Origin of the sequence: Fluviibacterium sp. S390 (genome assembly GCF_049800695.1) — a bacterium.
In the GTDB taxonomy this organism is placed as follows: domain Bacteria; phylum Pseudomonadota; class Alphaproteobacteria; order Rhodobacterales; family Rhodobacteraceae; genus Meridianimarinicoccus.
In genome coordinates, this window is sequence record NZ_JBNAFN010000004.1 from 1 (window position 1) to 57671 (window position 57671).

Here is a 57671-nt window from a genome sequence, read left to right on the forward strand (position 1 = left end):
CTGGGCTGGCCGCCGAACACAGTGAAGAAAAGACCGTGATGATCGACGCGACGTATCTGAAGGCACACCGCACCGCGTCCAGCCTGGGCGTTAAAAAGGGGGGCGTGGCCGCCTGATCGGCCGAACCAAGGGCGGTATGAATACAAAGCTGCACGCCGTCTGCGACAGCCTGGGGCGACCAATCAATCTCTTCGTCACCGCCGGGCAGGTGAGCGATTACATCGGCGCACGGGCATTGGTGAGCAGCCTGCCGAATGCCGAGTGGCTGCTCGGGGACCGGGGCTATGACGCAGACTGGTTCAGAGAAGCATTGAAAGACAAGGGGATACGAGCCTGTATCCCCGGCCGAAAGCAGCGCAAGACAGCCATCAAGTATGACAAGCGTCGATACAAGCGCCGCAACCGCATCGAGATCATGTTCGGAAGACTGAAAGACTGGCGGCGTGTGGCCACTCGCTACGACCGATGCCCAAAAGTCTTCCTCTCAGCCATCGCATTGGCCGCAACCGTCATGTTCTGGCTTTGAGACAAGAACGAGTCCTGACCCTACGAAAGGGCTTATTCGGCGTCGCTTATTCTGAAGGCACCCTCCAACGTGAGATACGCATTCTCACGATTGCCACCACCCACCACCGTGAGCAGATCACCGATGCTCGACGATACATTTGTCTTCAAGTCATCGTCCGTCAGGTTGTTGACAGCCCACTTGGCCGCTGACTTTACAGATGCCTTGATTTCAAGAATGCCGTAGATTTCTTCCAATGCACGGCAGTACTCTGTGGACGGATGCCCGCCATCTCTGGACGTACCGTATGAAGGTCGCTCTCCCTCTTCAGCGGCATAGAGACGGGCAAGCCTCAACGCCACGGCCCGCGCAAAGTAGTTCGCAGGACGATGCTTCACTGCCCAGAATTGCCGTTCCTGAACCTTTAGTTCCGCCAGTCTTTGGGTCAACTCCTGTCGGTAGTCCAACAATACTTGCAGTGCATTGATTGTAAGGCCATCTTGGATTGCGTTCATCCTGATCAATTCTGAAGTGCTATCTGGCCGGCGAACCGCAAGTCGACGACGTGCACCATGATCAACTACGGTTCTCAGCCTGCTGAACATTGCTTCATGTTCGGGAGTTTTCTTTGAACGGTCGCCCAAAACAGCTTCCAACAAGCCACTTATGCCTTCCAACGCTCTGTCGACCGCACCCTTTTCGCGAAGATACTCGGACTTGTGGTCGTGAATGTTAGGGCGTGAAACATCAAGCGTCGCACCGGCCGGCGCTAGAGCGTTCTGGACGGGCCTACCCAAAAGGCGATCCACCACAGACGCAACCTGCTCTTCTATGCTTGGGTCCTTCATTAAGTCCCCCTTCTGAGTACCCTTTTCAGACTAGCGCAATACCTGTGGAGCCAATGAGATGCTACCCGGCAGATCAAAAGGGGACACAATGACGACCCTTTTGAGATTTACTTTCCCGGTAAGCCAGAGTTGGTCGGTAGGTGTACTACCGTTGCATCAGCCCGGGTTACGAAGCACGACCACTTCTCCATGAGCAAACGACGCTTTTCCAGGAGATCTGATCTGGCATAGGCACGCTCCACGTTGGAACCTATCGTATGCGCCAAGGACACTTCAGCGACTTCGCGTGGGGTGTTAGTGGCCTCGGTTGCCCAGTCGCGAAAGCTGGACCTGAACCCGTGCACGGTGACACCCTCTACCTTCATGCGGCGCAACAGCATCAACATGGACATGTTTGACAATGGCTTGTGCCGTTTCTGCCCCTCGAATACATAGTCTGACTGCATAGCCTTCAGTGGTTCAATGATTGCCAGCATCTCATCGGTCAGGGGAACCCTGTGCACGTCACCGGCTTTCATGCGTTCCGCAGGACAACTCCAAAGCCGTGCTTCAAGGTCGATTTCCTCCCATCGCATGCCAAGGACCTCGCCTGTACGTGACCCCGTCAAACAAGTGAACATCAGTGCCTTAGCTGCCATGGCATTGCGGTCATTCAGATCCGCATAGAACGCGGGCACGTCTTGCCAGCGCATTGAGTTGTGATGTTTGGGCTTGACCTTTACTTTTGGCAAGACACCTGCGTCCTTGATCCCCGTCACGGGGTTCTCGCCAGACCTGAACCCCTTGGACTTTGCCACATCCAGGACGGTCTTCATTCGTTGCATCAAGCGCCGCGCGGTTTCGTGCTTCTCCGTCCATATTGGGGACAAGCACATCATCACTTCGGGCTGGCCGATACTGTCCACCGGCATCCGTCCAATTTTGGGAAAGGCGTAGTCACGGAGCGTGTTGATCCACTGCTGGCCGTGTTTCGCGTTCTTCCACGTGGGCAAACGGTCGATGTGAACTTGCTGGGCAATTTCTTCGAAGGTTGGAATTTCCGACTTCACATTGAAACGCGGGTTCAGCCCCTGCTTGGCCATCCGACGGTATTCCAATGCTCGATCACGAGCCTGATGCAACGTGACGATATCGGCACCGCCCAAGCCGAAGTCTGTGCGTAGTGGTCCACCTTTCCGGTTTCTCTGTCCTTTAACGACAACGCGCACGATCCAGCGGCGTGCGCCCGAGGGGTCTACAACCAAGTAGAGCCCATTGCCGTCCCCATGACGACCCGGCCCAAGGTTCTCAACCAGCTTCCGTGTCAACTTCCCACTCAGCACCGCCAACGATAATACCACCTTTCGTACCACTCAGTGAGACAATACAAGCACAAGCGAACGAAAGCCAGAGAAACCGCCAAGGTGATTTCGTCACCTTTTAACAGATATTTACTAAGGTAATGGTACGTCAGAAGGAATGGGGAAAAGGATGGTCTGGCGGAGCGGGTGGGATTCGAACCCACGGTACGCTTCCGCGCACGGTAGTTTTCAAGACTACTGCCTTCGACCACTCGGCCACCGCTCCACTAGTGCGGTGCTAAAAGGCCAAACCTGATTTGACAAGGGTCGATACGCCAGACCGACCGATCCTGGCGCCCGATAGAGAAGGTCTTCGCGAACCGGGCCGCGATAAGACCGTGTTGCGGGCGGGTTTTCGATGTGGCCAACCCCACAGGAGTGCGCCATCCTTGTGGTCAGGAGACTGCGGATCGACCTCTCGCAATTGCCTTGTCCCCGGCCGCTTTTCAGATGGCGTCGGCGTTCTTGCACAAATCGCATTGAGGGAGTCACTGCGGGCATCCAGCATGCCTGACCAGTTGGCCCCCGAGGAAGTCCAGGACCACGAACGGGTCATCCTGGAGTGGCAGCTTGAGCCAGCGTGGATCGGTTTGTATCTGGTTCGACCCCGGGATGATCAGGGCTCCGCTACCGACCGGCAGGCGGGGTCGTCTAGCGAGCTTCAGTGACGCGAGGCCAGACCTGCCTGACGCTGAAGGTGCTGTTCGGATCGCCGCCGAGGCAGACAACCGGGTTGGCGCAAGGCCTCTTGCGGCTGGTCTGTCTGGGCTGGACCGCGTCCGTTTTCAGTACCCTTTGCCGCTGGCAAGGAAAGCTGGCGTGAGAGTGCCCCGGGCTGCTGCACCTTCTGATCCACATCACCGACATCAAGGCCGAGGGTGAATGCGAATGGAACGCCACAAACGCCGGAGAGACGCGCGACAAAGGCCGCGCGCGTCGCGATACCCGGACAGCGCCTTGTGGCGAAGATGGAGCGACCATCACCGCCGAAGCCGCGTCGAACCGAAGATGCACCGTATGAAGCTGTTGGGGCACAGCCTCGTGGCGCGGGGCTTCGACCGACAGGGCGCGGAAATCCAGATCCGCATCGCCGTCCCCAGACGCTATACCACCGTTGGCACACATGTCACCCAGGTCTTGGGGCAAGTCCTACCAGAGAGGGGGAGTACGGCTTGCAATCGAAGTGTTCAACAAAGCCCCGCAGTGTGTGCGTTCATGATTCTTCAAATTTTGCAGACGCGGCGAATGTCGGTTGGTGGTCGGACGGTGGCTCGGGGCCGATACCGGCAACCACGGCACCGTGAGCCGATCCCAGATTGCAAGAATGCCGGCCCTTTCGGACCGGCATTCCGATATCGAACACTTGCTAGGACTTTACGTCCAGTGGGCATTCAATCCCCAACGAGAGTCTGTATTTTTGTGGCCCGAATGCCCCTCAATTGCCCGTCGAAAAAACACGGGGTCCGCTAGGTCTCCGCGCCTAGCCGCATTTCGAAAAGCCGCAGTTTGCGCAGGTCATGCAGCCCTCGATCATCCGCATCTCGTAGCTGCCACAACTGGAGCAGGCCTTGCCCTTCGGGGCCGCCAGTCCCGTGACGGGATCTGCATGGGGGTCGGTCTTCAGGCCAAGCCCCTCTCCGTCGATGAAGCCGATGGCGATCATGTGCTTTTCGATGGTGCCACCGATGGCCGCCAGGATCGAGGGGATGTATTTGCCCTCCATCCACGCCCCGCCGCGCGGGTCGAACACCGCCTTCAATTCCTCGACGACGAAGGAGACATCGCCGCCGCGCCGGAACACCGCCGAGATCATCCGGGTCAGGGCAACGGTCCAGCTGAAATGCTCCATGTTCTTGGAATTGATGAAGATTTCGAACGGGCGGCGATGGCCGTTCACTTCAACATCGTTGATGGTGATATAGATGGCATGCTCGCTGTCGGGCCATTTCAGCTTGTAGGTGTTGCCTTCCAGGGCCACGGGACGGTCAAGCGGCTCGGTCAGGTGGACGACGCCACCAACCTCGACCGGTTGCACCACAGGGGCCGCTTTCGGCTTCTCCTCGGCGACGCTCAGCACGCTGCCGGTTACGTCGTTCGGGCGATAGGTGGTGCAGCCCTTGCAGCCCTGGTCCCAGGCGGCCATGTAGACGTCCTTGAACTCTTCAAAGCCGATGTCCGCCGGGCAGTTGATGGTCTTCGAGATGCTGGAATCGATCCACTTCTGAGCCGCGGCCTGCATCCGCACGTGATCGAGCGGCGCCAGCGTCTGGGCGTTGACGAAATGGTCGGGCAGGTCCACGTCGCCGAACTTCTCGCGCCACAGTTTCACGGCGTAATCGACAACCTCTTCCTCGGTGCGCGAGCCATCCTTCTGCAGCACCTTGCGGGTGTAGCTGTAGGCGAACACCGGCTCGATCCCCGACGAGACATTGCCCGCATAAAGGCTGATGGTCCCGGTCGGCGCGATGGAGGTCAGCAGCGCGTTGCGGATACCATGCTTGGCAATGGCGTCGCGCACGTCGTCGTCCATGGCCTGCATGGTGCCGCTGGCCAGGTATTTGTCGGCGTCGAACAGCGGGAAGGCGCCCTTTTCCTTCGCCAGATCGACCGAGGCCAGATAGGCGGCGCGGGCGATTGCCTGCAACCAGCACTCGGTTTGACGCGCCGCGTCCTCGGAGCCATAGCGCAGCCCGACCATCAGCAGGGCGTCGGCCAGCCCGGTGACCCCCAGCCCGATCCGGCGCTTGTTCTGCGCCTCTGTTTCTTGCGCGGGAAGCGGGAAGCGCGAAGCGTCGACCACGTTGTCCATCATCCGAACGGCGGTGCGCACCAAATCGTCCAGGGCGTCCTCGTCCAGCGCCGCATCGCCCTCGAAGGGGTTCGACACCAGCTTGGCCATATTGATCGAGCCCAGCAGGCAGGCGCCATAGGGTGGCAGCGGTTGCTCGCCACAGGGGTTGGTGGCGGCGATGGTCTCGCAGTAGTTCAGGTTGTTGGCAGCGTTGATCCGGTCGATGAAAATCACGCCCGGTTCGGCATAGTCATAGGTCGACTGCATGATCCGGTCCCACAGGTCGCGGGCGCGGACAGTGTTGTAGACCACCCCGTCGAAGACCAGATCCCAGGGCCGGTCAGCCTTGACGGCTTCCATGAATGGATCGGTCACCAGCACCGACAGGTTGAACATGCGCAGCCGTGCGGCGTCGGATTTGGCGGTGATGAACTGTTCCACATCCGGGTGGTCGCAGCGCATGGTCGCCATCATCGCCCCCCGGCGCGAGCCTGCGGACATGATCGTGCGGCACATGGCGTCCCAGACGTCCATGAAGCTCAGCGGGCCCGAGGCATCCGCCGCGACCCCCTGTACCGGCGCGCCCTTGGGCCGGATGGTCGAGAAATCATAGCCAATGCCGCCGCCCTGCTGCATGGTCAGCGCGGCTTCCTTCAGCATGTCGAAGATGCCGGCCATGCTGTCGGGCACGGTGCCCATGACGAAGCAGTTGAACAGGGTCACGCTGCGCGCGGTCCCGGCGCCGGCGATGATCCGGCCGGCGGGCAGGAACTTGAAGTCCTCCAGTGCGCCATAGAATTTCTCCTCCCAGGCGGCAGGATCCTTTTCGACCGTCGCAAGCGCCCCGGCAATGCGTCGCCAGGTATCTTCAACCCCATGATCCACGGGGGTGCCCTCTGCGTCTTTCAGGCGGTATTTCATGTCCCAGATGGATTCGGCGATGGGGGCGGAAAAGCGGCTCATGGATGGGGCTCTCTGGCAGGAGGAAACGGCCTCAAGTTCTACCTTGTCCGGCGGCCGCGATCAACTATCTTTAACGACATACAGGGGGTGACAGGTGCCAAACCACATAAATCTGGTAAAACTTTGCGTCGGCGCCGAAGCGGTTGACGACCTGGTCGCGTGGCAAAAGACCCGTGCGGCCCAGCAGCCCGACGGGTTGCCCCGCCACGTCACCCGCATGTGGCCCAAGCGCGAAGCGGAATTGCTGGCCGGCGGGTCGCTGTTCTGGGTGTTCAAGGGGGCGATCCTGGCGCGGCAGCGCATCCTGCGACTGGACGAGGTGATCGGCGAGGACGGCATCCGGCGCTGCGGGATCGTCATGGACCCGCAGATCTTCCGCACCCGCCCTGCCCCGCGCCGCCCGTTTCAGGGCTGGCGCTATCTGAAGCCCGAGGATTCACCGGCCGATCTGGATCGGGCATCGGAGACCGGCGATGATCGGCTGCCACGTGAGATGCAGGCAGCGCTGGCCGAGATCGGAGTCCTCTGATCCGGTGCGGCCTGTCTTGGCCGTCGCCGCACCTTGAGTATTTCCAACAAGAAAAAGATCAGGTGGGTGCGGCGGCGAGGCAGTCTTTCAGCACCTGCAACGCCTTGCGATCGTCGCCGGTCCATTGCGCCTTGCGGGATTTGAACAGCGTGGCCTGGCTGCGGTGAATGATCCCGTCGCCGAGGATCTTGAGATGATTGGCGCGCAGGGTTTCGCCGGTCGAGGTGATGTCGGCGATGGCCTCGGCGGTCAGGTTCTTGACCGTACCTTCGGTGGCACCCTGGCTGTCGACCAGCTGATAGTCCGCCACGCCTTCCTTCCTGAGATATTCGCGCACCAGCCGGTGGTATTTCGTGGCGATGCGCAGTCGGAAACCATGGGTGGCGCGGAAGGCGGCGGCGGCGCTGTCGAGATCGGCGATGGTGTCCACATCGACCCAGCATTTCGGCACCGCGATGATGAGATCGGCAAAGCCGAAGCCCATGGGCTCCAGTTCGATCACATGGTCGTGCCAGGCCGCAAGCTTGTCGCGCACGAGGTCAGAGCCGGTTACGCCGAGGTGGATCCGGCCACGGGCCAGTTCACGGGGTATTTCCGACGCCGAGAGCAGCACCAGTTCCATCCCGTCGATCCCGGTGACGGCACCGCTGTACTCGCGCTCGGCTCCGGTGCGGCTGAGGCCGATCCCGCGGGCGCTGAACCAGTCGAAGGTCTTTTCCATCAACCGTCCCTTGGACGGCACGCCAAGCTTCAGGGTCATGCGGGATCTCCGCTGCGCAGGTCCAGAAGAGAGGCCGGACGGATCATGCCGCCCACGGCCGGCATGGCGGTGCCTTGCCCGAGGATCCGGGTCAGTGCGTCATAGCGCCCGCCAAGGGCAACCGGCGGCAGACCCGGCTGTTCCGTGCCGGAGAAGCCGAACACGAAGCCGTCGTAGTATTCCATGGTGGTGCGCCCGAATTCCGCCTCGAAAGGCAAGTGGTCGATGTCGACGCCACGGGCCTGCAGCGCGTCGAGCCGCCGTTCGAACCGCTGCACCGCGTCGTGCATCGCGGGCATGTCCACGGCGATGTCGCTCAGTCGCTCCAGCGCGGCGGGGCTCATGTCCTTGAGCGTGATGACCTGATCCAGAGACGCCAGTTCGCCCTCGGTCAGGGGCGGTTCCGACAGGTCATCCGCCAGACGATCAAGGCGTTTGCGGATCTCGTCGGGGTCGCGCAGACCGATGAACATCCCGGCGCGCGACAGCACGTCTTCGCCCCGCGCATGTGCCTCCAGCAGCGTCACACGCTGCGGCGTGGCCGGGGTGCGGCCCGAGAAACGCTCCAGCAGGGTGCGGAAGCGGCGCGGACGCCAGAGGTGGCGCATCAGCGCGGCGCGGCGCGGCGCCGACAGTTTCAACCCGGAAATCGCCGCCCGCAGGATACCCACGTCGCCGGTCGCGGCGCGCAGCGGCAGATCCGCCAGCAGGGTCGCGAACAGCGCGTAGACCTCGGCATCGGCCTTTTCCGGGGCTTCAGCGTCGAACAACTCGAAGCCCACTTGCAGGTATTCATTGGCGCGATCGTAGTCGCCTTCCTGCTTGCGGAACACCTCGCCCAGATAGGTATAGCGCGCGGTGCCGGCCCCGTTGGACATATGCGCTTGCACCACCGGCACGGTGAAATCCGGGCGCATCATCAACTCGCCATGCAGCGGATCCATGGTGACATAGGCTCGCGCGCGGATGTCCTCGCCGTAAAGGTCCAGCAGGGTTTCGGCAGGCAGCAGGATGTCCGCATCCACCGGCGTGGCGCCAGCCGCCTCGAAACAGGCGCGCAGGCGTTGGGCCTCGGCGAGGATCTGGGACTTGCAGGGCTCGGTCATTGGCCCCGGTCCAGCATCTTGCGCACCTCGGCCACCAGATCGCTGCGGGGTACTTCGCGCTGCGCGGCGTGGGATTTCCATTCTTCCAGGCTGGCCTGTGCGGCGATCTCCGCGCCCAGTTTCAGATCCTTGATCTGCACCATGTCGCGCGCGGCCTCGTCGCCGCCCTGGATCACCGCCAGGGGCGCATCGCGGCGGTCGGCGTATTTCATCTGGTTGCCGAAGTTCTTCGGGTTGCCGAGGTAGACTTCCGCCCGGACGCCCGCCGCGCGCAGGTCGGCGACCATGGATTGATAGTCGGCCATGCGGTCGCGATCCATCACCGTCACCACCACCGGCCCATGGGCCTGCGCTGCGGTCCGGCCCTTGGCGGTCAGCGCCGCAAGCAGACGATCGACGCCGATGGACACGCCGGTGGCCGGCACGGCCTGCCCGGTGAAGCGCTTGACCAGATCGTCGTAACGACCGCCCCCGGCCACCGAGCCGAACTGACGCGGGCGGCCCTTGTCGTCGGTGATCTCGAAGGTCAGTTCGGCCTCGAAAACCGGGCCTGTATAGTAGCCCAGTCCGCGCACCACAGCAGGATCGATCTCGACCCGGTCGGCGCCATAACCGCCTGCCGCCATCAGATCAGCGATTTGCTGTAACTCGTCGACCCCCTGCGCGCCGGTTTTGGACCCGCCGATCAGGGCCTGAAGGTTGGCCACCGTGGCGGCGCCATCGGCCCCGCGCGCATCCAGAAAGCCCAGAACGATGGCTGCCTGATCGTCGCTCAGCCCGGCACCCTTGGTGAAATCGCCCGAGGCATCTTCGCGTCCCGCCCCCAGCAGCGCCCGCACGCCGTCGCGGCCCAGACGGTCCAGCTTGTCGATGGCGCGCAGCACGATGCCGCGTTCCGCGGCAAGGGCCATGGGATCGTCGGGGTTGAGCACGCCTGCGGCCTCCATCACCCCGTTCAGAACCTTGCGGTTGTTGACCTTGACGACATAGTCGCCCCGGTCGATGCCCACGGCTTCCAGCGCGTCTGACAGCATCGACAGGATCTCGGCGTCGGCGGCAACTGTCGGCGCGCCCACGGTATCGGCATCGCATTGATAGAACTGGCGGAACCGTCCCGGCCCCGGCTTTTCGTTGCGCCAGACCGGGCCCATGGCATAGCGCCGGTAGGGCGTCGGCAGATCGTTGCGGAACTGGGCATAGACGCGGGCCAGTGGCGCGGTCAGATCATAGCGCAGGGCCAGCCAGTCGCTGTCCTCCTCCTGCCAGGCGAACACACCTTCGTTGGGCCGATCCACGTCGGGCAGGAACTTGCCAAGCGCCTCGACGGTCTCGACGGCGGCACTTTCCAGCGCGTCGAACCCGTAAAGATGATACACCTCGGCGATGCGGTCCAGCATCGCCTTGCGTTCGGTCACCTCAGCGCCGAAATAGTCACGGAAGCCCTTCGGCGTTTCCGCCTTGGGGCGTGGCTGTTTCTTGTCCTTCTTGGCCATGGGGGCTCCACCTCTGACGGTCGCGGCCCCTCTACCGGATGGAGGGTGCGGGAGCAACCTATTGACCCCTCTCGTGGCGATACAAAGCCGAACAACACAAGGATTTGGCAAATGACCGAGACTGCGACACAGGCTATGCAGGAACGAATGGCCTATCTGGAGCGCACGCTGAGCGACCTGTCGGACGTGATCGCGCGGCAAGATCGCGAGATCCAGACCCTGACCCGGCGGGTCGCCATGCTGATGCAGCGCGAGGCCGAGCGGGAGTCCGACCTGGGCGGCACCGTCCCGCTGGCGGACCAGAAGCCGCCGCACTGGTAGGGCGCTGGCGGGCTGCCATGGCATCAGGCGGGTCCCGGCGCAGACGACACGATTGCATCGCAGCGCAAGGGGCGATACCTCCTGTCCCTCGACAGCAGGGAGGCACGGGCATGGCACACATCTGGGTCAGGGCAGAACAGCGCGAGATGGAACAGCGGGTAGGATTGACCCCGCAAGGCGCCAAAGCGCTTCTGGACGCAGGCCATCAGGTGACGGTCGAGGACTCTCCCGCCCGCGCCATTCCGACGGACGGCTATGCCAAAGCGGGCTGCGTGATCGCCCCGGCGCACAGTTGGCCCGACGCGCCGTCAGATGCGATCATTTTAGGCCTTAAGGAACTGGACGCGGATGGTCCCGACCTGACCCATCGCCACATCATGTTCGGCCATGCCTACAAGGGGCAGGCGGATGGCCCGGCACTGCTGCGCCGGTTCCGGCGCGGCGGTGGCACCCTGCTGGATCTGGAATACCTGCTGGACGACACCGGGCGGCGCATCGCTGCCTTCGGCTATTGGGCCGGATTTGCCGGGGCGGCCATCGGCATGAAGGCCTGGATCGCGCAGACGTCCGGAACCTCGCTTGGCGCTATCGGTGTCTATCCCGGAAAAACGGCCTTGCTGGATGAATTGCGCAAGGATCTTGCCGCCCTTCCCGATGCGCCCGCGCCTGCCGCCCTTGTCATCGGTGCCCTGGGTCGCGTGGGCAGTGGGGCCTGCGATCTTTGCACCGCCCTGGGTCTGTCCGTCACCCGCTGGGACAAGGCGGAAACCGCCAGCGGCGGCCCCTTCCCCGAAATTCTGGACCATGAGATATTCGTCAACTGCATCCTCGCCAGCCCCAGCGTGCCGGTCTTCGTCCCGGCAGAGGCCGTGGCCAAGGCACGGCGCCTGAGCGTCATTGCCGATGTCTCCTGCGACCCGAGCAGCAGCTACAACCCGATCCCGATCTACCACCGCTCGACCACCTTCGCCGACCCGCTTGTCCGGGTGACCGACAGCCCGGTGCCGCTGGATGTCATGGCCATCGACAACCTGCCGTCCATGCTGCCCGCGGAAAGCAGCGAGGACTACGCCGACCAGCTTTTGCCCTACCTCGAAGATCTCGACACTGATCGCACCGGGGTCTGGAAACGGGCCGGGGCGATCTATGAAACCCACGTCTCCAAAGTTTGAAAGCCTGTACCATGCCAAGATTGCACTGGGTCGGAACCGGCCTGTCCACACGCCCCGGCCTGCGCCGGCTGATCGAAAACGGCCACGATGTGGTGGTCTGGAACCGCACGCCCGCCAAGGCGCTTGCGGCGCTGGAAGGACTGTCTGCCGACGTGCGGGCCTTCGATCCCGACGCATTCGCCGTCGCGCTGCAGCCCGGCGATATCGCCGTCTCGATGCTGCCGGGGGACTGGCATGTGACCATCGCGCAGGCCTGCCTGGCCGCCGGGGCGCATTTCGTGTCGTCCTCCTACATCTCGCCCCAGATGCAGGCACTGGATGCGGCGTTCCGCGACCAGGGCCTGGTTTCGATCAACGAGGTCGGTCTTGATCCCGGCATCGATCACCTGATGGCCCATTGGCTGGTTTCGGACTATCGCGCATCGGGGGTGCATGACCCGGCCAACGAGATCACCTTTCGCAGCTATTGCGGCGGCTTGCCAAAAATCCCCAACCCGTTCCGCTACAAGTTCAGCTGGTCGCCCCTGGGCGTGCTGAAGGCGCTACGGTCCCCGTCCCGCTCGCTGAAGGATTTCGAGGACTTCAACGTGACGCGCCCGTGGGACAGCCTGACCCGCTATGATGCGCCCCTGCCCGCGCCGGAGAGCTTCGAGGTCTATCCCAACCGCGACAGCCTGCCATTCATCGCGGAATATGACTTTGATCCGGACTGGCGCCTTCGCACCTTCGTGCGCGGCACCCTGCGGCTGGAAGGCTGGGCGGAAGCCTGGGACGATCTTTTCCGCGAGATCGAAGGCCTGTCCGGACCGGAAGGCGAGACCCGACTGCAGGAGATGTCGGAAACCCTTTTGCAGCAGCACCAGTTCGATGACGGCGAGGCCGATCGCGTGGTGATGTGCGTGGAACTGCGCGCCGACCGTGCAGGCGTGCCGGTCTATCACAAGACCTATGTCATGGATGCCCACGGCGACGACCGCGGTTCCGCCATGGCACGGCTGGTGTCGGTTACTGTGTCGTTGGCGGTGGAGTCCGTTCTGGAAGGTGAGATCGCGCCGGGCGTATCGGCGGCACCCCCGGACCTGCGGCTGGTCGATCGCTGGCTGAGCGTGGTTGCCAAACAGGCACAGCATCTGGAAATCGTTGACAATCTGGACCAAGCGTAACGGGCGGGGCCAGCCACGGAAACCGACTGTGCAGTAATGCGAATTACAATTGCAGAGACAACGGGCTTTCGGTTCGGGCAATCTGGCGCCCCAAAACAAACCCAGTCTCAATTGCTCAATTCGTATGACGCGCAAATAAAAAAACTGAGGCCCTGGATGTATTACGTCCAGGGCTATTTCCGACCGCGGCACCCTCAAAACCGCTATCCTCAATAATGTAAAGACATCATCACGTCGCGCTCGCACCGCCACACCGGCACGGCATCGAATGAGAGGTCTGTTTCATTGCCCTCTCTTTTCCGGCATTTTTAGCCTCATTTTCATCCCCGTTCCGTGCGGGAACGTTAAATGAGTTCATTTCCATTTTTCCATTACCCCGTGCTTATTAATGACACCACACACCGTGGTTCGCAATGAAAGGAAATTGAAATGAAAACGACCCTGAAAGCTGCCCTGCTTGCCGCAACCGTCGCCCTGCCCTCTGCCTCGGCCGTCTGGGCCACCACCGACACCGACACGATGGCCATCGGCCAGTCGATGCTGGTCGGCGCCCTGGTGAATTCGCTGAGTTTGCAAAGCATCGACAGTGCCGGGATCGAGAAACTGACGCTGACCGAGATCGTGCAGCTTCGCCAGATCCTGTCGGACGATGACACCAACACGTCCACCATGCGCCAACAGGCGTCGGATATCCTGGACGCGGCCCGCGCCCGCTGAGGGATGCGCGTCATCGCATGGGCACCCCAGACGGGGCCCGTGCGATGCGTTGAACCGGCCGCGACGACACCTCGGGACCCGTCTCACTTTGACGTGCGGTCCGTGGAAAACCGTCCCGCTTCTGCCTAGGTCTGCTACAATGCACCACCCATCAACCGGGAATGAACCTATGAAAACTGCTCGGAAATCCCTTGCCCTTGCCATGACCGTCGCCCTTGTGGCGACCGGCGCCCATGCCACCGATCAATATGGTCAAGTCCTGAAGAACCGTGTCTCGGGGATGGGTCTGGATCCCAGCCCGATTGACTGCATGAGCACCGCCGATAAGGTAGAGCTGAACTCGGCATTGACGGGCGGGCGGGTCAAAAATGCGGACAAACGCAGCACCGCGAAATTCCTGCTGAGCCAGGCCGCCAAGAAGTGCTGAACCAACGCGACTGCCCGCGCAGTCGCCTTCAGCCCTTGTGAGGTTCCGCATGCAAACATTTCTTGGGGCCCTGTTTCTGGCAGGTGCCTGCGCCCTGTCAGCCTGTACCGTAACCACGGCAACCGCGCCTTCCCCAACGACGACAGAAACGACGGCAGCTTCCACGGTGCCCGCCAACAACAGCCAGTATGCGCTCATGGTCAAGAACCGGGTGTCGTGGATGGGTCTGGATCCGACGCCAGTGAACTGCATGGAAAAAGTCGACATGGTGGAATTGAACTCCATCATCTCGGATGGAGGTCTGTTCCCGCTTGAAAAACGCAACCAAGTGAAGTTCAAGCTGAGCGAAGCCGCCAAGAAGTGCTGATCCTTCCTAGAAATCCTCGACCACAACAACCCCGTCCAGCGATTTGACGGCACCCTTGATGGCGGGGTTGACATAATAGGGCTCGGGCAGCTTGATCTGCACCTCGCCCGGGAGGTCCGGTCCCAGCAAGCACAGTTCCACCGGCGACCGCGCGGGCACGCGGGTTTCCTCGCGCGCCTTTTCCAGCATCGCTGCAATGGTTTCCAGAGTTTCGCTGCGATTCAGGAAGACCCGCAGCCCCATGGGCGCGCCCGCCGTGGCCACGGAATCCACCGGCACCACGCTGCGGCACAGCAGTTTCAACTGGTCGGCCTCGCTGGTGGCTTCCACCGTCATCACCACGTTGGTGCCCGCCTCCAGCAAATCGCGACTGGCCTCAAGCGTATCCGAGAATATCGTGACTTCATAAAGTCCCGATGGGTCCGACAGTTGCGCAAAGGCAAAGCGTTTCCCGCGCGCCGACTTGCGTTCCTGCCGCCCAGCCACGGCCCCGGCCAGCTTGGCCACCAACGGCGCGGTGCGGGCGGCCTCCTCCACCTCGGCCAGCGTCTTGACCCCGGCCCGTTTCAGCGCGGGCATGTAGTCGTCCAGCGGATGCCCCGACAGGTAAAAACCGATCGCGGTATGTTCCTCGCCCAGCCGTTCGGCTGGCAACCAGTCGGTCACTTGCGACATGCGCGGTTCCGGCAGATCATCCCCGGCCTCGCCGAACAGCGACACTTGTGACGATCCGCGCTGATCGTGAATGGCGGCGGAATAGGCCACCAGTGCGTCAAGCGATTTGAACACCCGGTGGCGGTTGCTGTCGAGTTGATCGAAGGCCCCGGCACGGGCCAGCATTTCCATCGGGCGCTTGCCGATGCGCTTCAGATCCACCCGGCGGGCGAAGTCGAACAGATTGGCAAAGGGTTTGTCACCCCGCCCCGCCTCGACCAGCTTCATCGCCTCGATGCCCACGTTCTTCAGCGCGCCCAGCCCGTAGACGACCTTGCCATCGGCGACCGAAAACATCGCCTGCGAACGGTTCACGCAGGGCGGCACGATCTCCAGACCCAACCCGCGCCGAACCTCTTCGGCATAGACCGCCAGCTTGTCGGTCAGATGGATGTCGCAATTCATGACCCCGGCCATGAACTCGACCGGGTGGTTCGCCTTCAGCCAGCCGGTTTGATAGCTGACCACCGCATAGGCCGCGGCGTGTGACTTGTTGAAGCCGTAGTTGGCGAATTTCTCCAGAAGGTCGAACACCTCGCTCGCCTTCTTCTTGTCGACCCCGTTTTCCGCCGCGCCCTTTTCGAACTTGGGACGTTCGGCATCCATCGCCTCCTTGATCTTCTTGCCCATAGCGCGGCGCAGCAGATCGGCGCCGCCTAGGCTGTAGCCCGCCATCACCTGCGCAATCTGCATCACCTGTTCCTGGTAGACGATGATGCCCTGGGTTTCCTCAAGGATATGGTCGATCAGCGGATGGACCGAGGCACGCTCCTTCAGCCCGTTCTTGACCTCGCAATAGGTCGGGATATTTTCCATCGGGCCGGGGCGATACAGCGCCACCAGCGCCACGATATCCTCGATACACGTCGGTTTCATGCGCCGCAGCGCATCCATCATGCCCGAGCTTTCCACCTGGAACACCGCCACCGTCTTGGCATCGGCATACAGTCGATAGGTCTTTTCATCGTCCAGCGGGATCAGGTTGATCTGCCCCTCGGCCCCGGCCGCCGGCTCGTAAAGCTGCGTGCCATCGGCGGCAACGTGCAGCGGACGGCCCTGCGCCTCGATCAGGTCGATGGCGTTCTGGATCACGGTCAGGGTTTTCAGGCCCAGGAAGTCGAACTTCACCAGGCCGGCCTGTTCCACCCATTTCATGTTGAACTGGGTCGCAGGCATGTCCGAGCGCGGGTCGCGGTAAAGCGGCACAAGCGCGTCCAGCGGTCGATCCCCGATCACCACCCCCGCCGCGTGGGTCGAGGCATTGCGCAGCAGGCCTTCCACCTGCTGGCCATAATTCAGCAGTCGTTCCACCACCTCTTCGCGGCGGGCCTCTTCGCGCAGGCGCGGCTCGTCGATCAGCGCCTTCTCGATCGACACCGGCTTGACCCCCTCAACCGGGATCATCTTCGACAGGCGGTCCACCTGCCCGTAGGGCATCTGCAACACCCGCCCGATATCGCGCACGGCAGCCTTGGACAGCAGCGCGCCGAAGGTGATGATCTGGCCCACCTTGTCGCGGCCATATTTTTCTTGCACGTAGTGGATCACCTCTTCGCGGCGATCCATGCAGAAGTCGATGTCGAAGTCGGGCATCGACACCCGCTCGGGGTTCAGGAACCGTTCGAACAGCAGGCTGTAGCGCAGCGGATCAAGGTCGGTGATGGTCAGCGCATAGGCCACAAGGCTGCCCGCGCCCGAGCCCCGCCCCGGCCCCACCGGAATGTCGTGATCCTTGGCCCATTTGATGAAATCGGCCACGATCAGGAAATAGCCGGGAAAGCCCATGCCTTCGATGATGCCCAGCTCGAACTCCAGCCGTTTCTCATAGTCCTCGACCGAGGCCGCATGCGGGATGACTGCAAGGCGATCCTTCAGACCGGCCTGCGCCTGACGGCGCAATTCCTCGACTTCGTCGTCGGCGAAACGGGGCAGGATCGGCGGATGGGTCTCGGCCTTGAAGGCACAGCGGCGGGCGATCTCGACGGAATTTTCCAGCGCCTCGGGCAGATCGGCAAACAAGGTCGCCATTTCCTCGGGACTTTTCAGATAGTGCTGGGGCGTCAGGCGACGGCGCGGGTCCTGCTGATCCACATAAGCGCCATCGGCGATGCAGATCAGCGCGTCATGCGCCTCGTACATCTCGGCCTTGGGGAAATAGACGTCATTGGTGGCGACCAGCGGCAGATCCATCGCATAGGCGATCTCGACATGTCCGCGTTCGGTCCGGGCCTCGGCCTCGGGCAGGCCGTCCTCGCCGGGATGGCGCTGCAACTCGATATACAGCCGGTTGCCGAACCCTTCGGCCAGTTGCCGCACCAGCGCTTCGGCCGCCGGGCGATGCCCCGCCTGCAACAGCCGCCCCACCGGCCCGTCGGGACCGCCGGTCAGGCAGATGACATCCTCGGAATGCTCCAGAAGCTTGGCCAGCGGTACCTGTGGCACCTGCCCGTCGCTTTCCAGGTAGAGGACCGAGTTGAGCTTCATCAGGTGCGCGTACCCCGCCGCCGATTGCGCCAGCAGAACCACCGGCGCGGGCGGCAGCGGTTTTTCACCGGGGCGCGGGGTGTCATAGGCCAGATCCACCTGACAGCCGATGATCGGCTGCACGCCCGAGCGCGCCGAAAGCTCGGAAAACTCCAATGCGGCGAACATGTTGTTGGTGTCGGTCAACGCCACCGCCGGCATCCCCATCCCAGCCACGAGACCGGGCAGTTTCTTGACCCGAACCGCGCCTTCAAGAAGCGAGTATTCGGAATGCAGGCGCAGGTGGATGAATCGCGGAGAACTGGTCATGCGGCCAACCTAGAAGCCAGCGCAACGACGTGAAAGCCCTATCGGGGGCTCAGGGCGGCGGGCACAGGTTCTCACAGTGCCCTCGACACGCAAGGCTTGGACATTTCTGCCCGAATTCTTCGCATTTGCCCGGCTCAGGGTGTCAGGCCAACGCACAGAAGTCTTGCAAATGCCGAGTTTCCCGGCTTTCCTGCTGGACGCCAAGGCTGGTCTACGCCGCATCGATCGATCTTGGCACGGATCCATTCCGGTACAGCGGCGGTTTTTCGGATCTATGGTGGCGTTACTTCCAGGCGGCCCGGCCGTGCGCATTGATGGGAAACCCGTGACGCGCGCCCGGCTGAGCGTTCACATGTCATCCTGCAACAGCGCACTTCCGTGCGTGCCAGACCTATGCCCGGTACTTGTGGTGCAGGGCACATGAGCCTGGATCGCGACATGCTGGTACAGGCCCTTGCGCGGCATCCGCGCGTGGCGCGGGTGGTGGTGGCCGAGACCGCAGGATCCGTGCCGCGCGAAACCGGCGCCGCGATGCTGGTCTGGCCCGAGGGGCAATCGGGCACCATCGGTGGCGGCGCGCTGGAATTCGACGCGGTGGCCGAGGCCCGCAAATGCCTGTCCGCAGGTACCCACAGGGTGCAGCGGATCCCGCTGGGCCCCGCGCGCGGCCAGTGCTGCGGCGGCGCGGTCACCCTTGTGATCGAATGTTTCGACACCACGCGTCTGGCCGAGGTTGCCGAGGACACGCCTTTCCTGCGCCGTATCGATGGCGCGGATCTGGCGCCGCTTTCCCTGCGCCGTGCGTGCCGCGCGGCCCGGTCCGAAGGCCAGCCAGTGACCACCGTTCTTCAGGACGGCTGGCTGCTGGAGCCGGTAACGCGACCCACCCGCCCGGTCTGGATCTGGGGCGCGGGCCATGTGGGGCGCGCATTGGTCGATGTGCTGGCACCCCTGCCGAACCTTGCGCTGACGTGGATCGACACGGCCCCCGACCGCTTCCCGGAAACGCCGCCCGAAACGGCTACGGTGCTGCCTGCCGCACAACCACCGCTGCTGGTGCACCGCGCCCCCCGCGATGCCCGGCACCTGATCCTGACCTATTCGCACGCGCTGGATCTTGATCTTTGCCATGCGCTGCTGACCCACGGGTTTCACAGCGCCGGGCTGATCGGATCGGCCACAAAATGGGCCCGTTTCCGGCGCCGGCTTGCGGCCCTGGGCCATGCCCCCGACGACGTTTCCCGCATCACCTGTCCGATCGGCGATCCACGCCTCGGCAAGCATCCTGCAGCCATTGCCATCGGTGTCGCCGCCGCCCTTCTGGCCGACGAGCCCTGCGCCCATCAATCCCGGATTGCCCATGAGTTTTGAGCCTGCCCAAACACCCCTGCTGTTGCTGGAGGGTCTGACCAAGGCCTATCCCGGCGTTGTCGCCAACGACCAGGTCGGTTTCTCGATCGCGCCGGGGGAAATCCACGCGCTGCTGGGCGAAAACGGCGCCGGGAAATCGACCCTCGTCAAGACCATCTACGGGTTGGTCAAACCCGACGCCGGCCGGATGGAGTTGCACGGCGAAGCCTACATGCCTGCCAAACCCTCGGAAGCGCGTCGGCGCGGCGTGGCCATGGTGTTCCAGCATTTCTCGCTGTTCGAGGCGCTGGACGTGGCCGAAAACATCGCCCTGGGCATGGAAGACCCGCCGCCCCGGCGCGATCTGTCTGAACGCATCCGCTCGGTCTCGGAAGAATATGGCCTGCCGCTGGACCCGTCCCGACGCGTCGGTGACCTGTCGGTGGGCGAACGCCAGCGGGTCGAGATCATCCGCTGCCTGTTGCAGAATCCCAAGCTGCTGATCATGGACGAGCCGACCTCGGTGCTGACCCCGCAAGAGGTGGACATGCTGTTCACCACCCTGCGCACCCTGTCGGCGGAAGGCACCGCGATCCTCTATATTTCGCACAAGCTGGATGAAATCCGCAGCCTCTGCGACGCGGCCACTGTGCTGCGCCACGGCAAGGTGGTGGGCGATTGCATCCCGCGCGAAACCTCGGCCCGCGCCATGGCCGAACTGATGGTCGGTGCCACCCTGCAAACCCCGGCCCGCGCCGCAGGCACGCGCGGCGAGGTGCTGCTGGAGGCGCGTGGGCTGAGTCTGCCCTCGGAGCGCCAGTTCGGCACCGCGTTGAAGAGCATCCAGATGCAGGTTCGGTCCGGCGAAATCCTGGGCATCGGCGGGGTTGCGGGCAACGGACAGGACGAATTGCTGGACGTTCTGTCGGGCGAAAGCCGCGCCCCGGCGGGCACGTTGTTCTTTGAAGGTCAGGACATCGCCGCCCTCGGCCCACGCCAGCGCCGCGCGATGGGGCTGCTGACCGCGCCCGAAGAACGTCTGGGCCATGCCGCAGCACCCGACATGAGCCTTGTGGAAAACGCGATGCTGACCGGCGACCCGCGCATGTCTCTGGTGCGCAACGGTATGCTGGACTGGCCGAAGACCCGGGAGTTCGCGAAAAAGATCATCGCCGATTTCGACGTGCGCACGCCGGGCAGCCATGTGGCCGCCCGTGCCCTGTCTGGCGGCAACCTGCAGAAATTCGTGATCGGCCGGGAGGTGCTGCAAAATCCCCGCGCGCTGGTGGTGAACCAGCCGACCTGGGGCGTGGATGCCGCCGCCGCCGCCGCGATCCGGCAGGCCCTGCTGGATTTGGCCGAACAGGGCACCGCGCTGATCGTCATCAGCCAGGATCTTGAGGAAATACTTGAGATTGCAGACAATTTCGCGGCCCTGAACGAAGGCCGCCTGACCGAACCGCGCCCTGCCGCCGGGCTGAGCCTGGAAGAAATCGGCCTGATGATGGGCGGCGCTCATGACATGGACACCGCACATCATGCCGAAGCCTAGCGCCCCACAAGGAGCCGCCCCATGATCCGCCTTGAAAAGCGCCCCACCCCGTCCCGTCTGTGGACCGCGCTGACGCCGCTGGTCGCGGTTCTGGCCACCGTGATTGCCGGGGGGCTGATGTTTGCCGCCCTTGGCAAGGATCCGGTCGAGGCCATCCGCACGATCTTCTACGATCCGCTCTTCAACGAACAATTCGCCAGCTACTCGCGGCCGCAGCTTCTGGTAAAGGCCGGGCCGCTGATCCTGATCGCCATCGGGTTGAGCCTTGGCTTCAAGGCCGGCATCTGGAACATCGGCGCCGAAGGTCAATACATCATGGGCGCGATCTGCGGCGGCGGCGTCGGACTGGCGCTCTACCCGTCTGAATCGCCGCTGATCTTTCCGCTGATGGTGCTGGCTGGCGCCTTGGGCGGCTGGGCCTGGGCGATGATCCCGGCGATCCTGAAGACGAAATTCAACACCAACGAGATCCTCGTGTCGCTGCTGCTGGTCTACGTGGCCGAACAGCTTCTGGCCTCGGTCTCGCTGGGCCTTCTGCGCAGCCCCGACGGCGGCGGCTTTCCTGGCTCGCGCAATTTCCAGCATTGGGACGCGGCAGCCAACGTCGAGTTGTTCCCCGGCACCGGCATGCACTGGGGGGTGGTCGCGGCCTTCATCGCGGTGATCGGCGCCTATGTCCTGCTGGCCCGGCACATGTTGGGCTACCAGATCCGCCTGACCGGGGCTGCGCCGCGCGCGGCGCGGTTCAGCGGCGTGAACCCGACCCGGCTGATCGTCACATGCCTTGGCCTTTCCGGCGCGTTGGCCGGATTGGCGGGCATGTTCGAGGTGTCTGGCCCGGCGGGGCAACTGAGCATCGACTTCGGCTCGAACTACGGCTTCACCGCCATCATCGTGGCCTTCCTGGGCCGCCTGCATCCGGTGGGCATCCTGCTGGCCGGGCTGCTGATGGCGCTGACCTATATCGGCGGCGAGCTGGCGCAATTCATGCTGGGACTTCCGGCAGCAGCGATCCAGGCCTTCCAGGGCATGTTGCTGTTCTTCCTGCTGGCGGTGGACGTTCTGACCAACTTCCGCATTCGCCTGATCAAATCCGAGGTGGCGTGATGGGTGCTATATCAATCGAGCTTCTGCTGGCCTCGCTCATGGTGGCCTCGACCCCGATCCTGCTGGCCGCCATCGGTGAGCTGGTGGTCGAGAAATCCGGCGTCCTGAACCTTGGCGTCGAGGGGATGATGATCACCGGTGCCATCTGCGGCTTTGCTGTCGCCGTGGAAACCGGCAGCCCCTTCCTGGGGTTTGTCGGCGCGGCCCTTGGGGGCGCGACCCTGTCGGTGATCTTCGCCGTGCTGACGCAATACCTGCTGTCCAACCAGGTGGCGACCGGGCTGGCGCTGACGCTGTTCGGGCTGGGGTTCTCGGCCCTGATCGGACAAGGCTACGTGGGCATCAAGCCGCCCGCCATCGGTTCGGTCAACCTGGGCATCCTGTCGGACATTCCCTTCGTCGGTCCGGTGCTGTTCAGCCATGACGTCACCGTCTACGTGGCGTTGGCGCTGGTGGCCGCGGTCTGGGCCTTCCTGAAGTTCAGCCGCGCCGGTCTGATCCTGCGCGCGGTCGGCGAAAGCCACGAGGCCGCCCATGCCCTTGGCTACAAGGTGGTGCGCATCCGCTTTCTGGCAATCCTGTTCGGCGGTGCCTGCGCCGGTCTGGGCGGTGCTTACCTCAGCCTCGTGCGCGTGCCGCAATGGACCGAGGGCATGACCGCGGGCGCGGGCTGGATCGCGCTGGCACTGGTGGTGTTCGGCGCCTGGAAACCCTGGCGCGTGCTGCTGGGGGCCTATCTGTTCGGCGGCGTCACCGTGTTGCAGCTGAACCTGCAGGCGGCGGGCCTGAAGGTGCCGGTCGAGCTGTTGTCCATGTCGCCCTACCTGATTACCATCCTTGTGCTGGTCATCATGTCGGCAGACCGCCGCCGCGCCGCGCTGAACGCACCGGCCGCCCTTGGCCGCGTCTTCCACGCATCCACCTGACCCGGACGAAAAGGCCACCTGACCGCATATGCGCCGCGAAGAATACATCGAGATCCTGGACGGGGTGCACCCGGACCACTCGCGCGCGATTGCGCTGGCCCACCAGGGACTGATCGTGGCGTCGGGGCTGAGCATTTCGCTGGAAACCGTGCCCAGCCTGCCGTCCTGGGCCCATGCGCTGTTGTTCTGGTTCGAGATCTTTGTGCTCTTCGTGTTTCTGGTGGAATACATCGCCCGCGTCTACTGCGCCCCCAACCGGCTGAAATACATCTTCAGTTTCTGGGGCATCGTGGATTTTCTGGCCTGCCTGCCGGCGCTGCTGATCGTGCAGCAGCAATGGGCCGCCATCCGATCGCTTCGGTTGCTGCGGCTGGCGCGCCTGCTGAAACTGCTGCATGCCAACCGCGCCCTGCGGCGGCTGGAAGTGGCCCTGGCCCACAGCCGGGGCGAGTTGATGGTGTTTGCCTTCCTGGCGGCCATCATCCTCTATATCGCGGCGGTCGGCATCTATATCTTCGAACATGATGCCCAGCCCGAGGCGTTCTCGTCGATCCCGATCAGCCTGTGGTGGGCGGTGGTCAGCTTCACCACCGTGGGCTATGGCGACATCTACCCGATCACCACCGAAGGGCGGCTGTTCACCACCGCGATCCTGTTCGTCGGGCTGGGCGTCATCGCCGTGCCCACCGCAATCATCACCACCGCGCTGATCAACACCGAACTGGAAGGCACCATCGAGAAAAAGGTAGAAGCCGAGGTCGAGCGCGAGGTGGAGACCGAACTGCACGAGGAAATCGAACGCGAGATCCGCAAGGATCTTGCGCCGTTGAAAAGAAAACCAACAAGGAGAACTTGAACATGATGCAAACATTGAAAGCCGTGCTCGCCGCGGCGGTCGTGGCGGTCGGTGTCGCGGCACCGGCCATCGCCGAGGATCCGGTGAAGGTGGGCTTCATCTACGTCGGCCCCGCCAACGACGGCGGCTGGTCCCAGCACCACCACGAGGCGGCGATGAAGATGAAGGAACACTTCGGCGATGCCGTCGAGGTGGTCGAACAGGAATCGGTTCCCGAGGGTGCCGATGCGGAACGCGTGATGACCCAGATGGCGCTGTCCGGTGTCGACCTGATCTTCACCACCTCCTTCGGCTACATGGATCCGACCATCAACGTCGCCAAGAAGTTTCCGAACGTGAAGTTCGAACACGCCACCGGCTTCAAGACCGCGCCCAACGTCTCGGTCTATTCCGCGCGGTTCTATGAAGGCCGCGCTGTCACCGGCTATATCGCCGGGGCGATGACCAAGACCAACAAGATCGGCTATATCGCCTCGTTCCCGATCCCCGAGGTCATCCGCGGTATCAACTCGACCCATATCCACGCCAAGAAGGCCAATCCGGATGTCACACTCAACGTGATCTGGCTTTACACCTGGTTCGATCCGGGCAAGGAAGCCGACGCCACCCAGGCCATGCTGGACCAGGGTGTTGACGTGATCCTGGCCCACACCGATTCCACCGCGCCGCTGGCGACACTGGAAAAACAGGGCGGCTACGGCTTTGGCCAGGCGGCTGACATGATCGAATTCGCGCCCGAACCGCGCCTGTCCTCGATCATCGACGAATGGGCGCCCTATTACATCGAGCGTGTGCAGGCCGTCATGGATGGCACATGGGAGTCGGTGAACACCTGGTACGGCATCACCGAGGGCATGGTCGGCATCGGCGAATTCAGCGAAGTGATCCCCGAAGACGTGCGTGCCGAAGCAGCCAAGATGCGCGATGACATCGCCTCGGGTGCCTACCACCCGTTCACCGGCCCGCTGAACAAGCAAGACGGCACACCCTGGCTGGCCGAAGGCGAAGTGGCCGACGACGGCACACTGGCCGGCATGACCTTCTACGTCGAAGGCATCGAAGGCGACGTGCCCAACTGATCCCACGACCGCCCGCCCCTTCGGGTGCGGGCGGCTGTCCCTGCCGGCGGCTCAGGCTGCCGGCGCGGCGGGATCCCGCCCCCCCCTGTGCGCTCCTGTCGCGTTGCCGTACGACGAGAATGGTCGCAACCCATGCACATATTCCAGAGTGAAAGGGCGACCTCATGTCGTGGCAAGACAAGAACAAGGACATGCGCGAACAGTTGCGCGCGCTGAACACTGCCATTCCCGAAGCGGCCAAGGGCTTTGGCGCCCTCAGCAAGGCGGCCAAGACCGGCTCTGCCGTGGACACCAAGACGCTGGAGTTCGTCGCCCTCGGCATCGCCGTTGCGGATCGCTGCGAGCCGTGCATCGGTTTCCACATGGACGCGCTGGTCAAGCTTGGCGCCACCCGCGAGGAAATCGCGGACGTGCTGGCCATGGCCGTGCAGATGGGCGGCGGGCCGTCGCTGATGTATTCGGCCAAGGCCCTGCGCGCCTATGACGATTTGAGCGCCGGCTAGCCCCGACGCCCCGGCTGTCTATCCGTTCAAGCGAATGGTGGCATTGGTCGGATCATAGGGGCTGTCCTCGGTCACCTCGGCATCCCACAGTTGGTCAAACATCTTGACCTTCAGGCGGGTGCCGGGAGCCGCCAGGTCCGGCGCCACATAGCCCATGCCAATGGATTTGCCGAAGGCCACGGAATAGCCGCCCGATGTCAGGCGTCCGACACGCGTGTTGCCGTCATACAGCGCCTCGCGACCCCAGGGGTCGGCATCCTCGGGCCCGTCGATCAGCAGGGTCACGCATTTCGACCGGATGCCCAGATCCAGCATTGCCTGCTTGCCGAAGAAGTTCTTGTCCAAGTCGATGAAGCGGTCCAGACCGGCCTCGGCGGGGGTGGCGTCGCGGCCCAGTTCGGTGCCGAAGGCGCGATAGGATTTCTCCTGCCGCAGCCAGTTCTGCGCCCGTGCGCCCACCAGCTTCATGCCGTGCGCCGCACCGGCGTTTTCCAGCAGGTCGAACAGGTAATTCTGCATCTCGATCGGGTGGTGCAACTCCCATCCCAACTCGCCGGTATAGGCGACACGGATCGCCATCGTGGGGCACATGCCCAGTTCGATCTCGCGGGCCGACAGCCAGGGGAACCGCTTGTTGGACAGGGCGGTGTCCGGATCGGCATCCTTGAGCACCGCCTTCAGCACATCGCGCGACTTCGGGCCGGCGATGGCGAACACGCCCCATTGGGTGGTGACATCCTGCACCAGTACCAACTTGCCGGTGCGGTCCATGAAATCCTCGGCCGCCTTTTGCAGGTAGTCCGCGTCATAGGTCACCCAGGCCCCGGCCGAGACAAGATAGTATACGTTCTCGTGCTGGCGGACGATGGTGTATTCGGTGCGCGTCGTGCCTGCACTTGTCAGCGCGTAGGTCAGGTTGATCCGGCCGATCCTGGGCAGCTTGTTGCAGGTGAACCAATCCAGAAACTCGGTGGCGCCCGCGCCCGATACCCGGTGCTTGGCAAAGGCGGTGGCGTCGATCAGTCCGACACCCTCGCGGATCGCACGCGCCTCGGCCTCGGCATATTGCCACCAGTCGCCGCGCCGGAAACTGCGAGAGTCGTGGTCGAAATTGTCATGCGCCCCCAGCGGGCCGAAATAATTGGGCCGCTCCCAGCCGTTGACCTGCCCGAATTGCGCGCCACGCGCCGCCTGACGGTCATAGGCCGGCGCGGTGCGCAGGGGCCGACAGGCCGGGCGTTCCTCGTCGGGGTGGTGCAGGATATAGACGTGGTCGTAGCATTCCTCGTTCTTGCGCGCCGCGTATTCGGTGGTCATCCACCGCCCGTAGCGCTTGGGATCAAGCGAGGCCATGTCGATCTCGGCCTCGCCGTCCACCATCATCTGCGCCAGGTAATACCCGGTGCCGCCCGCCGCGGTGATGCCGAAGCTGAAGCCTTCGGCCAGCCACATGTTGCGCAGCCCCGGCGCCGGACCGACCAGCGGATTGCCGTCCGGCGTGTAGCAGATCGGGCCGTTGAAATCATCCTTCAGACCCACGGTTTCCGACGACGGAATCCGGTGGATCATCGACATGTATTCCTCCTCGATCCGCTCCAGATCCAGCGGGAAGAGGTCGGCGCGGAAACTGTCGGGCACGCCGTATTCGAACCGCGCAGGTGCGTTGCGCTCATAGGGGCCAAGGATCCAGCCGCCGCGTTCTTCGCGCACGTACCACTTGGCGTCGGCATCGCGCAGGACCGGGTGTTCGCCATGTGTCTTGCGATATTCCACCAAGGCCGGGTCGGGCTCGGTCACAATGAACTGGTGTTCCACCGGGATCGCCGGGATCTTCAACCCCAGAAGTCGCGCGGTGCGCTGCGCGTGGTTGCCGGTGGCGGTGACCACATGCTCGGCGGTGATGACCACCTGTTCCTCGGTCGCGATCAGATTGCCGCCCTTGTCGGCGGTGCGGGTGCAGGTGACTTCCCAGGCCTGCCCGTTCCAGCGATAGCCATCGACCTGCCACTTGCGTTCAATGACAACGCCGCGCTGACGGGCGCCCTTGGCCATGGCCATCGTCACATCCGCCGGATTGATGTAGCCATCGGTCGGGTGATAGATCGCGCCCTTCAGATCTTCGGTGCGCACCAGCGGCCACCGCTCCTTGATCTGGGCCGGGGTCAGCCATTCATAGGGCACGCCCGCGGTTTCGGCCGTCGAGGCATAGAGCATGTATTCATCCATGCGCGCCTGCGTCTGCGCCATGCGCAGGTTGCCCACCACCGAGAACCCGGCATTCAACCCGGTCTCGGCCTCCAGCATCTTGTAGAAATCGACCGAGTACTTGTGGATATGCGTCGTGGCATAGGACATGTTGAACAGCGGCAGCAGCCCCGCCGCGTGCCACGTCGATCCGCTGGTCAGCTCGTCCCGTTCCAGCAGCATCACGTCGTCCCAGCCCGCGCGGGCCAGATGATAGGCTATGGACGCGCCGACAGCCCCACCACCAACAACCAGTGCTTTGACTTCTGTTTTCATGGCCGGGCCTCCTGTTCCACGCTTGTCAGCACCATGGCGCGGCGGTGCCCTCCTGTCCAAATCGGCCCGACCCATCGACCGGAAAAAACGACATGCAACGGCCCTGCGCGCATTTCCTCCCCGCGTCGAATCATGGGTAACGGATCCTTAAGCTTGGAGGATGATCCTGAGGGCAAGAGTAAACGGTTGTGTTTGTGTCATCGTCAAAAGTTTTGTGAGGAGTCGCCGGAATGTACCGACAGACAGATGCCCTGGACCCGACCCCGCAGCCGCGCGCGGCGCGTGCCGTCAACCCCGTGTCGATCATCGCGTTCAACGCCTGTTGCTGCTGCGGCCTGGGCACCCTGGCCTGGCTGTCCGACTGGGCGCTGTTTTCCGTCTTTGCCCTGGGCTGGTTTGGCGGCGCGGCCCTGACCCTTGGCCTGCTGACGCTGCTGGCCGTGCGGCTGCCCGACGTCGGGATCGAGCCTGCGGAAACCGATCCGGCCAATTGCGACGCGCCCAGCCTGCAGGACGCCATGGCGGCCTGGGATCTGGACCGCGCCTATGAGATTGCCCAGCAGGCCAGCATGCGCGCCTGGATCAGCGATTTGACCCCGGACCCCGTGTCCGATCCTCATCGTGAGAGCGTGACCTGCGCTTGACGATGCCGCGCCAGACCGGGGCCCCTCTCTCCGGTCTGGCGTGACCTTTGGCGCCAGCCACGGCACTTGTGCCGCCCGCGCCGCCGCTTTACTCAGAAGATCAAAGCTCTTCGACCGGCGGTGCCATGGAAATCTGCCCGACCAAATCCGAAACCCGTGCGGCCGTCGCCCGGCTGAAGGCCGACGGGGCCGTGCTGGGTCTGGTGCCCACCATGGGTTACCTGCACGATGGCCACCTCAAGCTGGTGCGCGCGGCCAAGGCTTCTTGTGACCGGGTTGCGGCCTCGATCTTCGTCAATCCGACCCAGTTCGACGAGGCCAGCGATCTGGATGCCTATCCGGTGGATCTGGACCGGGATATCGCGCTGCTGGAAGCCGAGGGCGTGGACCTGCTGTTCCTGCCCGAAGCCGGCGAAATGTATCATCCCGAGGCCCAGACCGTCGTGGAAACCACCGGGCTGGCCAACGTCCTGATCGGCGCACTGCGACCTGGCCACTTTCGCGGCGTCGCCACCGTGGTGACCAAGCTGTTCAACATCGTTCAGCCCGACCGCGCCTTCTTTGGCCGCAAGGACTATCAGCAACTGCAAGTCATCCGCACCATGGTCCGCGATCTCGACATGCCCATCAAGATCATCGGCGTGCCCACCGTGCGCGAACGCGACGGTCTGGCCATGTCCTCGCGCAATGTGCGGCTGACCCCGGCGCATCGGGCCGCCGCACCGGCGCTGAACGCGGCGCTGGACTGGGCCGAACGCGCCCTGCCGCAACTGCCGCAAAGCGCCGAGGAACTGGCCGCCGCCATCACCTCCCGCGTCAGCGATGCCGCCGGCGCCGAGATCGAGTCGGTAGATATCCGCGACGCCGAAACCCTTGCCGAGCTTTCCGGCCGCATCGCCCGCCCCGCCGTCATCCTGCTGGCGGTGCGCTTCGGCGATGTTCTTCTGATCGACCAGCGCGTCGTCACCCCCTGACCCCCGCCGTTCTGCACGAGGCCCTTTCATGAGCACCCAGACCGAAACCATCCGCCGTATCACCGTGCCGCAAATTGCCCGGCGCAAAGGCGGCACCCCGATCGTGTCGCTGACCTCGTATCACGCGCATACGGCGGCGATCGTCGACAAATACGCCGACTTCATCCTTGTGGGTGACAGCCTGGGCATGGTCATGCACGGCATGGACAGCACCGTTGGCGTGCCGCTGGACCTGATGATCATGCACGGGCAGGCGGTGGTGCGCGGCACCAAGAAGGCGCTGATCGTGGTCGACATGCCCTTCGGCACCTACGAGGAAAGCCCCAACATGGCCTTCCGCAATGCCGCCAAGATCATGAAGGAAACCCATTGTGGCGCGGTCAAGCTGGAAGGCGGCGCACGCATGGCCGAAACCATCCGCTTCCTGACCGAACGTGGCATCCCGGTGATGGCCCATATCGGCCTGACCCCGCAAAGCAGCCACGTCATGGGCGGCTTCAAGACGCAAGGCCGCGATGAGGACAGCTGGCCCCTGCACGAGGCCGACGCCAAGGCCGTGGCCGAGGCCGGCGCTTTTGCCGTGGTTCTGGAAGGCATGGTCGAGCCGCTTGCGGCCAAGATCACGAAGCAGATCGACATTCCCACCATCGGCATCGGCGCAAGTGCCGAATGCGACGGCCAGATCCTGGTGCTGGAGGACATGCTGGGCATGAACCCCTGGACCCCGAAATTCGTCAAGGTCTACGGCTCTCTGGGCCCTATGATCGAGAAGGCGGTCAGCGACTATGCCACCGAGGTCAAGGACCGCAGCTTCCCCTCGGAAGACGAGATCTACCGCTAGGCGCGTCCCTCAGACGAAGTCGAAATCGCTGCTGGTCAGATCGGTGGCCAGCACATCCGCCAGCGTGATCTTGTCCGGCCCACCCGCAGCCAGACGGATCACCGTATGCGCGCCCGATTGCGTGATCGTCAGGTCGGACAGCGCCGTCACCCCGGTGTGGAAGCGGAAATCCAGCCGATCCTCGCCGTCGATGTAGTCCTTGACCACGTCGCGTCCGAAGCCCGCTTTCCAGACGAACGAGTCGAGCCCGGCGCCGCCGAGGTAGAAGTCGCCGCCGTCGCCGCCGTCGAAATAGTCGTCCCCCACCGATCCGATCAGCGCATCGGCACCATCGCCGCCGAACAGGCGGTCATCGTCGGCCCCGCCATACAGCACATCTCCGGCCGAACCACCCGCCAGAACGTCATTGCCTGCCGATCCGACCAGCGTGATCGCCGTGGCCAGCCCGTTGGCCTCGATATTGTCGTTGCCGGTCAGCCCGTTGACCCGCTCCACCCCGGTCCAGCCGCCGATGGACAGGATGATGCCATTGGTGTCGGTGACCACGGCCTTGTCAAACCCGGCGCCGCCGTCGAAGACATAATCCCCCGGCTGGCCGATATAGAGCACATCATTGCCCGCGCCGCCGTCGAACACATCATCACCGCTACCACCTAGCAAAAAGTCGTTGCCGCCGCCGCCGTTCAGCGTGTCGTTGCCATCGCCGCCGATCAACACGTCGTTGCCGCTGCCGCCGCTCAGGATGTCATCGCCGGCATCGCCGAACAGCAACAGCGCGTCGGTCTGCCCCGACCCGTTGATGCGGTCGTTCCCGGTGAACCCGTTGATCCGCTCCACGCCGCTCCACCCGGCCAGCGAGACGGTGACGCCCGCAGCATCGTTGGTCTGGGCCTTGTCGTAGCCCCGGGTGCCGCTGTCCTGAATGGTGTCGAACCCGTCGAACGCGTAGAAATCCGACTGCTCGCCGCCGTCCATCCAGTCGGCCCCGGAATCTCCGAACAGTGAGTCGGTGGAATCGCCGCCGAACAGCATGTCATCCTGGCTGCCGCCGAACAGCTGATCATTGCCGAAACCGCCGCGCAATTCGTCCTGACCGGCGCGGCCGAACAACGTCAGCCGCGAAAACGCCTTTGAGCCGTCCAGCGTGTCATCACCGCCCGCGCCTTCGACTTCTTCGATCGCTGCCCAAGTTGCCAGGTCCACGTCAAAGCCGGTGCCGGCGACGATCGCAACCCGATCATAGCCGTCGCCGCCATCGACCTTGTCGCCCGTGCTGTCCACGTACAGAAAATCGTCGCCGCCGCCGCCGCGCATGTCGTCGTCGCCAACACCGCCGTCCAGATGGTCGGTGCCCAGATCCCCGATCAGAATGTCATTGCCCGCCAGCCCGTTGAGCGTGTCGTGGTTCAGCCCGCCGCGGATGTAGTCGTCGCCGGCGGTCGAGGTCTCTTGCAGCACCTCCACGTGGCTGCTGCTTCGGATCACCTCGATGTTGGTGAAATCGCCCCGGAAGCTCTGGATCTGCTTTTCAAAGGACACCACGTACTGGGTGCCGGTGGGCACCACGCGGGTCAGGTCGTCGGCGCTGTTGGCATAGGCCGCGTCGGTTTCCAGCACCGCGCGGGGCGACAGCCCGCCGCGCGACTCGCGGGTGCCGGTATCGGACCAGACCGGCACGTCGATCTCGAAATCGGCGATGTAGAAGCCGCCCGCCATGTCATAGCGCACCAGCCCCAGTTCGACGGTCTGCTCGACCTCGCTGACCGAGCCGTCGGAGTTGGTGATATCCAGCAGCCGGGTGCCTAACTCTCCGAAGTCCAGCGTGTCGGTGCCGCTGCCGCCGTCGATGGTCAGCGCGCCCGCGCCGATGAAGAAGGTGTCGTTGCCGGCCCCGCCCCGGGCGGTGTCGTTGCCCTCCAGCCCGAAATAATCGTCGCCGCCGCGCCCGTCCAACAGGTCCGCCCCGGCGCCGCCGCGCAGGGTGTTGCTGCCGCCGTCGCCCAGGATCGTGTCAGCGCCCACGCCGCCAACGACGTTTTCGATCCCGTCCAGGGTTTCCGTGACATCCCGGTTGGCCGTGGTATCGGTGACTGTTGCAAAGGGAGAGGTCCGCATGGTGGCGACCAGATTCTGACCTGCCGCGCCGGATTCTGAGGGCACGATACGCACGGTCCGGGTTGCGACCAGCGTGCCATGCTGCAGCAGAATTTGGTCGATCTGGTTCCAGAACAAGGTGTTGGGAATATGGATGTCCACCGCAGCGACGCTGTTGTGCACAACGGCCGTGCCCGCCTGCAGATCCACGGTCACGTTGTTGAATTCCGACACCTCAAGGGCCCCGCCATCGGCACCGGGCGCCGCCGACGCATACGAGGCCGTGTCCCGCCCCGTCCCGCCGTACAGCATGTCGGCGCCGGTGCCGCCGTGCAGCAGGTCATCGCCGTCGCCGCCTGCCAGAATGTCGTTGCCAGCGCCGCCATACAGCAGATCGTCGCCCGACGATTGGTCAAGGTAGACCGGCCCGAAGGCCGCCCCTTTCGACACGGTCAACTGCGTATCCGCCGTGCCGCCCACCATGTGCAGCTTCAGGTCGGGCTCATTGGCGGCAGTGATGGCCGTGGGATCCGCCGAGATCTGGGTGGCCGCGCGGGCCACGTCCCAGACCCGGATCTCCTCGATCACGCCATCGAAGGACTGTTTGCTGGTGTCCGAGAACCGCCCGATGAAAATCTCGGCCGGATCGTCGCGCGGAGCGCCCTGAAGATTGACGAGTTTGTCGACGGACACCCCGTCCACGAACAGCTCGAAGGTTTGGGCCACCTCATCATAGACCCCCGCCATATGGTGCGTCAGGCCATCGGCGACCGCCCCGCCCGAGATGGCGTAGAAACCCCCGGTGTCACGGTCAAAGCGGGTATGACCATCGCCATTGCGCACCGCCAGCGAAAAGGTCTGCAACCCGCCGATCGGGCGCGAGATCAGGCGGTTATAGTCGGAATCCACGTCCGTGGTCTGGAACCAGGCCTCGATGGTCCAACTGCCGTTCAGCGGCAGTTTTGACGCGCTCGACGTGGTCTTGTAATAGCTTGCAATATCCGGGGCGTTGCGGGCGCCCATGATGCCTTCCAGCACATCGTTGCCGCCCGCTCCGATCAGCTTGTCGCCCAGGTGCCCGCCCGACAGCGTGTCGCCATGCAGGTCCGAACCGATCAGCACCTCGATATTGCGCAGGGTGGTGACCTTCGAGGAATCCCCGGCATAGGTGATCTGCTGTGCCAGCAGATTGACGGTCAGCCCCTCCAGCGGATTGCTGTCGAAGGCCGACACGATATCGGTGCCTTCGCCGCCGTCGATGATGCCATTCACCCGGATCACCTGGAACATGTCGGTCCCGGTTCCGCCAGAGGCATTGATGAACCGGGTGGCCCCGCCATTGCCGCGCAGCGCGAAACTGTCGTCGCCGTCGCCGCCGTCCAGTTCGGCGTTATAGGCCACCGCGAAGTGATCGTTGCCCGCCTCGCCATGGGCTTCGTAGAAATGACCGTTGTTGGGGGTTGAACCCCGCATGTGAAAGCTGAAATCGTCGTCGCCCTCGCCGCCATGCACCACCACCGCGGCCTCGTCGCGGATGCCGGACCGCGAAATGTCGAAACTGTCGTCAAAGTCGCTGCCGAAAATGGTGCCGAAGCCCTGGACCGAGCCTGCACCGGGATTCGAGGCCCCGCTGGCCGATTTGATTTCCACGGTATCGGTGGCCAGGAAGGCCTGGATCTTGCGGCTGGAGGCACCGATATCCTCGACATGCCAGCGCAGATCGTCGACGGATTCCAGGTACAGCGTGTCCTCGCTGTCGCCGATATAGCCCGCCCCGCCGGTGCCCGCATAGACGGTGTCGACGCCGTCGCCGGTCCGGATGGTCCCGCGCGCGCCTTCGGCGTAGATCACATCGTCGCCGCCCGCCCCGTCCAGCGAATGGGCCGCCGTGGCGCCGGTGCCGCCGTGGATCACGTCGTTGAAATCGGACCCGACGTAGCTTTCGATGCTCTGGGTGTATTCGGTGACCAGAACCGTGGTCAGATCGGCGGCCATCCGTTCGACCTTGCCCTGACCTGCAAAGATGCGCACCGGGCCCGAGCCTTGCTGCACCTCGGCCTTGTCGTCGGGATTGAAGCCGGTGTTGCCGGTCAGCCAGGAATGGTTCAGCGGCCCGTTCGACTGCGTGGGATTGTTGAACGAATAGTCCAGCGTGTCGGTGCCTTCGCCGCCATCATAGCGTTGCGCGGCCGAGGTGTCGGCATCGCCCACCACCAGGTAATCGTTGCCGTCACCACCGAACAGCTGGTCGATCCCCAGCCCGCCGATCAGGATATCACGGCCGTCGCCGCCGCTGATGGCATCGTTGCCGCCACGCCCGTCGATCAGGTCGTCCGAGAAGCCGCCGGTCAGACCGTTGCCATTGGCATCGCCGAACAGCAACGAATTGGTGGCATCTTCGGCCACCACGTTCTCGATGCTGGTCAGGGTGGCGATCTGCCGTCCTGTCAGGCGGAAGCTGCCCGCGGCCAGATCGACCTCGATGTCATGGCCGCCGCCGACGCCATCGTCGTAATAGCTGAAAGTGTCGATGCCCGCGCCGCCATCAATGGCGTCATCGCCGCCCCCGCCGGTGAAACTGTCATTGCCCGCGCCGCCCGACAGGGTGTCGTCGCCCGCGCCCCCCGCGATCACATCGTCGCCCAGACTGCCGGTCATGGTGACCCCTGTGGTCGATCCCGGCGTGTCGGCAAACAGGAAGGACGGATCATAGCTGCCGTCAGGGTTCTGCACCGGCGCCGGCGCGGTGAAACTGGTCCCCGGCGCCACCCGCTGCTGGTTCTTCAGCAGCAAATCCACATCGACGACGCGATTGCGGAATTCCAGGCTTTCGATGTCGTAAAGCGTGTCGCGCCCGTCCAGCGACACCCCGGCAATGGGCGAGATATGTTCCACCACCACCGGCGCGTTCTCGCTTTCGCGCGACACCACGTACTGGGTGATGTTCCCGAAATAGAAAGCCGTGTCCATGGCCCCGGCACCACCGCGCAGGGTGTCATCCCCCTGCCCGCCGGCGAAGTAATCGTTCTCGCCATCGACGCCGATCAACTCGTCCTCACCGGCCCCGCCGATCAGCATGTTTTCACCGCCAAGCGCGGTGATGACGTTGTCATGCTGGTCGCCGATCATCACGATGTCATGGATCAGCGCGGTCAGATCGTTGTCATTGTCCGACCCGGTCAGCGGCGGCTGCGAGGTATCGGCCCCCGGCAGATGCGGCGGGATTTCCAGTGCCACGCCATAGCCGCCGGCACTCAGCCCGGCATCGGCGATCAGGGTCTTGGCGCCGTTCAGCAGAAACTCCTGCAGCTTGTCCTTCAGCTCGCCCTCGACCCAGGCGACGATGCCCAGCGGATCGGGCACATCCAGCGTGCCGCCGCCCGATTGCTCTACCGGGTAGGTCTTGGCGTTCAGGTCAAAGTCGGTCAGGGTCGTCACCGCCAGATCGAAGGCCCCGTCCAGATGGTCAAGGATCGACAGTGACGGCAGCAGGCGTTCCACCTGGGCCTTGGCCTTGTCGATGATGTCGTCGATGCCGATGGCTTCCTGGATCTTGTTGATCACCGGATCGATGGTCAGCGACGCCAGAAAGTCCACCGCTGCCAGCAGCGGCTCGATCGGCTCCAGCAGTTTGTAGACCTCGTTCAGCGGCTTGCTGAAATTGTCCAGCAGGCTGGTCACCTTGCGCACCGCCGCATCCAGGTCGATGATCGGCTGGAAGTCGCCCTCGGGCACATCGGTCGAAAAACTGTCCAGCAGCGCCTTGGCGTTGTCATATTGCTGGTTGATCTCGCCCAGCAGGGCGGCGGGCGTTTCCACCAGCGTGCCCGTCCACTGGATCGGTGTGGCGTTGAAGGCCGCGGCCTGCCCGACGACCTCGCGCACCTGTCCGAAACTGGATTTCTGCGCGCCCAACTCGCCCTCGACCGCCGCCAGCCGGTCGTCGAAATCCATCACCTTGCTGTTGACACTGTCCAGCGTGGTCTTGATCGGGCTCTTTTCCAGCTTCTTGACCACGCTGTCGACGCGGGATTCGAACTGCTTGGTCTTGGTCTCGATCACCTCCAGCATTTCGTCGGCGGTCTTGGCGATGGCTTTCAGCGCCCCGGCCTTGCCCATCAGGCGCACGATCACCCGCAGTTTGCCGATATCGTCGCCGAAGGAGTCCAGCTCGTCCCGCAGGGCGACGACTTTCTCGATGGCCCGGTCGAACACATCCAGCGCGTCGATGACCTTGGCGGTTTCGGTCCGCATCTCGCCGACGTTTTTCAGGCTGGTCTGCAAGCCGCTGTCATAGTCTTCGATGGCGGTGACGGCGGTGGATAGATTCAGCAGCGGCGGCGTGCTCATGACAGACTCCCGGTCGAAAGACACATCTGTAATGAGACTATCTTAACCTTTTTCTTTCCCCTGCGTAATGAATTTGAAATTTTCTTTCGCCGGCTTCCATTTCCTTGCGCCGGGACACACACGAAAAAACCCCCGCAAACGGCGTTGCGGGGGTGAAATATCGGACCGGGTTCGCGCAGCCTCAGGGCAGGCGCACGGCGCCGTCCAGGCGCAGGGTTTCGCCGTTCATATAGGTGTTCCGGATCAGGAACAGCACCGCGTCGGCAAATTCCGACGGCTTGCCCAGCCGCTTGGGAAACACCACGTCCTTGGCCAGTTGCGCGCAGACGTCCTCGCCCAGTTCCTCGGCCATGGGGGTCAGGAACAGCCCCGGCGCGATGGCGTTGACGCGGATGCCGTTGCGCGCCAGATCCCGCGCCACCGGCAGGCTGGTCGCGGCGATGCCGCCTTTCGAGGCCGCATAGGCCGCCTGCCCGCGCTGCCCGTCGAAGGCCGCGACCGAAGCGGTGTTGACGATCACCCCGCGCTCGCCATCCGGGCCGGGGGCAGCCTCGGCCATGCGCGCTGCCGCCAACCGCAGCACGTTGAAGGTGCCCTTCAGGTTCACGTCGATGACCTTGGCATAGGCGTCCAGCGGATGCGGCCCGGTCTTGCCCAGCGTGGTCTTGGCCAGAACGATGCCCGCGCAATTCACCGCCGCGCCGGGGATGCCGAATGCGTCCTCGACGGCGCGCAACGCCTCGGTCACGCTGGCCTCGTCGCTCACGTCGACCGAGCGGAACATCACCGCCGCGCCCAGTTCCGACACCAGCGCGGCACCGCGTTCGGCGTTCAGATCGAAGATCGCCACGCGCGCGCCTTCGGCCACCAGCGCCCGCACCGTGGCCTCGCCCAGCCCCGATGCGCCGCCCGTGACAATCGCCGTCAATCCGTTCAGATCCATTCTCGCCTCCTCGCTGTTGCATCTACTTAGGCCCCGGCGCCGGGATCCGACAAGCATCAGCTCCGCGACGAAACGACCGTTCAATTCAAAAGCCGCGCCAACGAACAGCCCGATACAGAGCGCCTGTTCGACCGAATGGGTCATCAGGATCGCGTCGCGATCATTGGCCAGATGGCAGGCCAGGGCCACGCGTAGCTGCATCTCGCCCCCCCCCCGCGCAGGTGTCTTTTCCTTCCGTCGCGGCGAATTTCGGCCCTCCGGATCCGGACAAAGCCCGGGGCGCGCCCTGTCTTGCTGGCATCGGGCTTGCCCGCCTGGCCTTACACAGAATGCGGAACTGGCCCTATCCGACACGCGCACGCTGTGCACTTAGAAAGCTTGAGCATGGCGGCAGACCGGGTCAGACTGATCCCGTCGCGCCATGGAGAAGGAATGCTGGCATGAATCAGAACATCTCTCGCAACGATCTGTCGGATGTGGTCGCCGCAGACCGGGCGCACATGTGGCATCACCTGATGCAGCACAAACCGCTTGAGACCAATGATCCGCGGATCATCGTCGAAGGCCGCGGGCTGAAGGTCTGGGATCAGAACGGCAAGGAATTCATCGACTCCGTCTCGGGCGGGGTCTGGACGGTCAACGTCGGCTACGGGCGCGAAAGCATCGCCAACGCAGTGCGCGACCAGATCCTGAAGATGAACTTCTGGGGCGGCGCCATGGGCACGGTGCCGGCGGCACAATTCGCCGAGCAGCTTCTGGAAAAGATGCCGGGGATGAGCCGGGTCTACTATTCCAACTCGGGATCGGAAGCCAACGAGAAGGCCTTCAAGATGGTCCGCCAGATCGCCCACAAGCGCCACGGCGGCCGCAAGCACAAGATCCTGTACCGCGAACGCGATTACCACGGCACCACCATCGCCTGCCTCTCCGGTGGAGGCCAGCCCGAGCGCAACGCCCAGTACGGCCCCTATACGCCGGGTTTCGTCGAGGTGCCGCACTGCCTGGAATACCGCGCCCAGTGGGATCTGAGCGGCGAAGCCTATGGCCAGCGGGCCGCCGATGCCATCGAGGAGGTGATCCTGCGCGAAGGCCCCGACACCGTCGGCGCCCTGTGTCTTGAGCCGGTAACCGCCGGTGGCGGCGTGATCCCGCCCCCTCCGGGCTATTGGCCGCGCGTGCAGGAGATCTGCCGCAAGTACGACATCCTGCTGCACATCGACGAGGTGGTCTGCGGCGTCGGGCGCACCGGTCTGTGGTTCGGCTATCAGAATTACGATGTTCAGCCCGATTTCGTGACGATGGCCAAGGGCGTGGCCTCGGGCTATGCCGCGATTTCCTGCACCGTGACCACAGAGGAGGTGTTCGAGCAGTTCAAGGACGACGACAGCGATCCGATGAACTATTTCCGCGATATCTCGACCTTTGGCGGCTGCACCGCCGGACAGGCGGCGGCCATGGAAAACATGGCGATCATCGAACGCGAAAACCTGCTGGACAACACCAAGGCCATGGGCGCGCGGATGGTGGACAACCTGCGCGCGCTTCAGGACAAGCACGCGGTGATCGGTGATGTGCGCGGCGCGGGGCTGTTCTGCGGTGCCGAACTGGTCGCGGATCGCGGCACCAAGGAGCCGGTGAGCGAGAAGCAGGTGGGCGCGGTGCTGTCCGACTGCATGGGCCAGGGGGTCATCGTGGGCGCCACCAACCGGTCACTGCCGGGGTTCAACAACTCGCTGTGCTTTGCCCCGCCGCTGATCGCCACGGCCGATGACATCGACGCCATCACCGGCGCGGTGGACGCGGCCCTGGGCCGGGTCTTCGGCTAGGCGACCGGCACAGGGACAGATCCAGACGGGGGCGGCTCCCGCCCCCTTTTGGCCTGACGGCCGCAAGGCGTTGGGCCGGGCGCCGCGCCTGCGGCGCGGCGCGGTCGCACCCGACCCCGGGCCACGGCTCACCGGCAACCACCCGTTTGCACGGCACAATTCCCGCCCGCTGCGCCCCTGACTTGCACATGCCCCCCCGACGGCCTAGGCTGCGCGCGCACCAATGCCGGGAAGCTCGATGGCCACGATTTCGGAACAGACCTTTTTTCTGGACCCAGATTTCGAAGGCACGCTTCAGCAGCAGCTTCAGCACATGGTCACCTCGGCGATCCTGTCGGGTCGGCTGAAACCCGGCGACAAGCTGCCCTCGTCGCGCAAGCTGGCCGCGCATCTGGGGATCTCGCGGATCACCGTGACGCTGGCCTATACCGAGCTTCTGGCCAATGATTACCTGACCTCGCGCGGGCGGTCAGGCTATTACGTCTCGCTGTCGGCACCGCGCCCGCCGGCCTTCGACCTGCCGCGCGCCGGCAGCGAGGACCGCGTGGACTGGTCCCGCGCCCTGGGCCAGAAGTTTTCCGCCTACGCCCCCGTGCACCGGCCGCCCGACTGGCGCCGCTATCCCTATCCGTTCATCTACGGCCAGACCGATCCAACCCTGTTTGACCATCGCAACTGGCGGGTCTGCGCCATGCAGGCGCTCGGCCAGCGCGATTTCGAAGCCCTGACGGCGGATTACTACGAACGCGACGATCCCAAGCTGGTGGAATACATCCTGCGCCACATCCTGCCGCGCCGGGGCATCACCGCGCGCCCCGAGGAAGTGCTGGTCACCCTGGGCGCCCAGAACGCCCTGTGGATTGCTGCCCAGATCCTGCTGACCCAGCGCCGTCTCGCCGCCTTCGAAAACCCCTGCTATCCCGGCCTGCGCGAGATCCTGAACCAGACCCGTTGCAAGACGCTGGCGGTGGATGTGGACACCGACGGGCTGGACCCGGACGCCCTTTCCGACGAGGTTGACGCGGTCTTCACCACCCCCAGCCACCAGTGCCCGACCAACGCCACCCTGCCGCTGGAGCGCCGCATGGCACTGCTCGACCGGGCCGAGGCCGACAATTTCCTTGTCGTGGAGGACGACTACGAGTTCGAGATGTCCTTCCTCGACACCCCCTCACCGGCGCTGAAATCGCTGGATCGCAACGGGCGGGTGATCTACATCGGCTCGTTCTCGAAATCGCTGTTTCCGGGGCTGCGGCTGGGCTATCTGGTCGGCTCGGAACCCTTCATCCGCGAGGCCCGCGCCCTGCGCGCTCTCGTGCTGCGCCACCCGCCGGGGCATCTGCAACGCACCGCCGCCTATTTCCTGTCGCAGGGCCATTACGACAGCCAGATCAAGCGCATGGGGCTGGCCTATGGCGAACGCCGCGTGGTGATGGATCAGGCGATCCGCGCCCACGGGCTGACCCTGGCCGGGACCGAACAATTCGGCGGTTCCAGCTTCTGGATGACCACGCCCGAAGGCATCGGCAGCCGCGCGCTGGCCCAGGAGCTTCTGGACCACGGCGTGCTGATCGAACCGGGGCGCGCCTTCTTTGCCCCGGACGCACCCGACGACCGCCACTACCGGCTGGCCTATTCCTCGATCCCCGCCGATCGCATCGCCGAAGGTATCGCCCGGCTGGCACAGGCCCTGGACCGCCTGCAACCCGGCACCGGCCAATCCCAGCACACCCCCGCCCCGATTTCCCATTGACCCATGCCCGGAGCCCCGCCCATGAGCCGACTGACCGATGTGATCGCCGCCATTGATGCGGCCAATGCCCAGGATCCGAACCAGACCGATGGCCGCCCCGAGGCACAAGTCTATGGCGAGCGGATGAGCGCGGAACTGGCGCGGCTGTTCCCCGAGGCGTCCGAGGTGCTGCAACTGGCGGCGCGCGGCCAGCACATCGAACGCTGGACCCTGAAACGGGCAGACTACCCCGAAGGCCGCGCCGGCTATCTGACCTGGCGGCGCGATCTGGCCAAACACCACGGCGCCCGCGTGGCCGGGATGATGCGCGATGCGGGCTATTCCGACGCCGAGGCCGACACCGCTGCCAGCCTGCTACGCAAGGAAGGGCTGAAACGCGACCCGCAGGTGCAGGCGCTGGAGGACGTGATCTGCTTCGTGTTCCTGAAATGGTATTTCGCGCCCTTCGCGGCCAAGCATCCGCAGGACAAGGTGCACGGCATTGTCGTCAAGACCGCGCGCAAGATGTCGGAAGAAGGCCGTGCCCGCGTGCTGTCGGAATTCGACCTGCCCGAAACGCTGGCCTCGGCCTTCCGGATCTGACCAGGCGGCCCGCCGCGGCGCCATCTCCCCCCCGGCGGGTGTGGCAAGCAGCGCCCTGCCCACCTGGCGCCACCGGCCCGATGTTCCGCCAACCTGCCCCAGCCCGGACCCGTTTCCGGGCTTTTGGCACCGGGACGGGAAAATCCTCTCGCCAGTGTCGAAATATCCGGTCTAGACTGACGCCAGGACCACCCCAGCCCAGGAGACGCGCCAGGTGACCATCCCGAAGGTCGATCTCGACACCTCGCCGCATGTGTCGGACGAAATCCGCAAGACGACCTGCTACATGTGCGCTTGCCGCTGCGGGATCAACGTGCACCTGAAGGACGGCAAGGTTTCCTATATCGAAGGCAACCGCGACCACCCGGTGAACAAGGGCGTGCTCTGCGCCAAGGGGTCGGCCGGGATCATGCAGCACACCGCGCCCTCGCGCTTGCGCAAACCGCTGCTGCGCACCGGGCCGCGCGGGTCGGGCCAATACCGCGAGATTTCCTGGGACGAAGCCCTGTCCACCGCCGTCGGCTGGCTGAACGATCTGCGCGAAACCGCCCCGCACAAGCTGGCTTTCTTCACCGGGCGCGACCAGTCGCAATCCTTCACCAGTTTCTGGGCCCAGAACTTCGGCACCCCGAATTACGCCGCCCACGGCGGCTTCTGCTCGGTCAACATGGCCGCCGCCGGCATCTACACCATGGGCGGCGCGTTCTGGGAATTCGGCCAGCCCGACTGGGACCGCACCAAGCTGTTCTTCCTGTTCGGCGTGGCCGAGGATCACGACAGCAACCCGATCAAGATCGGCATCGGCAAGGTCAAGGGCCTCGGCGGGCGCGTGGTCGGCGTCAACCCGGTGCGCACCGGCTATAACGCGGTGGCCGACGATTGGGTCGGCATCACGCCGGGCACCGACGGGCTGTTCATCATGGCGCTGATCCACTGCCTGATTGAGGCGGGCAAGATCGACCTTGATTATCTGGCACGCTTCACCAACGCCCCCTGTCTTGTGGGCAAGGACGGGCTGCTGCTGCGCAATGCCGAGGACAAGCTGGTGGTCATCGACCGCGCCACCAGACAGCTTGCCCCCTTCGACCAGAAGGGCGTGCGTCCCGATCTGGCCGCCAGCCACGATGGCGCCCGCACCGTGTTCCAGCACATGGCCGAACGCTACCTGTCCAAGGACTACGCCCCCGAAGCGGTGGCCGTCACCACCGGCATCCCCGCCCCGCGCATCCGCCAACTGGCCGCCGAGATCGCCCATGCGGCCTTTGATCAGGCCTTCACGCTGGATCAGGAATGGACCGATTTCCGGGGCGACACCCATGCCAAGATGGTGGGTCGCCCGGTCAGCTTCCACGCCATGCGCGGGATCTCCGCCCATGCCAACGGCTTCCAGACCTGCCGTGCGCTGCACGTCCTGCAGATCATCCTTGGCACGGTCGAGGTGCCCGGCGGCTTTCGCTTCAAGCCGCCCTATCCCAAGCCGGTTTCGGCCCATCCGACCCCGCACGGCCGTGACCGTCCCGGCCGCCCGCTGGACGGCCCGCACCTTGGCTTTCCGCGCGGCCCCGACGATCTGCTGCTGGAAGACGACGGCTCGGCCAGCCGCATCGACAAGGCGTTCACCTGGGAAAACCCGCTGTCGGCGCATGGGCTGATGCACATGGTGATCTCGAACGCGGTGGCGCAGGATCCCTACCCGATCGACACGCTGTTTCTCTATATGGCCAACATGTCGTGGAACTCCTCCATGAACACCTCAGGTGTGATGGAGATGCTGACACGGCGCACCGACGACGGCGACTATGTCATCCCCCGGATCATCTATTCCGATGCCTACAGCTCGGAAATGGTGGCCTATGCCGATCTGATCCTGCCCGACACCACCTATCTGGAACGGCACGACTGCATCAGCTTGCTGGATCGCCCGATCTGCGAGGCCGAGGCCGCCGCCGATGCTATCCGCTGGCCGGTGGTCGAACCCGACCGCGACGTGCGCGGCTTCCAGACCGTGCTGATCCAGCTGGCCAACCGTCTGGGCATGCCGGGCTTCACCGATGCCGAAGGGATGCCGATCTACAAGGACTACGCCGACTATATCGCCAACCACCAACGCCGACCGGGCATCGGCCCGCTGATGGGCCATCGCGGTGAAACCGCCGACCAGACCGGGCGCGGCGCGCCCAACCCCGACCAGATCGACCGCTATATCGAACAGGGCGGCTTCCATATCCACCACATCCCCGACGCGGCGCAATTCTACAAACCGTGGAACATGGCCTATCAGGACTGGGCGGTGGAACTGGGCCTGTTCGATGCCCCGCAACCCTATCTGTTCGAACTGTGGTCCGAACCCCTGCGCCGCTTCCAGCGCGCCGCCGAAGGCCATGGCGACCGCCAGCCGCCCGAGCATCTGCGCGAAAGGGTGCGCCGCAGCATGGACCCGCTGCCCTATTGGGAGGAGCCCCAGGGCACCGACGACAGCTATCCGATCCGCGCTCTGACCCAGCGGCCCATGGCCATGTATCACAGCTGGGGCAGCCAGAACGCCTGGCTGCGGCAGTTGCACGGGGTCAACCCGCTGTATGTTCCGCGCAAGCTGTGGGACGAACACGGCTTTGCCGAGGGCGACTGGGCGCGGGTCACCTCTCCGCATGGCGAGATCACCGTGCCTGTGGCCCTGCAAGAGGCGCTGAACGCCAATACCGTCTGGACGTGGAACGCCATCGGCAAGCGCAAGGGCACCTGGGCGCTGGATGACGATGCGCCCGAGGCGACCAGGGGCTTCCTGCTGAACCACCTGATCCACGAATTGCTGCCGCCCAAGGGCGACGGGCTGCGATGGGCCAATTCCGACCCGATCACCGGGCAGGCCGCGTGGTTCGACCTGCGGGTGCGGATCGCAAAGGCCGACCCGCCGCCGCCCGAGTCCCAACCCGCATTTTCGCCCCTGCCCAGCCCGGTGGGCAAAGGCCCAAGGAGCCGCCCATGATCCGCGCTGCCCGCCCCTCTGACCTGCCGCAACTGGCCGAACTGTACCGCCGTGGTGCCATGGCCAATGCCGGCGACGTTGAAAAACTTAAAGCCCACCCCGAGCTTCTGGAACTGGACGTGGATCTGCTGGACATCATCCATGTCTGCGAGGGCCCATCCGGGGCCATCATCGGCTTTGCCGCGCTGACCCGCTCGTGTCCCGAGGCCGAACTTCTGGCGCTGTTCGTCGATCCCTTCCACACCCGCAGGGGCATCGGCCGGGCGCTGCTGCACGCGGCCTTGGGCGAGGCGATGACGGCGGGCTGCACTTCTTGCCGGCTGGTGGTGAATTCGGCGGCCTACGGGTTCTACACCCGGCAAGGCTTCACCGAGGTCGAGCAGGTCGAGACCCCGCTGGGACCGGCGCCGATGATGCGCCGCGTGCTGACCGAGACCGCTCCGGGCCAGACGCCAGCCATACCTTTTCCAGACGCTTTCCAGACCCCGGAATCCGAGGACTCATGACCCAGCTCCCTGCTTCGACCGACCGCAAGATGGGGCTGGTGATCGACCTTGATACCTGTGTCGGCTGTCACGCCTGCGTCATCGCCTGCAAGGGCTGGAACGATCAGGGCTATGGCGCGCCGCTGTCCGATCAGGACCCCTATGGTGCTGCCCCGCAGGGCACCTTTCTGAACCGCGTCCACACCTATGAAGTCACCCCCGAAAGCGGCGGCGCGGCCCAGACCGTGCATTTCCCCAAGTCTTGCCTGCATTGCGACGACGCCCCCTGCGTGACCGTCTGCCCCACCGGCGCCAGCTACAAGCGCACCGAGGACGGCATTGTTTTGGTCAATGAATCCAGTTGCATAGGATGCGGCTTGTGTGCATGGGTCTGCCCCTACGGTGCCCGCGAGATGGACAAAGCCGAAGGCGTGATGAAGAAATGCACGCTGTGCGTCGACCGGATCTACAACGACAACCTGCCGGAAGAGGACCGGGAACCCGCCTGCGTGCGCACCTGCCCCGCCGGGGCCCGCCACTTCGGCGATCTGGGCGATCCGGGCAGCGCCGTCAGCCAGTTGGTGGCCGAACGCGGCGGCATGGACCTGATGCCAGAACTGGGCACCAAACCGGTCAACAAGTACCTGCCACCGCGGCCCAAGGACGACCAGATCGACATTCTGGCCCCCCTGCTGGAACCCGTCGCTGAAACCCCGCAGGGCTTCCTCGGCTGGCTTGACCGCGCCCTCGACCGCCTGCCCGGAGGATCGGCCTGATGCATCCCGCCCCATCCGTCATCGCCTTCACCACCCTGTCGGGCTTTGGTCTGGGACTGTTGTTCTGGCTGGGCCTGGGCCTGCCGCCCGTGACCGGATGGGCCGCATTTTTCTATTATTTGCTGGGGTTTGGGCTTGCTGTTGGCGGATTGGCCGCGTCCACCTTCCACCTTGGCCACCCCGAACGGGCGTGGCGGGCGCTGACCCAGTGGCGCTCAAGCTGGCTGTCGCGCGAGGGCTGTCTGGCGGTGGCCGGTTTGCTGCTGATGGGTCTTTTTGCCTTAGGGGCAGTGTTCTTCGGCGCACACTGGCAACCGCTGGGATGGCTTGGCGCGTTGCTGTGTCTGGCCACGGTCTGGGCCACGGCGATGATCTATACCCAGTTGAAAACCGTGCCGCGCTGGCACCAGCCCGGCACCCCGGCGCTGTTTCTGGCCCTGTCCCTATCGGGCGGCGCAATCTTCGCCGCCCCCGCACTGGCGCCGCTGCTGCTGGCGCTGGCCGGGGCGGCCCAACTCTGGGTCTGGCATGCCGGCGACCGGCGCTTTGCCGAAGCCGGATCGACCATGCAGACCGCAACCGGGCTGGGCGACGGTGGCGGCCTGCGGCAGATCGCCAGCCCTCACACCGGCAGCAACTATCTGCTGGACGAGATGGTCTTTGTGGTGGGCCGCAAGCACGCCCGCAAGTTGCGCGGTCTGGCCTTTCTGGGCATGGTGGCCCTGCCGGTCCTTGGCCTGACGCTCAGCCATCACCCGGTGATGCTGGCGCTTGTCGCCGCCCTGCATCTGGCCGGCGTCGGCGTGTCGCGTTGGCTGTTCTTCGCGCAAGCCGAACACGTGGTCGGGCTCTACTACGGTAAACGGTAAGCCTGCCGCGACGGGCCGGACCCGGCCTAGCGGATCAGGATTGCCCTGAAATCATTGACATTCGTGCCGGTAGGACCGGGTTCGAACAGATCACCCACGCTGTCGAAAGCCCCCCAGGCGTCATGCCCGTTCAGCAGCGCCATGGGGTCTTGCCCCGCTGCCCGCAGCCGGGCGGCGGTGGTACCATCGGCAAAGGCCCCGGCATTGCTTTCCGAGCCATCGATGCCATCGGTATCGGCCATCAGCAGGGTGACACCGGGGATGTCCTGCAGCGCAAGGGCCGCCGACAGCAGGCATTCGGTGTTGCGCCCGCCGCGCCCGCCCTCGGCGCGCAGCGTCACCGTGGTCTCGCCCCCCGACAGCAGCATCACTGGCTTTTGAAACGGGCGGTCGCGGGTGGCGCATTCGCGCGCAAGGGCGGCCAGAACGCGGCCAACCTCGCGGGCTTCTCCCTCCATCGCGTCCGACAGGATGACCGCCGGAATGCCCTGCCCCTCGCACGCTTGCGCCGCCGCTTCCAGCGACAGCCCGGCCGAGGCGATGACAGTCACCGTATGCCCCGCGAACGCGGCCGCATCCGGCCCCGGCGCCGGTGTGGCCTGCGCCAGATGCGCCATCAGACGCTCCGGCAGGTCGATGCGATAGGCGCGCACCAGCGCCGCCGCGTCCTCGGGCGATGTGGCGTCCGGCACCGTCGGGCCAGAGGCGACCTGCGCCGGATCATCCCCGGGCACATCCGAGACCACCAGGCTCACCACCCGCGCCGGATGCGCCAGCGCCGCCAACCGACCGCCCTTGACGCCGCTGAACTGCTTGCGGATCGCGTTCATGGCAGAGATCGGCGCGCCCGACGCCAGCAGAGCCTTGTTCAGCGCGACCTCGTCGTCAAAGGTCAGCCCCTTCTGGGGATCGGGCAGCAAGGCCGAACCGCCGCCGCAGACCAGCGCCACCACCAGATCGTCGGGGCCAAGCCCGCTGACCGCCTGTTTCAGCGCCGCAGTGGCCTGCAACCCGGCGGCATCGGGCACCGGGTGCGCCGCTTCCAGCATGCGGATCTGCCGGCAGGGTGTTGCATAGCCGTAGCGCGTCACCACCACCCCTTCCAATGGCCCATCCCAGAGTTCTTCGAAGGCGGCCGCCAGTTGCGCCGCCCCCTTGCCCGCCCCGATGACCACCGTCCGCCCTTTCGGCCGTTCCGGCAAATGCCGCGCCAGAGCATGCCGGGGGTCCGCCGCCGCAACGGCAGCCTCGAACAGCGCGGTCAGAAAGGCCTTGTCGTCGCGTGAAATCATGTGGCTGGTCCTCGTTCAGTCGTTGGGCCGCAGTCTCGCCTCTGCACCCCGTGAGGTAAAGCCAGCGGAACCGGGTTTCGTTCCCGGACATCCGTTTCGGGCGTTGCGGTCGATTGTCCGAACGCATGCCAGTGAGAAACCGGCCAACGCCGACCACCAGAATGAGCGCCAGTCCGCTTGTCGCGACGCGTTAACGAAATAATCTTGACGGGTCCCACTATAGACTGTGAATATTTTGAAGTTTTCTCAGGGTACCGAAAAATTATATGTCAAAAGCTTCGCGAAAAACCGGGTCCACATTGGTGCGCCACCTCCCAGAAATCGCCTTTGTCTGTGGCGTCTCTCTGCTGGCCTTCGTCTGGGGCGTGGCAGCCATGGAATACCGCATCTTCCCGCACAAGCAGCTGGTTTGGATCAAGGCCGGATTTGACGCGCTTGGGGAACTGGAAGATCAGGAACTTCCCTATACCGTCGTCCGGCTTGCCACCGAAGAGTCGGACGTGGACTCCACCTCCACACTGGGGCCAGTTCCGGACGATCAACTGATCCTGATGACCGGCGGTTTTCATCATCGCCGTGACCTTTGCCCGACCTTCGGATGCCTGGCCTATGTCATGGATCATGAAGGAACGGTGTTCCATACGTGGGAGGTGGACCCCGAAGCCCTGTTCCCGCCCGAGCGCCTGGCCGATTTCTCGGGCAAGGCGCAGGCCGAAAACGTCTATGTGCAGGGGCTGGACATGACCGATCAGGGCGATCTGATCGTTACCTTCCAGGCGCGCAACATGTACCCCTATCACGTCGGCATCGCGCGCGTGTCGTGGGAGGGCGCGGTCGATTGGGTGCGCCCCGATCATAGCCACCACTGGCCCACGGTCACCGACGACGGCACCATCCTGGCCCCCGCCGCCACGGTTGAAACCGCGACGAAATTTGTCGCCGCGACCCAGGTGCGCACCGACTGCAAGCTGGGCTCGGTCTTTCAGGAGGGCGTGTCGATCATCTCTCCGGATGGCAACGAGGCGACAACCTATTTCCTGGACGATTCGGTTCGCGCCTCGGACATGCAGGGGCTGGCCTATGCGGTGCGCAACGATTGCGACCCCTACCACGTCAACGCCGCGGTTGAGGTCACTCCGGCACTGGCCAAGACCCTGGACGACGTGAATGCAGGCGACCTCCTGGTGTCGCTGCGTTCAAGTTCCTCGCTGGTGATCCTCGACCGGGACACGGGCGTGATCAAGTATCACTATTTCGGCCCGATGGTTGCCCAGCACAGCCCGCGGGTTCTGGCCGATGGAACGGTGCTGGTCTTTGACAACCAGGGGGGTCAAGCCACCAGCAGCGGGACCCGCATCCTGCGCGTGAATCTGGCCAAGCGCACGGCCCGGACCATCTTCCCAACCTCTCCAGAACAGGCTGGGGGCGATCTGGATGCGGATGTTTCCGGCGCGGTGCGTGAAAGTCCTGACGGACGCCACATGCTCATCTCGGAAACCATCAACGGGCGGGTGATCGAGGTGGATATCACCACCGGTGAAGCGGTCTGGATATTCAACGCCGTGTCGGACCTCGCCCCGTATCTGGAAGAACAGGGCGAGGATCCTGATGGGCCAGTGCTTGCCCGCCTTCAGACTCATGGGGCAGACTACTTGCCGAAAGCCGACTTCGAGCGGCTCTCGGGCTCGTAGTCCGACTCAGGCGTCCTCGGTCTCCTCCTCTCCTACGGCGGCCAGAAGGGCGGCGTTTCCTCCGGCAGCGGTGGTGTCGATGCAGACGTGACGCTCCATCCGGCAGCGGGCGGCCAGATCGGCCTCGCACAGCAGGGGCACGATCTTGCCGTCTCGCGCCGCCAGCGCCTGCCGCAGGGGCCGCAGATCACGGTCCTCAGCCCAGGCAATCACCGCATCAAAGCCGGTCAGGCGGCGCAGGGCGTCGGGTGTCAGGACCCCGTCGACTGCGCCAGTTCCCGTCGCACCGGGGGCGACGATCACGGGCTGACAGCCCTGTTCGCGCGCCGTGGCCGCCTGGGATTTCGCCGCATCAAGGCTGGACCCAAGGCAAAGCACCACCCCCCGGCCCAGTTCGGTCAGGCGGTTGGATTCCCCCGTCGGCCCGGCCAGGCTGATGGTGGACAGGACCACGCGCGGTTTCGCGCCCGCTGCGACCAGGGCCGCCTGCACGGCCGTTTCTTCGGCCGCCCGGCCATTCGGCAGGGCGAAGGTCGCGGCGGCTTCGGGCCGGGTGAACCGCGCCACATAGGCCGGCCCGCCGGCCTTGGGACCGGTGCCCGACATGCCTTCCCCGCCAAAGGGTTGCGAGCCGACGATGGCGCCGATCTGGTTGCGGTTCACATAGATGTTGCCGGCCCGGATCCGCTCGGTCACCTCGGCGACGCGGCTGTCCATTCGTGTGTGCAACCCGAAGGTCAGGCCAAAGCCGGTGCCGTTGATCTGGGCGATCACGCGGTCCAGATCGCGGGCCTTGAAACGCACCACATGCAGGACAGGGCCGAAGACCTCCTTGCCGATGTCGCCGATGCTGTCGACCTTCAGGACCGTGGGCTTCACAAAGTATCCGGTGGCGGGCACCTTGCCCTGTTTCAGCACCCGGCCCTCGCGTGCGGCAATGTCGATATGGGCCTGAATGCCGTCGCGCGCGGTGGCCGAGATCACCGGACCCAGATCCGCTGACAGGTCCCAGGGATCGGTGGCGCTCAGCTCATCCATCGCGCCATACAGCATCGTCAGCAGCCCGTCCGCGATGTCGTCCTGCACATAGAGACAGCGCAGCGCCGAGCAGCGTTGCCCCGCCGACTGGAAGGCCGAGGCCACGATATCGCGCACCGCCTGTTCGGGCAGCGCGGTGCTGTCCACGATCATCGCGTTCAGCCCACCGGTTTCGGCCACCAGCGGCGCCGAGGGGGCCAGATGCGCGGCCATGGTGCGGCTGATCCTTTGTGCAGTGGCGGTAGAGCCGGTGAAGCACACCCCGTCCACGCGGGCATCGCCGGTCAGTTGCGCGCCAAGAACCGCCCCCAATCCGGGCAGCAGTTGCAGGGCATGCGGCGGCACTCCGGCCTCGCGCAGGCAACGCACGGCGAAGGCGGCGGTCAGCACCGTGGCCTCGGCGGGTTTGGCCAGCACGCCATTGCCCGCCGCCAGACAGGCCGAGACCTGCCCGGCGAAGATCGCCAGCGGGAAGTTCCACGGCGAGATGCAGGTCATCACCCCGCGCGGTGGCTGGGTCAGCTCCAAAGCGCGGGCAGCATTGTAGCGCAGGAAATCCACCGCTTCGCGCAACTCGGCGATGGCGTCCTTCTGGGTCTTGCCCGCCTCGCGGGTGACCAGCGCGAAGATCTCGCCAAAGCGGTCTTCCATCAGGTCCGCAGCCCGGTTCAGCACTGTCGCGCGGTCGCTGGCCGGGGCCTGCCACGGGGCAGCGGCGGCCAGCGCGGCCTCGGCTTCCCCGGGCGTGGTGTCGCGCAGATGGCCGACCAGATCGTCGGGATTGGCCGGGTTGCGCACCTCGGCCACCGGGCCTGCGCCGCCAGGCACGGCCAGCATCGGGCCTGCCTCCCAGACATGGGTTCGGAAGGGCGCGCGGGCCTCCTCCAGCCGGGCCAGATCACGGCGGTCGTGCAGGTCCAACCCCTTGGAGTTCGGACGCTCGGGCGCATAGAGATCGTCCGACGGCACCACTGCGCCGACCGGTCCGGGCGCCTCCAGCGCCGCGAAGGGGTCGGCGGCCACCACCGATGCCGGCACATCCTCATCGACGATCTGGTTCACGAAAGAGCTGTTGGCACCGTTTTCCAGCAGCCGCCGCACCAGATAGGCCAGCAGATCACGATGCGCCCCCACCGGCGCATAGATACGGCAGCGGGTGCCGGCGTCCTTCAGCACCATGTCGTGCAGCGCATTGCCCATGCCGTGCAGGCGCTGGAACTCGTAAGCCTGCGGATCGGCGCCCATTTCCAGGATGGCGGCAACCGTATGGGCATTGTGCGTGGCGAACTGCGGATAGATGCGGTCGGTCATCCCCAGCAGCTTCTCGGCGCACAGGATGTAATGCACATCCGTCGCCGTCTTGCGGGTGAACACCGGAAAGCCGGGCAGGCCTTCGACCTGCGCGCGCTTGATCTCGGTGTCCCAATAGGCGCCCTTGACCAGCCGCACCATGATGCGGCGGTCGTGGGTTTCGGCCAGCGCGTGCAGCCAGTCCAGAACCGGGGCGGCGCGCTTGCCATAGGCCTGCACCACCACGCCGAACCCGTCCCATCCGGCCAGATCGGGCGCCGCCAGAACCGCGGCGATCACATCCAGCGACAGGTCCAGCCGGTCGGCCTCTTCCGCATCGATGTTGAAGCCCATGCCACCGATCATCGCGCGGCGGGCCAGATCGGTAACGCGCGGCACCAGTTCGGCCATGACCCGGTCGCGATGCTGCTCCTCGTACCGCGGATGCAGGGCCGACAGTTTGACCGAGATGCCGGGATTGGCCCGGATATCGCCACCGTCACTGGCTTGCGTCAGCCGGGTGATGGCCCCGGCATAGGCATCGAAATAGGCGGCGGCGTCGCGGGCGGTCAGCGCCGCCTCGCCCAGCATGTCGTAGGAATAGGTATAGCCCTTCTTGCGCGCGCCCTTGCCGCGTTCCAGCGCATCCGCGATGGTTTCGCCCAGCACGAACTGCTGGCCCATCTCGCGCATGGCCTGTTTGACGGCGGTGCGGATCACCGGCTCGCCCAACCGTTTGACCATGCCGCGCAGCACGCCCGCCACCCCGGTGCCGTCCTTCAGAACCTGCCCGGTCAGCATCAAGGCCCAGGTCGAGGCGTTGACCAGCGACGAACTGGAATGACCCAGATGCTGGCCCCATTGCGAGGGCGCGATCTTGTCCTCGATCAGGTCATCGATGGTTTCGGCATCCGGCACCCGCAGCAGCGCCTCGGCCAGACACATCAGCGCGATGCCCTCGTCGGTGGACAGGCCGTATTCGGCCAGAAAGACCTCCATCAGCCCCGGCGCGCTGTCGCCCCGGATGCGGGTCACCAGCCCTTCGGCGCGGGTCGCGGCGCGATTGCGAAAGGCGGTGTCCAATGCGCTCTGGCTGGACAGGGCATTCAACAGCCCCATTTCCTGGGACAGGGTCTGGGCCCGGATGGTGGCGCGCAGGTCTTGAAGCTTGGTCATGGAAGTCTCCGGAACAGGTACTGTGGCCCGTTTACCAGATTCCCTTGAGCCGGGTTTCCTGTCTTGATTGACATTTCGGGACAAAGGACCGAATGTCAGTCGCCATTCTTGCCGGATCGACTGAATTATGCCCTCCAACAGCCCATTAGACCCGTTCGACCGAAAGATTCTTGTGGAATTGGGGCAGGATGGCCGGATGTCCGTCACCGAGCTTGCCCGCAGGGTCGGATTGTCCAAAAGCCCGACTCAGTCGCGCCTGCAGCGACTGATCCGCGAGGGATACATCCAGGGCTTCCGCGCCGTGCTGGATCCGGCGCGGCTGGACCGCAACCATGTGACCTTTGTCGAGGTCAAGCTGACCGACACCACCGAACCGGCGCTGCAAGCCTTCAACCGGGCGGTGCTGGCCATGCCCGAGATCGAACAGTGCCACATGATCGCGGGGTCTTTCGACTATCTGCTGAAGGTTCGGTCGCGCGACATCGGCAGCTATCGCCGGGTGCTGGGCGAAAAGATCTCGGCCCTGCCGTTCGTCGGCAACACCTCGACCAACGTGTCGATGGAGGCGATCAAGGAAAGCGCGTTCTGAAGCTTGCCTCGCCCCTGCCTGCGGATCATGGTGCGCGCGGGGAGGATGCCGATGTTCAAGGTCATTTGCGGGGCGTTGCTGGCGGCGGGATCGGCGGCGGCGGGTCCAACGTTCACCGACCGCGCAACCGATCTGCCCGGCCCGGCCCATGTCTATGACGGCGGGTGGGAGCATTTCGTGGGCGGCGGCGTCGCGGTTTTTGACTGCAACGGCGACGGCCTGCCCGAGTTTCTGCCCGCAGGCGGCAGCAATCCCAGCCCGCTGTATCTGAACACAACAGCCACCACTGGCGCGCCGCTGAAATTCGACCGGGCCGAGGGGCAACCCCTGGCCGGGGTGACCGGGGTCACCGGCGCCTATCCGCTGGACATGGATGGCGACGGGGTGCTGGACCTGTTCGTGCTGCGTGTTGGTCCCAACATCGCCCTGCGCGGGTTGGGCGATTGCCGGTTCGAAGATGCCACCGCCGCCTGGGGGCTGCCGCAGGCCGACCGCTGGTCCACCGCCTTTGCCGCCACATTCGAGCCGGGCCAGACCCGCCCGACGCTGGCCATCGGCAACTATGTGGACCGGACCGACCCCGAAGGCCCGTTCGAGGCCTGCGATGCCAACATCCTGCTGCGCCCTGAAGGCACAGGCTATGGCCCCGAAACCCTGCTGGAGCCGGGCTATTGCGCGCTGTCGGCACTGTTTTCCGACTGGGCGCGCCGGGGCCGGGCCGATCTGCGGCTGTCCAACGATCGCCACTACTACGTGCGCGCGGGGGCCGAGCAGATGTGGCATATGTCGCCGCTGCGCCTGCTGGGGCCCAAGGACGGCTGGGAAAGGGTTTCGATCTGGGGCATGGGCATCGCCAGCCGGGATCTGAACGCCGACGGACGCCCGGACGTGATGCTGACCTCGATGGGCGACCAGTTGCTGCAGTTCTCGGACGGAGAGACCGGGTTTCGCAATGCGCCCTGGGGGCAGGGTTCGCAGGCCACGCGGCCGCATCTGGGCGATGACGGGCGGCCCTCGACCGGCTGGCATGCGCAGTTCGGCGATGTGGACAACGACGGTCTGGCCGATCTGTTCATCGCCAAGGGCAATGTCCAGCAAATGCCCGGCAACGCCATGCGCGATCCCAACAATCTGCTGCTGCAGCAGGCCGATGGCACCTTTGTCGAGGCCTCGGTCGAGGCCGGGATCGCCACGATGGAGCGGTCGCGCGGCGCGGCGCTGAGCGATCTGAACGGCGATGGTCTGCTGGACCTGATCGTCGTCAACCGCCGCGCGCCGCTGGAGGTCTGGCAGAACACAACCGCAGGTGCAGGCAACTGGCTGGCCGTGACACCGGTGCAGGACAGGCCCAACCGCTTTGCCATCGGCGCCTGGGTCGAGATACGCACGGCGCGGGGCGTCCAGCGGCAGGAGATGACCGTGGGCGGAGGCCATGCCGGGGGACAGGCCGGGCCGTTGCATTTTGGGCTTGGGGCCGCGACGGGGGCCGAGGGGCGGGTGATCTGGCCCGATGGCACCGCGACAGACTGGCAACAGGTGACGGCCAATCAGGCGATCACGCTGAGCCGGCAGAACTGACCCGGTTCAGCGATCTATGGACAGACCACTGGGCACCCGGTCGGGAATGCCCAAACGCCCGCTGAGCGCCACGGGGTCTTCCAAAGCGGTCAGGAAAGCCAACAGCGCCTCCATCTCTGTCGTCGTCAAAAACACCGGTGGCAAGGTGGCCCGCACGGCAATCTCGGCACTGGCGGCGGGATCGTCGAGGATGCGCCAATCCGAAACTCCCGGCAGATCCGGCAGCACCGCCTGTCCACGGTCGTAGCTGGTGATGGCGCTGGCCGGGTCCAGATGCGCGGTCAGGAACGCCCGCAGATCCGAATAGGCCCCGGCATGGCCCCACGGCCCGGTGCGGGTGACGTTGCGCAGGCTGGGGGTGCGGAAGGCAAACAGGGCATCCGCGTCACCTGTCACCCGAAATCGGCCTTCGTCGTGGGCGTGATTTTCAAAGCGCGCCGCCTTGCCGGGACCAAGCTGCGGCTGGCCCATGGCGTGAAACCCGTGGTCGGTCAGCAGCGGACCGGAGTGACAGGTGCCGCACCCGGCCTTGCCATAGAACAGCGCCATGCCTTCGGCCGCCGTGCCCTGCAACGGCGTCTCGTCGCGAAGATGGGCATCATAGGCGCTGGTGTCGCTGCGCCATTCAAAGGCCATGAACTCGGCCACCGCGTTGGAGATATCGGTGAAGGCAATGCCTCGCGTCGCGGTCTCGGGATAGGCGGCCGCGAACCCCGCTTCATAGGCAGGAAGGGCCGCGACGCGGGCGGCAATCAGATCCCAGGCCCCGCCCGGCCCGGTGATCAGCCCCTGCCGCACCGCGCGGCTGACCTCGTTCTCGGAATAATGTCCCGCCATCTCGTCCTGGCTCAGCACCGGAAACATGGTCTGCCCCGACAGGATGCCCGCGAACCCGGTGACCATCTCGTCCTCCAACGGGGTGCGGAAGCCGGCTTTGCGGGTCCGGTCCACCTCGATCCGGCCATCGTGGAACAGCACCGTGATCTCGCGGGCGCCCATGTTGAACAGCGCCGGCGCATTGCGCGGGATGCGTTGCTCGGGCGGGTTGGCGGGATTGACACTGCGCTCGGGGCCAAGCCCCTGCCCGCCCTCGCCCAGCGACAGGCTGACCCCGTCGCTGGTGGCGAATTTCGGATGATGACAGGTGGCACACGAGATATTGCGATTGCCCGACAGGATCGGATCGTAGAACAGCAGCTGCCCGATCTCGGCGGCGGCCCGGTTGACCGGCAGATAGTCGGCGTCAGCCAGCGGCGCGGGCAGCGGATCGGCCCAAGCGGCCCCGATCCCGAGGATCAGCGTCAGAACCGGGTGCCCGCCCGCCCGTACCCGCTGCGAAAGGCTCACAGCAGGGCTTCGAACAGCGCGCGGGTGTTTTCGGCCGTCATCTTGACCGGGTTGCCGCCGACGGAAGGGTCGCGCAGCGCATCGGCGGTCAGCCGGTCCAGATCGGGATCGGTGACTCCCAGCTCGGTCAGGGTGGCGGGAATGTTCAACCGGCGGTTCAAAGCGTCCACGAAGGCGATGAACCCGTCATAGCCGCCGTCGATGCCCAGATAGGCGGCGGCGCGGGTGATGACGTCCTCTGCGGCGGGGCGGTTGAACTTCAGCACCTCGACCATGCAGACCGCGTTGGTGGTGCCGTGATGGGTGTGATGATGCGCGCCCAGGGGGTGGCTGAGGGCATGGATCGCGCCCAGCCCCTTCTGGAAGGCCGTAGCCCCCATGGCCGCCGCCGACATCATATGCGCGCGGGCCTCAAGATCTGCCCCATCGGCATAGGCGCGCGGCAGGTACTCCTTGACCAGCCGCATGCCTTCCAGCGCCATGCCCTGCGACATCGGGTGATAGTGCGGCGAGCAATAGGCCTCAAGACAATGGGCGAAGGCGTCCATCCCGGTGCCGGCGGTGATCGCGGGCGGCATGCCCACGGTCAGTTCCGGATCGCAGATCACCTGCACCGGCAACATCTTCGGGTGGAAGATGATCTTC

General features: G+C 64.7%; 41 protein-coding genes, 1 tRNA gene and 2 pseudogenes (1 of these 44 running past the window's edge). 29 read left to right on the top strand and 15 right to left on the bottom strand.

All coding sequences use genetic code 11. The annotated features are described in order from the left end of the window. Positions 1-526 (top strand): annotated as a pseudogene (locus tag ACP15K_RS04395) (IS5 family transposase); the annotation flags it as partial. A gap of 32 nt (positions 527-558) precedes the next feature. On the opposite strand, the gene ACP15K_RS04400 reads toward ACP15K_RS04395, so the two are convergent. The 3 genes from ACP15K_RS04400 to ACP15K_RS04410 all read right to left on the bottom strand — a co-directional run bounded on the left by ACP15K_RS04400 (position 559) and on the right by ACP15K_RS04410 (position 2919). Next, a complete protein-coding gene (locus tag ACP15K_RS04400) occupies positions 559-1353 on the bottom strand; it encodes a hypothetical protein (protein WP_424989907.1) in 795 nt (264 codons plus the stop codon). 107 nt (positions 1354-1460) lie between these two features. Beyond that, positions 1461-2660: a tyrosine-type recombinase/integrase gene (locus tag ACP15K_RS04405; RefSeq protein WP_424989908.1), complete on the bottom strand. Its 1200-nt coding sequence runs from the start codon at positions 2658-2660 to the stop codon at positions 1461-1463. Positions 2661-2829: 169 nt separating this feature from the next. Further along, positions 2830-2919, bottom strand: a tRNA-Ser gene (locus ACP15K_RS04410). Positions 2920-3203: 284 nt separating this feature from the next. Between ACP15K_RS04410 and ACP15K_RS04415 the strand changes: the two are divergent. Then, positions 3204-3836, top strand: a pseudogene (locus ACP15K_RS04415) (transposase); the annotation flags it as partial. A gap of 337 nt (positions 3837-4173) precedes the next feature. Here ACP15K_RS04415 and ACP15K_RS04420 read toward each other — a convergent pair. Then, complete coding sequence (locus ACP15K_RS04420; protein WP_193141535.1) at positions 4174-6447, bottom strand: adenosylcobalamin-dependent ribonucleoside-diphosphate reductase; 2274 nt, start codon at positions 6445-6447, stop codon at positions 4174-4176. 94 nt (positions 6448-6541) lie between these two features. Between ACP15K_RS04420 and ACP15K_RS04425 the strand changes: the two genes are divergently transcribed. After that, entirely contained in the window at positions 6542-6976 is a 435-nt protein-coding gene (locus tag ACP15K_RS04425) for a DUF1489 family protein (RefSeq protein WP_193141534.1), read from the top strand. Positions 6977-7034: 58 nt separating this feature from the next. Here ACP15K_RS04425 and hisG read toward each other — a convergent pair whose 3' ends face one another. From hisG to hisS, 3 genes are read right to left on the bottom strand one after another with little or no spacing between them, the layout of a single operon-like run. After that, a complete protein-coding gene (hisG, locus tag ACP15K_RS04430; protein WP_193141533.1) occupies positions 7035-7736 on the bottom strand; it encodes an ATP phosphoribosyltransferase in 702 nt (233 codons plus the stop codon). After that, entirely contained in the window at positions 7733-8842 is a 1110-nt protein-coding gene (locus ACP15K_RS04435; RefSeq protein WP_424989909.1) for an ATP phosphoribosyltransferase regulatory subunit, read from the bottom strand. The genes hisG and ACP15K_RS04435 overlap by 4 nt, the downstream gene beginning before the upstream one ends. Continuing rightward, positions 8839-10335, bottom strand: a complete 1497-nt coding sequence (gene hisS / locus ACP15K_RS04440) for a histidine--tRNA ligase (protein ID WP_424989910.1) — start codon at positions 10333-10335, stop codon at positions 8839-8841. Before hisS ends, ACP15K_RS04435 begins: the two co-directional genes overlap by 4 nt. A gap of 111 nt (positions 10336-10446) precedes the next feature. On the opposite strand from hisS, the gene ACP15K_RS04445 reads away from it, so the two are divergent. The 6 genes from ACP15K_RS04445 (at position 10447) to ACP15K_RS04470 (ending at position 14502) form a co-directional block, all read left to right on the top strand. After that, the gene (locus ACP15K_RS04445; protein ID WP_424989911.1) at positions 10447-10656 is read left to right on the top strand and encodes a SlyX family protein; all 210 of its coding nucleotides are present in this window, start codon (positions 10447-10449) and stop codon (positions 10654-10656) included. Positions 10657-10766: 110 nt separating this feature from the next. Beyond that, on the top strand, positions 10767-11828 hold the full coding sequence (locus tag ACP15K_RS04450) for a saccharopine dehydrogenase (protein WP_424989912.1): 1062 nt from the start codon (positions 10767-10769) through the stop codon (positions 11826-11828). A gap of 11 nt (positions 11829-11839) precedes the next feature. After that, positions 11840-12991 (top strand): saccharopine dehydrogenase family protein, encoded by a 1152-nt coding sequence (locus tag ACP15K_RS04455; RefSeq protein WP_424989913.1) that lies wholly within the window; start codon positions 11840-11842, stop codon positions 12989-12991. Between the two features lie 429 nt (positions 12992-13420). Next, on the top strand, positions 13421-13708 hold the full coding sequence (locus ACP15K_RS04460) for a hypothetical protein (protein WP_193141526.1): 288 nt from the start codon (positions 13421-13423) through the stop codon (positions 13706-13708). A 202-nt stretch (positions 13709-13910) separates the two neighbouring features. After that, positions 13911-14135 (top strand): hypothetical protein, encoded by a 225-nt coding sequence (locus ACP15K_RS04465; protein WP_424989914.1) that lies wholly within the window; start codon positions 13911-13913, stop codon positions 14133-14135. Between the two features lie 49 nt (positions 14136-14184). Further along, positions 14185-14502 carry a hypothetical protein gene (locus ACP15K_RS04470; RefSeq protein ID WP_193141524.1) on the top strand — a complete coding sequence of 106 codons (318 nt, stop codon included), beginning with the start codon at positions 14185-14187 and terminating at the stop codon, positions 14500-14502. A gap of 6 nt (positions 14503-14508) precedes the next feature. On the opposite strand, the gene dnaE is transcribed toward ACP15K_RS04470, so the two are convergent. After that, on the bottom strand, positions 14509-18009 hold the full coding sequence (dnaE, locus tag ACP15K_RS04475) for a DNA polymerase III subunit alpha (RefSeq protein WP_424989915.1): 3501 nt from the start codon (positions 18007-18009) through the stop codon (positions 14509-14511). Positions 18010-18429: 420 nt separating this feature from the next. Between dnaE and xdhC the strand changes: the two genes are divergently transcribed. The 7 genes from xdhC (at position 18430) to ACP15K_RS04510 (ending at position 25382) form a co-directional block, all read left to right on the top strand. After that, positions 18430-19380: a xanthine dehydrogenase accessory protein XdhC gene (gene xdhC, locus ACP15K_RS04480; protein WP_424989916.1), complete on the top strand. Its 951-nt coding sequence runs from the start codon at positions 18430-18432 to the stop codon at positions 19378-19380. Further along, the gene (locus ACP15K_RS04485) at positions 19370-20911 is read left to right on the top strand and encodes an ABC transporter ATP-binding protein (RefSeq protein ID WP_193141521.1); all 1542 of its coding nucleotides are present in this window, start codon (positions 19370-19372) and stop codon (positions 20909-20911) included. Before xdhC ends, ACP15K_RS04485 begins: the two co-directional genes overlap by 11 nt. 21 nt (positions 20912-20932) lie before the next feature. Beyond that, a complete protein-coding gene (locus ACP15K_RS04490; RefSeq protein ID WP_193141520.1) occupies positions 20933-22018 on the top strand; it encodes an ABC transporter permease in 1086 nt (361 codons plus the stop codon). Beyond that, positions 22018-22944, top strand: a complete 927-nt coding sequence (locus tag ACP15K_RS04495) for an ABC transporter permease (protein WP_193141519.1) — start codon at positions 22018-22020, stop codon at positions 22942-22944. The genes ACP15K_RS04490 and ACP15K_RS04495 overlap by 1 nt, the downstream gene beginning before the upstream one ends. Positions 22945-22972: 28 nt before the next feature. Beyond that, positions 22973-23800: an ion transporter gene (locus ACP15K_RS04500; protein WP_424989917.1), complete on the top strand. Its 828-nt coding sequence runs from the start codon at positions 22973-22975 to the stop codon at positions 23798-23800. Between the two features lie 5 nt (positions 23801-23805). Then, the gene (locus ACP15K_RS04505; protein WP_226925843.1) at positions 23806-24879 is read left to right on the top strand and encodes a BMP family ABC transporter substrate-binding protein; all 1074 of its coding nucleotides are present in this window, start codon (positions 23806-23808) and stop codon (positions 24877-24879) included. Positions 24880-25043: 164 nt separating this feature from the next. Beyond that, a complete protein-coding gene (locus tag ACP15K_RS04510; protein WP_193141516.1) occupies positions 25044-25382 on the top strand; it encodes a carboxymuconolactone decarboxylase family protein in 339 nt (112 codons plus the stop codon). A gap of 18 nt (positions 25383-25400) precedes the next feature. Here ACP15K_RS04510 and ACP15K_RS04515 read toward each other — a convergent pair whose 3' ends face one another. After that, positions 25401-27902: a GcvT family protein gene (locus ACP15K_RS04515; protein WP_424989918.1), complete on the bottom strand. Its 2502-nt coding sequence runs from the start codon at positions 27900-27902 to the stop codon at positions 25401-25403. A 230-nt stretch (positions 27903-28132) separates the two neighbouring features. On the opposite strand from ACP15K_RS04515, the gene ACP15K_RS04520 reads away from it, so the two are divergent. From ACP15K_RS04520 to panB, 3 genes are read left to right on the top strand one after another with little or no spacing between them, the layout of a single operon-like run. After that, positions 28133-28546 (top strand): hypothetical protein, encoded by a 414-nt coding sequence (locus ACP15K_RS04520; RefSeq protein ID WP_424989920.1) that lies wholly within the window; start codon positions 28133-28135, stop codon positions 28544-28546. A 47-nt stretch (positions 28547-28593) separates the two neighbouring features. Beyond that, a complete protein-coding gene (gene panC / locus ACP15K_RS04525; protein WP_424989921.1) occupies positions 28594-29520 on the top strand; it encodes a pantoate--beta-alanine ligase in 927 nt (308 codons plus the stop codon). Positions 29521-29548: 28 nt separating this feature from the next. Next, on the top strand, positions 29549-30361 hold the full coding sequence (gene panB / locus ACP15K_RS04530; protein ID WP_193141512.1) for a 3-methyl-2-oxobutanoate hydroxymethyltransferase: 813 nt from the start codon (positions 29549-29551) through the stop codon (positions 30359-30361). A gap of 9 nt (positions 30362-30370) precedes the next feature. Here the strand turns inward: panB and ACP15K_RS04535 are convergent, their stop codons facing one another. Then, positions 30371-36805 carry a LamG-like jellyroll fold domain-containing protein gene (locus ACP15K_RS04535; RefSeq protein WP_424989922.1) on the bottom strand — a complete coding sequence of 2145 codons (6435 nt, stop codon included), beginning with the start codon at positions 36803-36805 and terminating at the stop codon, positions 30371-30373. 181 nt (positions 36806-36986) lie between these two features. Next, positions 36987-37748, bottom strand: coding sequence for an SDR family NAD(P)-dependent oxidoreductase (locus tag ACP15K_RS04540; RefSeq protein WP_193141564.1), 762 nt, complete (start codon positions 37746-37748; stop codon positions 36987-36989). Positions 37749-38188: 440 nt separating this feature from the next. Here ACP15K_RS04540 and ACP15K_RS04545 point away from each other — a divergent pair, with 440 nt between their 5' ends. The 7 genes from ACP15K_RS04545 to ACP15K_RS04575 all read left to right on the top strand — a co-directional run bounded on the left by ACP15K_RS04545 (position 38189) and on the right by ACP15K_RS04575 (position 47025). Further along, positions 38189-39574 carry an aspartate aminotransferase family protein gene (locus ACP15K_RS04545; protein ID WP_424989923.1) on the top strand — a complete coding sequence of 462 codons (1386 nt, stop codon included), beginning with the start codon at positions 38189-38191 and terminating at the stop codon, positions 39572-39574. Between the two features lie 238 nt (positions 39575-39812). Beyond that, positions 39813-41327 carry a PLP-dependent aminotransferase family protein gene (locus tag ACP15K_RS04550; protein ID WP_424989924.1) on the top strand — a complete coding sequence of 505 codons (1515 nt, stop codon included), beginning with the start codon at positions 39813-39815 and terminating at the stop codon, positions 41325-41327. Positions 41328-41348: 21 nt separating this feature from the next. Continuing rightward, on the top strand, positions 41349-41909 hold the full coding sequence (locus tag ACP15K_RS04555) for a DUF4202 domain-containing protein (protein WP_193141508.1): 561 nt from the start codon (positions 41349-41351) through the stop codon (positions 41907-41909). A 214-nt stretch (positions 41910-42123) separates the two neighbouring features. Next, positions 42124-44895 (top strand): molybdopterin oxidoreductase family protein, encoded by a 2772-nt coding sequence (locus ACP15K_RS04560; RefSeq protein ID WP_424989925.1) that lies wholly within the window; start codon positions 42124-42126, stop codon positions 44893-44895. Then, positions 44892-45401 (top strand): GNAT family N-acetyltransferase, encoded by a 510-nt coding sequence (locus ACP15K_RS04565; protein WP_193141506.1) that lies wholly within the window; start codon positions 44892-44894, stop codon positions 45399-45401. Before ACP15K_RS04560 ends, ACP15K_RS04565 begins: the two co-directional genes overlap by 4 nt. Then, positions 45398-46156, top strand: a complete 759-nt coding sequence (locus tag ACP15K_RS04570) for a 4Fe-4S dicluster domain-containing protein (RefSeq protein ID WP_424989926.1) — start codon at positions 45398-45400, stop codon at positions 46154-46156. Before ACP15K_RS04565 ends, ACP15K_RS04570 begins: the two co-directional genes overlap by 4 nt. Next, a complete protein-coding gene (locus ACP15K_RS04575) occupies positions 46156-47025 on the top strand; it encodes a dimethyl sulfoxide reductase anchor subunit family protein (protein ID WP_193141504.1) in 870 nt (289 codons plus the stop codon). The genes ACP15K_RS04570 and ACP15K_RS04575 overlap by 1 nt, the downstream gene beginning before the upstream one ends. 26 nt (positions 47026-47051) lie before the next feature. Here the strand turns inward: ACP15K_RS04575 and ACP15K_RS04580 are convergent, their stop codons facing one another. Continuing rightward, positions 47052-48317 (bottom strand): glycerate kinase type-2 family protein, encoded by a 1266-nt coding sequence (locus ACP15K_RS04580; protein WP_226925816.1) that lies wholly within the window; start codon positions 48315-48317, stop codon positions 47052-47054. Positions 48318-48619: 302 nt separating this feature from the next. Between ACP15K_RS04580 and ACP15K_RS04585 the strand changes: the two genes are divergently transcribed. Then, positions 48620-50008 carry an arylsulfotransferase family protein gene (locus ACP15K_RS04585; RefSeq protein WP_193141503.1) on the top strand — a complete coding sequence of 463 codons (1389 nt, stop codon included), beginning with the start codon at positions 48620-48622 and terminating at the stop codon, positions 50006-50008. A 6-nt stretch (positions 50009-50014) separates the two neighbouring features. On the opposite strand, the gene putA is transcribed toward ACP15K_RS04585, so the two are convergent. Beyond that, complete coding sequence (putA, locus tag ACP15K_RS04590) at positions 50015-53512, bottom strand: bifunctional proline dehydrogenase/L-glutamate gamma-semialdehyde dehydrogenase PutA (RefSeq protein WP_424989927.1); 3498 nt, start codon at positions 53510-53512, stop codon at positions 50015-50017. A gap of 127 nt (positions 53513-53639) precedes the next feature. Here putA and ACP15K_RS04595 point away from each other — a divergent pair, with 127 nt between their 5' ends. After that, on the top strand, positions 53640-54101 hold the full coding sequence (locus ACP15K_RS04595) for an Lrp/AsnC family transcriptional regulator (RefSeq protein WP_193141501.1): 462 nt from the start codon (positions 53640-53642) through the stop codon (positions 54099-54101). Between the two features lie 51 nt (positions 54102-54152). Further along, positions 54153-55679, top strand: coding sequence for a CRTAC1 family protein (locus tag ACP15K_RS04600; RefSeq protein ID WP_424989928.1), 1527 nt, complete (start codon positions 54153-54155; stop codon positions 55677-55679). Between the two features lie 6 nt (positions 55680-55685). On the opposite strand, the gene ACP15K_RS04605 is transcribed toward ACP15K_RS04600, so the two are convergent. Both ACP15K_RS04605 and ACP15K_RS04610 read right to left on the bottom strand, forming a co-directional pair. Further along, a complete protein-coding gene (locus ACP15K_RS04605; RefSeq protein ID WP_424989929.1) occupies positions 55686-57026 on the bottom strand; it encodes a cytochrome-c peroxidase in 1341 nt (446 codons plus the stop codon). Continuing rightward, positions 57023-57671, bottom strand: the 3' portion of a protein-coding gene (locus ACP15K_RS04610) for an iron-containing alcohol dehydrogenase (RefSeq protein WP_193141499.1). It continues 497 nt past the right edge of the window; the window shows 649 of its 1146 coding nt (coding positions 498-1146); the start codon falls outside the window, past its right edge — the gene reads right to left on this strand; its stop codon occupies positions 57023-57025. The genes ACP15K_RS04605 and ACP15K_RS04610 overlap by 4 nt, the downstream gene beginning before the upstream one ends.

What these genes read in the sequence shown, in the direction of transcription:
- xdhC (WP_424989916.1), top strand. Translation starts at nt 18,430, where the DNA reads ATGAGCCTGGATCGCGACATGCTGGTACAGGCCCTTGCGCGGCATCCG.
- ACP15K_RS04400 (WP_424989907.1), bottom strand. Translation starts at nt 1,353, where the DNA reads ATGAAGGACCCAAGCATAGAAGAGCAGGTTGCGTCTGTGGTGGATCGC.
- ACP15K_RS04515 (WP_424989918.1), bottom strand. Translation starts at nt 27,902, where the DNA reads ATGAAAACAGAAGTCAAAGCACTGGTTGTTGGTGGTGGGGCTGTCGGC.
- ACP15K_RS04485 (WP_193141521.1), top strand. Translation starts at nt 19,370, where the DNA reads ATGAGTTTTGAGCCTGCCCAAACACCCCTGCTGTTGCTGGAGGGTCTG.
- ACP15K_RS04420 (WP_193141535.1), bottom strand. Translation starts at nt 6,447, where the DNA reads ATGAGCCGCTTTTCCGCCCCCATCGCCGAATCCATCTGGGACATGAAA.
- ACP15K_RS04465 (WP_424989914.1), top strand. Translation starts at nt 13,911, where the DNA reads ATGACCGTCGCCCTTGTGGCGACCGGCGCCCATGCCACCGATCAATAT.
- ACP15K_RS04565 (WP_193141506.1), top strand. Translation starts at nt 44,892, where the DNA reads ATGATCCGCGCTGCCCGCCCCTCTGACCTGCCGCAACTGGCCGAACTG.
- ACP15K_RS04545 (WP_424989923.1), top strand. Translation starts at nt 38,189, where the DNA reads ATGAATCAGAACATCTCTCGCAACGATCTGTCGGATGTGGTCGCCGCA.
- ACP15K_RS04555 (WP_193141508.1), top strand. Translation starts at nt 41,349, where the DNA reads ATGAGCCGACTGACCGATGTGATCGCCGCCATTGATGCGGCCAATGCC.
- ACP15K_RS04535 (WP_424989922.1), bottom strand. Translation starts at nt 36,805, where the DNA reads ATGAGCACGCCGCCGCTGCTGAATCTATCCACCGCCGTCACCGCCATC.
- ACP15K_RS04520 (WP_424989920.1), top strand. Translation starts at nt 28,133, where the DNA reads ATGTACCGACAGACAGATGCCCTGGACCCGACCCCGCAGCCGCGCGCG.
- ACP15K_RS04450 (WP_424989912.1), top strand. Translation starts at nt 10,767, where the DNA reads ATGGCACACATCTGGGTCAGGGCAGAACAGCGCGAGATGGAACAGCGG.
- ACP15K_RS04470 (WP_193141524.1), top strand. Translation starts at nt 14,185, where the DNA reads ATGCAAACATTTCTTGGGGCCCTGTTTCTGGCAGGTGCCTGCGCCCTG.
- ACP15K_RS04580 (WP_226925816.1), bottom strand. Translation starts at nt 48,317, where the DNA reads ATGATTTCACGCGACGACAAGGCCTTTCTGACCGCGCTGTTCGAGGCT.
- ACP15K_RS04490 (WP_193141520.1), top strand. Translation starts at nt 20,933, where the DNA reads ATGATCCGCCTTGAAAAGCGCCCCACCCCGTCCCGTCTGTGGACCGCG.
- ACP15K_RS04500 (WP_424989917.1), top strand. Translation starts at nt 22,973, where the DNA reads ATGCGCCGCGAAGAATACATCGAGATCCTGGACGGGGTGCACCCGGAC.
- ACP15K_RS04510 (WP_193141516.1), top strand. Translation starts at nt 25,044, where the DNA reads ATGTCGTGGCAAGACAAGAACAAGGACATGCGCGAACAGTTGCGCGCG.
- ACP15K_RS04495 (WP_193141519.1), top strand. Translation starts at nt 22,018, where the DNA reads ATGGGTGCTATATCAATCGAGCTTCTGCTGGCCTCGCTCATGGTGGCC.
- ACP15K_RS04575 (WP_193141504.1), top strand. Translation starts at nt 46,156, where the DNA reads ATGCATCCCGCCCCATCCGTCATCGCCTTCACCACCCTGTCGGGCTTT.
- ACP15K_RS04550 (WP_424989924.1), top strand. Translation starts at nt 39,813, where the DNA reads ATGGCCACGATTTCGGAACAGACCTTTTTTCTGGACCCAGATTTCGAA.
- panB (WP_193141512.1), top strand. Translation starts at nt 29,549, where the DNA reads ATGAGCACCCAGACCGAAACCATCCGCCGTATCACCGTGCCGCAAATT.
- ACP15K_RS04540 (WP_193141564.1), bottom strand. Translation starts at nt 37,748, where the DNA reads ATGGATCTGAACGGATTGACGGCGATTGTCACGGGCGGCGCATCGGGG.
- ACP15K_RS04505 (WP_226925843.1), top strand. Translation starts at nt 23,806, where the DNA reads ATGCAAACATTGAAAGCCGTGCTCGCCGCGGCGGTCGTGGCGGTCGGT.
- ACP15K_RS04600 (WP_424989928.1), top strand. Translation starts at nt 54,153, where the DNA reads ATGTTCAAGGTCATTTGCGGGGCGTTGCTGGCGGCGGGATCGGCGGCG.
- ACP15K_RS04595 (WP_193141501.1), top strand. Translation starts at nt 53,640, where the DNA reads ATGCCCTCCAACAGCCCATTAGACCCGTTCGACCGAAAGATTCTTGTG.
- dnaE (WP_424989915.1), bottom strand. Translation starts at nt 18,009, where the DNA reads ATGACCAGTTCTCCGCGATTCATCCACCTGCGCCTGCATTCCGAATAC.
- hisG (WP_193141533.1), bottom strand. Translation starts at nt 7,736, where the DNA reads ATGACCCTGAAGCTTGGCGTGCCGTCCAAGGGACGGTTGATGGAAAAG.
- ACP15K_RS04455 (WP_424989913.1), top strand. Translation starts at nt 11,840, where the DNA reads ATGCCAAGATTGCACTGGGTCGGAACCGGCCTGTCCACACGCCCCGGC.
- ACP15K_RS04570 (WP_424989926.1), top strand. Translation starts at nt 45,398, where the DNA reads ATGACCCAGCTCCCTGCTTCGACCGACCGCAAGATGGGGCTGGTGATC.
- ACP15K_RS04460 (WP_193141526.1), top strand. Translation starts at nt 13,421, where the DNA reads ATGAAAACGACCCTGAAAGCTGCCCTGCTTGCCGCAACCGTCGCCCTG.
- ACP15K_RS04445 (WP_424989911.1), top strand. Translation starts at nt 10,447, where the DNA reads ATGACCGAGACTGCGACACAGGCTATGCAGGAACGAATGGCCTATCTG.
- putA (WP_424989927.1), bottom strand. Translation starts at nt 53,512, where the DNA reads ATGACCAAGCTTCAAGACCTGCGCGCCACCATCCGGGCCCAGACCCTG.
- ACP15K_RS04435 (WP_424989909.1), bottom strand. Translation starts at nt 8,842, where the DNA reads ATGACCGAGCCCTGCAAGTCCCAGATCCTCGCCGAGGCCCAACGCCTG.
- hisS (WP_424989910.1), bottom strand. Translation starts at nt 10,335, where the DNA reads ATGGCCAAGAAGGACAAGAAACAGCCACGCCCCAAGGCGGAAACGCCG.